This window comes from Xanthomonas sp. WHRI 1810A, assembly GCF_040202885.1.
In the GTDB taxonomy this organism is placed as follows: domain Bacteria; phylum Pseudomonadota; class Gammaproteobacteria; order Pseudomonadales; family Pseudomonadaceae; genus Aquipseudomonas.
The window spans coordinates 180,742-235,245 of the sequence record NZ_JBEGED010000002.1 but is presented as its reverse complement, the minus strand read 5'-3'; the positions used below and the strand labels follow the sequence as shown (position 1 = coordinate 235,245).

The following is a 54,504-nucleotide window of genomic DNA, read 5'->3' as shown; positions in this document are numbered from 1 at the left end:
GCGTCTGCTTGCCGTACATGCCCTGGCAATTGACGAACAGGTAGAACGCCCCTTCCGGCATCGCGCAGCTCAGCCCGTCGATGCGGCCGATGCTGTCCAGCACCCGGTCGCGACGCTCGGCCAGTGTGTCGATCCACTCATCGATGAACCCGGTGCCGCCGTCCAGCGCAGCAATCGCGGCGCCTTGGGATATGGAACTCGGGTTCGACGTGCTCTGGGACTGCAAGACCTGCAACGCATCCACCAGCCAGGTCGGGCCGCCGGCGTAACCGATGCGCCAGCCGGTCATGGAGAACGCTTTCGACAGGCCATTGACCGTCAAAGTACGCGGCAACAAACGCGGCTCGACCTGGGCCGGGGTGAAAAACGGCTGGCCGAAACGGGTGTGCTCGTAGATGTCGTCCGCCAGCACCAGCACGTGCTCGTGGCGCAACAGCACGTCGGTCAGCGCACGGATTTCGCTTTCGCTGTACACCGCGCCGGTCGGGTTGTTGGGGGAATTGAGCAGCACCCAGCGAGTGCGCTCGGTGATCGCCGCTTCAAGCGCCGCCGGTTGCAGTTTCCAGCCATCGGCCTCGTGGCACTGGACGATCCGCGTTTCGCCTTCGGCCAGGGACACCATGTCCGGGTACGAGACCCAGTAAGGCGCGGCGATGATCACTTCATCGCCCGGATTCACCGTGGCCATCAGTGCATTGAAGATCAGCTGCTTGGCGCCGGCGCCCGCAATCACCTCGGCGGCGGTGTAGTCCAGACCGTTCTCGCGCCTGAATTTGTCGATGATCGCCTGTTTGAGACGCGCGCTGCCGGGGACGGCGGTGTACTTGGTGTCACCGGCATTGATCGCGTCGATCCCGGCCTGGGCGATGTGCGCCGGGGTAGGGAAATCCAGCTCGCCCTCGCCCAGGTTGATCACCGAATGCCCGGCGGCGGTGAGTGCCCGGAGCTTGTCGGAGATTTCAGCGGTCGGCGACGGCCGGACACGACGCATGCGCTGCGCCAGAGGCGGTGTAGACATAACGGTTAGCTCCCGTAATTGCATAGATAGGTACAGATAGAGCAACTGAGGCCGAAGCAAAACCGTCCGCACCGCAGCGCGGACGACTCAGTGCCTACCAGGTATTCAGATGCTGCGAATCAGGCCGCCATCAACCCGCAGGCTGGTGCCGGTGATGTAACCGGCGCGGGCGCTGGCAAGAAAGGCCACGGCGTCGGCGAATTCAGCGGGATCGCCGTAGCGGCCGACGGGGATGGTGTTGCGCGACGCTTCGGCCACCGCAGCAGCCGTAGAACCGCTGCGCTTGGCCGCGGCTTCATCCAGCTCACCGACGCGGGCGGTGGCGATGCGACCGGGGATGACCGAGTTCACGGTGACGCCGTCTGCGGCCACTTCAGCGGCCAGGGTCTTGGCCCAGCCAATGATGCTGGCGCGCAAGGTGTTGGAGATGCCCAGGTTCGGAATCGGCTGGACCACGCCGGAGGACACGACATTGATCACCCGGCCCCAGCCCCGCGCGCGCATGCCGGGCAGGATTTTCGCGGTGACTTCAAACAGCGCGCTGACCATGCTGTCGAACGCGCCCTGCCACTGTGCGGTGGCCACCGACGCCACCGCGCCGGGCGCAGGTCCGCCGCCGTTGTTGACCAGAATGTCGTAGCCGCGGCCGTCGGCCAGCAGCGTGTCCAGTGCGCTGTTGCGTTGAGCAGGGTCGGCCAGGTCCAGCACCAGATAATCGGCCTCGGCGCCGGTGGCGTTCAGGGCAGCGGCAGCCTCGGCGAGTGCTTCCTGACGGCGTCCGCACAACGTGACCGCAACGCCTTCGGCGGCCAGTGAGCGGGCAATCGCCAGGCCCAGACCACGGCTGGAGCCCAATACCAGCGCACGTTTACCTTGCAAACCAAAATCCATGAAAACCTCTCTCTTTACAGGATGGGCCGCCCCTGGCGGAGCTAACCCGGAATCGGGACACCCGCGGCCTTGCGCGGCGCGCGGGGTTTTGCCGGCGTTTTGCGCGCCGGTTTCTTGCCCGGTTGCGCCGCGTCATCGGCGTGTGTCAGGTGGCTGCGCATCAACTCGCTGGCCTCGGCGTATCGCCCGTCAGCCACCGCGTCGATGATCGCCAGATGCTCGGTGCACCAGTCGCGCACGCGGCGGCGGTTGGCGTAACCGGCGAACTCCAGCAGCTTGCGCAGGCGGTTCTGTTGCTGGATGGCCTGGATCACGAAGGTATTGCCGCCAAACTCGGCGAACATCTCGTGAAACTGCGCATCGGTGTCGAACAGTTGTGCGTTGCTGACCGCCGCGGAATCCGCGTGACCGGCCAGATACAGATGCTGCAGGCGCGAGCGCTCAAGGGCCGCGGCGTTGGGCCGGAACTGCGGCTGCAGAAAATTGGCCGGCTCCACCATCAGGCGAAACCGGTACCCGCTGCGCAGCGCTTCGTCGTTGTCCAGCGTCGGCAGAAAGCTCCAGCCGTGACCTTTGTTGCGAATCAGCAGACCGTCCTCGGCCAGGCGCGTCAGGGTTTTCATCAGCGTGACGCGGTCGACGTCATAGCGCCGGGCGATCTCGGTCTGGGTCAGGGAATTGGCGATCTCGCCGCTGAGCCGGTCGTTGACCAGCCGCTCATACAGCGATTCCACCAGGCTCGATGAGACGCTCAGCTCCACCCGTTGCAGGGCATCGAACGGCTTGAGCAGAAAGAAGCCCTGGTTGCGCCGGGCTTCGACAATGTCTTGCTCGACCAGCAATTTCAGCGCATTGCGGATCGGTGTGCGCGAGACGCCGAGCAAGTCGGCGATCTGTTGTTCGCGCAGGTGATGCCCCGGCTCGAATTTCGCCTTGCGCACGAAATCAAGAATCTGGTTGGCCAGACGGCGGCTGTTCTGACCCGGTAACGAAGCCATGGACGGTGAACCTCGACAATTAAGTGCGCACATCCTACCAAGGACCCTCGCCGCGACCCCACACCCGTTTGCACACACAGCGTGCGACATCGCTCAAGAAAATCATTGTATATATGATTACAAATAATACAATATTGGATCACTCTTACATCCAGCCCCAGGGAACCCCCATGCAGACCCTTCAAGAATGTCGCGAACGTCTCCACGGTATCTTCAACATCACCGTCACCCCGTTCACCGCCGCCGGAGAGTTCGATTACCCGGCCATGGCCGAGAACATCGAGCGCGTGATCGCGCTGGGTTATGACGGGTTGCTGATCGGCGGGACCTACGGCGAATTCCCGGTCATGACCGTTGAAGAGCGCGCAGACATGTTCCGCAAGGTCATGGCGATCGTCGGCGACCGCGTCCCGGTGATGCTCTGCACCGCAGGCTCCGACAGCCGCGTGGTGCGGGAACTGACGCAACTGGCGGGCGATCTGGGCGGCCTGCCAATGGTTACCCCGCCGTTCGTGTCCGAGATCACCGACGCGCAGATCGTCAGCTTCTTCAAGCAGATGGCCCCGCTGTCGAAGACCGGCATCCTGATCTACAACGCTCCGGGCATCGGCATCACCCTGTCGGTGCCGGTGATCGAGCAACTGGCGCAGATTGAAGGCGTGGTGGGCCTGAAACAGGGCGACCTGACCCCGACCGTCATCGACCGCATCGCCAACAAGCTGGGCGGCAAGGTGCGCCTGTTCTGCGCTTCGGACCTGGTGTTCAGCGGCCCGATGATGGCCGGCTTCGACGGTATCAGCTCCACTAACAGCGGCGCCTTGCCCGAGCTGATCCTGGCGACGTTCCGCGCGATTCAGAACGGCGACGCCAAGCTGGCCATCGAATTGCATCGTCTGTGGTTCCCGTTGCGGGAACTGGCGCGCAAGCACGGCCAGCCGCAGACCACCAAGGCGATCATGAACCTGCGCGGCTTCAAGGGCGGCTCGGTGCGTCAGCCGCTGCTGGACCTGCAAGGCGCCGAGCTGGAAGAAGTGGCCGTGGCCTTGCGCGCGCTGGCCAGCGACCCGCGTGCAGCCATCGTGCTGCCTGCGTAATCCCCTGACCCGACGTCGGCCGGTGACGCCTGAATTCGCCACCGGCCGTAAAAAATTGCTGAGCCTTCGGAGCACGACATGAGCGTATTACCCACCGATTCCCTCTCCACGCCACGCTTCTGTGGCGTGCCGACTTTCATGCGCCTGCCCATGGCGACCACGCTGGAAGGCCTGGACGCCGCCGTTATCGGCCTGCCCTCCGATTCCGGCGCAGCGTTCCGGACCGGCGCGCGTTTCGCGCCCAACGCCGTGCGCGCCATGTCGGTGATGCTGCGGCCGGTGAGCCCGTACCGCGACAACATCAACATCTTCGAAACCCTGAACATCGCCGACGCCGGTGATGCCGCCGTGGTGCCGGGCTACGAGGAAGACTGCCTGGACCGCATCGAACAGGCCGTGGCCGGGCTGGTCAACGCTGGCATCGTGCCGTTCGCAATCGGCGGCGACCACTCGGTGACCCTCGGTGAACTGCGCGCGGTGGCCGCCAAACACGGGCCCGTGGCCCTGGTGCAATTCGATTCCCACAGTGACACTTGGGACAAGTATTTCGCCGACAAGCTGTACAGCGCCGGGACGCCGTTTCGTCGCGCGGTGGAAGAAAACCTGGTGGATCCGGCCCACTCGATCCAGATCGGTCTGCGTGGATCGCTGTTCCGCCCGACCGACATCACCCAGTCGATTGATCTGGGCTACGAGGTGGTGACCACCGACCAGATGTTCGAAATGGGCATCCCGGCCCTGGCCGAACGCATTCGCGAACGCACCGGCGGGCGCCCGACGTTCATCACCTTCGACATGGATTTCGTCGATCCGGCCTTCGCCCCTGCGGTGGAAACCCCGGAAGCCGGCGGACCCTCGGCCCGGGAAACCCTGCTCCTGCTGCGCGCACTCAACGGCATCAATCTGGTGGGCTGTGACGTCACCGAGATCAGCCCGATGTACGAAGGCGCCGGCCAGATCACCTCGTTGCTGGGGGCCACGGTGCTCAGCGAATTCATGTCGCTGCTGGCCAGCGAGCGGCTGCGTACGGCGAACAATGCTTGAATGACTTGATTGACTTGACGGAATAAAGCCCCGGCCTGCCCTTGCCGCGACCCCGCGTTCAACACTAACCAGCAAAGAGAGCGTGACCATGAAAGTCAGAAATATCGTTCACATGTTCGCGGCATTGTCGGTGCTGACGTTTGGCACCTGGGCGAGCGCGGACGAACCGCTGGAGCTGATCCGCCCGGGTAAATTGCTGGTGGCCACCGAAGGCACCTTCGCTCCGTTCAGCATGCGCAGCGCGGGCGGTCAGCTGGACGGCCTGGAAATCCGCGTCATGAAAGAAGTCGCCCGGCGTCTGAACCTGGAATACACCCCGGTGCTGATCAAGTGGGACGCCCTGCTGGTGGGCCTGGCGGCCAATCAGTTCGACGTGATCAGCGCAGCGATGGACATCACCCCGAAGCGTCAGGAGCAGATTCTGTTCTCCGACGGCTGGCTGGAATCGGGCGGTCGTGTGGTCACCCCGGTGGGTTCATCGATCAAATCGGCGGCTGACCTGAAGGGCAAGAACGTCGGCGTGCAGGTGTCCACCACCTTCAGCGCCATCGCCGAGGAAAAAGGCGGCGTGCTGAAGAACTACAAGGCCGAATCCGACGCGATCCAGGACCTGATCAACCACAACACCGACGCGGTGATCACCGATTCCATCAGCGCGGCGTACCTGATCAAAACCGTGCACCTGCCCATCACCATGACCGACGACTACGTCAGCCATATCCAGAAGGGCTTCGCGTTCAAACTGGGCAAGAACAACCTGGCCAAGGCGGTGAACAAGGCGCTGGCGGACATGAACGCCGACGGCACCTACGCCAAGTTGACCCTGGATCTGGTGGGCTACGACCCGGCGCCGAAAGAGCCGATTCGTTCGATCATCAAGTAAGCGCGACATCCGCTCGACGCGCTCCTGTTGGAGCGAGGCTTGCCCGCGAAAGGGGTGTGTCAGGCGAAAGATTCATACCTGACCCACCGCTTTCGCGGGCAAGCCTCGCTCCAACAAATGGAGATATTGCACGCATCAACTGCGCCGGCGATAGCGCATCAGCAGTTCGTCCAGGTACGCGTTAAGCAACACCTGACGCTCACACCACAGGTCCTCGGCGTCCTCCACCGAGACTTCGGCAAAGCTTAGCCAATCCCCAGGTTTGAGTTGCCCCAGCCGCGCCAGATCCGCGCGAATCACCGTGGCGATTTTCGGATAGCCGCCGGTGGTCTGCCGGTCGTGCATCGCGATGATCGGCTGCCCGCTGCCGGGGATCTGCACGCTGCCAGTGCTGATCGCGTCCGAGATGATATTGAAGCCTTTCAGATGACCGATCACCGGGCCGGTCATGCGATAGCCCATGCGGTCGCTCTGCCCTGACACCTGAAACGACTCGCTGAGAAAGCGCCGAATCTCCTCGTCGCTGAAATGCCCCTGCTGCGGCCCCAGCACCACGCGCAACGGCTCACGCTCGCGCTGCGGCAGCAGGCGCTGGCCCGGTTCGCGGGCGGCCAGCGGCAGGTATTGCGACGGCGACGCCAGGGGTAATTCGTCACCCTTGGCCAGCGCACGCCCGGCAAAACCGCCGAGTGCGCCGCGCATCAGGGTCGAGACGCTGCCTAGCACCGGCTCGGCGGCAAAACCACCGGCCACGGCCAGATAGCCTCGTGCGCCACTCAGCGCGCGGCCGATTTTCAGCACCGCACCGGTGTGTAATACATGGCACTGATAGGGCGCGACGGGCTGATCGTCGATGAACACCTGCATGTCACCGGTGACCGCGATCACGCAGCCGCCCTGCCCCACGCGAAACTGACCGCCCACCAGCGTAAACTCCAGCGCGCCGGTGCCGGCCGGGTTGCCCACCAGGGCGTTGGCCAGAGCGAAACTCAGCTCATCCAGCGCGCCGGACGGCGGCACGCCACGGTCCTCGAAACCGGTGCGGCCACGGTCCTGCAGCGTGGTCAGCAGGCCGGGATTCAAAACGTGGAAACTGCTCATGTGCGCCAAGTCCATTGCGGAAGGTAATCGGGCTGCGCCCAGAGGTCGTCGAACTCGTCGCCGCTGATGGGGACGAAACGGACTTCATCACCGGCGCGAAACAGGAACGGCTGCTCCCGGGACGGTACGAAACTGCGCGCCGGCGTGCGCCCGATCAGGTGCCAGCCGCTGGGGGCTTCAACCGAGGCCACGGCGGTCTGCATGCCGCCGATGCTGACCGAGCCGGCCGGGGTTTTCAGACGCGGTGATTCCCGGCGCGAGGTGTGCAGGCGTTCATCCAGCCCGCCCAGGTACGCGAACCCCGGCATGAAACCAATCATGTACACCCGATAATTCACCGCGCTGTGCCGGCGGATGACGTCCAGCGGATCAAGCTGGTGATGGTCGGCCAGCCACTGCAGATCAACCCCCTGGTCGCCGCCGTAGGCCACCGGCACTTCCCAGCAGCGCACCGGGTCGGCTTCAGCGTCGGGCTCGGCCAGCAGGCGCTCCAGGTGCTCGCGCAGGCGGGCCTGACGAATGCGCGTGCTGTCGTAGGCCACGTTCAACGCGCGGTAGGTGGGGATCAGGCCGGTGACGCCCGGGATCTGCGCCTGAACCACCCGCTTGGCCAGCGCGGTGACGCGTTGATTGATCGCGGCATCGATCACTTCACCGAAGTCGATGGACAGCGCATGATCGGCGATGGCTGCAATTCGGTAAGACGACGCCTGCTCCTCGGTTTTCACTGCTTGAAAGCTCCGGCTGAAAGTTGGAATGCTTTTGGAATACCCAAAGTATTCTGTCAACATGCGCGGGTGAAAGATACCCCTGACACCCTGCGATGGCCCGGTCATACTGCCGGGACTGGACTGACTCACGATGACGCTGATCGTCTCATAGGTGACTTTATGCTGATCGACTTGAACTGTGACATGGGCGAAGGCTTCGGCGCCTGGCAGATGGGCGACGACAGCACGATGCTCGACATCGTCAGCTCGGCCAATATCGCTTGCGGGTTTCATGCCGGGGACCCGGACATCATGTTCGACACCGCCGCCCTGGCCCGGGAAAAAGGCGTCGCCGTGGGCGCCCACCCCAGCTTTCTCGACCTGCACGGCTTCGGTCGTCGGCAGATACGCGGCGACAGCCCGGCGCAGATCGAACGCCAGATCATCTACCAGATCGGCGCGTTCCAGGCGCTGGCCCAGGCCGCCGGCCACACCTTGCAGCACGTCAAGACCCACGGCGCGCTGGGCAACATGGCCAATGACGAGCCTGAGCTGGCCATGGCCGTGGCACGGGCGATCAAGGCGGTGAATCCGGATCTGATTTTCGTGGTGATGCCCGGCCTTGAAACCGAACGCGCCGGGGAGCAACTGGGCCTGCGCATGGCCCGGGAGATTTACGCCGACCGCGCGTACGCGGCCAACGGCAACCTGGTCTCGCGCAAACTGCCGGGCGCGGTGATCCACGACAGCGACATCGCCGCCGCCCGGGTCCTGCGCATGATCGAAGACCAGGCCATCACCACTGTCGACGGCACCCGCATGCCGGTGCGGATCGACACTGTCTGCGTCCACGGCGACACCCCCGGCGCCACCACTATGGCCCGGCAGTTGCGCGCATTGCTGCAGAGCAACGGCGTGCAGATCGCGCCGATGGCGAAGGTGATTGGCTAAGAGGCGCGGCGCCCTGGCTTTTGATTCTGGCCGCAGGCCGTGGGAGTCCGGCTTGCCGACGATGGGCTGCGCAGCGGCCCCCAAACCGGACGCCCCCGTTGTGTCAGGCAGCACCGCATCGCGAGGTTTGCTGCCGGTTCCCGGCAGATCGCGGGCAAGCCTCGCTCCCACGCCTTCGGCAGAAGTGGCTCACCGCTCAATTGGCACCGTGAACCAGATTGGTGTCTGTTGACGGCTACGCCACCCGATCCGGCACCTCACCACCCGCCAACACCTGCACCACCCCTTCGCTCACCGCGTGGGCCATGCGGATCAGGGATTGTTCGGTGGAGGCGCCGGTGTGGGGGGTCAGCACGACGTTGGGCAGGTGCAGCAGCGGGTAGCCGGCGGCCATGTGGTCATAGGCGTACACGTCCAGCCCGGCGCCGGCAATCACCCCCGAGTGCAGCGCATCGATCAGCGCGGCTTCGTCCACCAGCGGCGCGCGGGCGGTGTTGATCAGCCACGCCGAAGGCTTCATCGCACGCAGTTGCTCGGCGCCGATCAGGTGATAGGTCTGCGGCACCGAAGGCAGGTGCAGGGACACGATATCGCTGCGGTTGAGCAACGCCTGAAGACTCTCCGCCCGCTGCATTCCCAACGCGTTCAGTTGCTCTTGCGTAGCACTGCGCGCCAGCACGTCTACCTCCATTCCCAGTGCCAACGCCAGCACACCCGTGGACTTGCCGATCGCGCCGAAACCCACCAGCCCCAGCCTTTGCCCGTGCAATTCTCGTAGCGGCGCCTGGTAACGGAACGCCGTGTTCCCCGCCCTCGCCGCCTGATCACTGGCCAACAGCTGCTTGCTCAACGCGAACATCAAGCCGATGGCGTGCTCAGCCACGGAGCGCGCGTTGCGGCCCGGTGTGTTGAACACCGGAATCCCCAAATCCCGCGCCGCCGTCAGGTCGATGTTATCGACGCCCGCACCGTGCACCCCAATGACGCGCAGGTTTTTGAAGCGCTCCATCTCGGGGCGACCGAACCGGCTGCTGCGAAAAATGGCGGCCACGACGCGGTCCGGGTCTGCGCCGAGACAGGCGTCTTCACCAATCAACGGCTCAAGGCCCGCCGTGCGCAGGATCTCGATCCCGGCAGCGTGGATGGGTTGTGGCATCAAGCATTGGTTCATGGTGCTCTCACGGTTTTCGGCGGGGATGACACAATGGCATTTACCTTGCATTCCATTGGTATACCGAAAATCTACCAGAACTGAGCGCCTTCTGCGATCTGTTCCAGCAAGCGAGGACGACATGCCACCTTCATCGCCCCCTGATGATTTTCATCAGATCCTCAAGGCCTCCCGTGGCACCGCCATCAAGCTCTGCAAGGGTGAGGCCATCCGCATCATCAACCTGCACGGCAGTCAGGTGGTCGATACGTGGGCCGTCAACCTGAACGACGCCAGCGAGTGCAGCGCGCTGGAACACACCCGCTCGATCAACAGCAACATCTTCTTCGACAAGGGCATGACCCTGGTCAGCAGCCTGCGCCGGCCGATGCTGACGCTGATCGAAGACTCCTCCCCCGGTCGCCACGACACCCAGCTCTGCCCGTGCAACGGCGCCATCTATCAAGAGCTAGGCTGCACCGAGTATCACCGCAGCTGCACCGACAACTTCCACGAAGCCCTGGCCGAACAAGGCCTGCACTGCAGCTACACCCCGGCGTCGCTGAACCTGTTCATGAACGTCCCGGTGGCCGAAGACGGCAGCGTGCAACGTGTACCGCCGCGCTCCGCCGCCGGTGACAGCGTGACCCTGCGCGCCGACATGGACGTGATGGTGGTGCTGTCGGCCTGCCCGCAGGACATCACGCCCATCAACGGCGCCGACCGTCAGCCCAGCGACATCGCCTGGGTCATCCACCCTCTTCCCGCTCAGGAATGACCCCATGACCGAAGCCGTCAAACCGATGCTGCGCATCAAAGAGCTGCACAAGAGCTACGGCGATCTGCACGTGCTCAAGAACGTGGCGCTGGATGTCTATCCCGGCGAAGTGGTGTCGATCATCGGCGCCAGCGGTTCGGGCAAAAGCACCTTTCTGCGCTGCCTGAACGTCATGGAAATGCCCCAGCAGGGCTTCATGGAGTTTCAGGATTTCTCCTTCGATTTCCGCGACGGCGCCCGCGCCCAGCCGACAACCGACCAGTTGCGTGCCTTGCGCGCGCAGATCGGCATGGTGTTCCAGAGCTACAACCTGTGGCCGCACAAGACCGTGCTGCAAAACGTGATCGAAGCGCCCATGCGCGTCCTGAAAATCCCCAAGGCCCAGGCCATCAAGGAAGGCGACGCACTGCTGACCAAGGTCGGGCTCTTCGAAAAACGCGATCAATACCCCGGCAAATTGTCCGGCGGCCAGCAGCAACGGGTAGCCATTGCCCGCGCGCTGGCGATGAAACCCAAGGTGATGCTGTTCGACGAAGCCACCTCGGCCCTGGACCCGGAACTGGTGGGCGAGGTACTGGCGCTGATTGCGTCCCTGGCCGCCGAAGGCATGACCATGCTGCTGGTGACCCACGAAATCGCCTTCGCCCGGGACGTCGCCACCCGGGTGCTGTATTTCGATCAGGGCTGCATCGCCGAAGACGGCCCGCCCGAAGAAGTGCTGCGCAACCCGAAGAACGAACGCCTGCGCCAGTTCCTCAAACGCATCCTGCATGAAGACATCGCGCCCAAAGCCGTGGAGACATCCGAATGAGTCAGTTGTACAGCGACATCGTTCTATATGGCGCAGGCTTCATGGAAGCCGCGTGGCTGGTCTTGCTCATCACCGTGGCGACCATCGTCCTGAGCTGGGTCTTCGGCCTGCTGGCGGTACTGGGCAAACGCTCGGACTTCAGCCTGCTGCGGGGCATCGCCAGTTTCTACGTGTGGTTCATCCGCGGCACGCCGGCACTGATCCAGGTGTTCATCATCTACTTCGGCCTGCCACAGCTGGGCATCAACCCTTCGCCGTTCATGGCCGGCGTCATCGCGCTGGGCCTCAACAGCGGCGCCTACGTGGCAGAGATCATTCGCTCCGGGCTGCTGGCCATTCCCCAGGGACAATTCGAGTCGTCGCAAGCGCTGGGCATGAGCCACCCGGAAACCATGGTGCGCATCGTTCTGCCCCAGGTGTTCCGCATCATCCTGCCGCCGCTGACCAACGAAGCCATCGCCGCGCTGAAAAACACCTCGTTGCTCTCCACCATCACCGTGGTCGACCTGACGCTGTACGCGCAGACGATCATTTCCACGACCTTCCGCCCGTTCCAGTTTTTCATCGCCACCGCCGTGATCTACCTGGTCCTGACCACAATCCTGACGCAGTTATCGTCGTGGATGGAACGCCGCCAGGTGCGTCTGAGCTGAATCGCCGACGCCACCCCCGAAATTGCCAAGGAATACGCACCCATGAATGTCAAACGCCTTTTCAAGCTGTTCACTGTCCTGTCGGTCCTGAGCTTCGGCGCCCACGCGGCGGCCGATGACCTGGAGCTGTTGAAGCCTGGCCAGTTGAAAGTCGCCACGCTGGGCACCTTCCCGCCGTTCACCATGCGCAGCCCTAATGGCCAACTGGACGGCCTGGAAATCCGCGTCATGAAAGAGATCGCCAAGCGCCTGAACCTGGAATACACCCCTATGCTGGTGCAGTGGGATTCCCTGTTGGTGGCCCTGGAAGCCAACCAGTTCGACGTCAGCACGGCCGCGATGGACATCACCCCGGCACGGCAGAAACAGATCATTTTCTCCGATGGCTGGATTGAATCCGGCGCGCGGATCCTGACGCCGCTGGACTCGCCGATCAAATCCGCCGCAGACCTCAAGGGCAAGCGTGTCGGCACCCAGGTGTCGTCCACCTACGCCGTGCTGGCCGAAGAACACGGCGCCGTGGTCAAGAGCTACAAGTCCGAATCGGACACCGTGCAGGACCTGGCCAACCACAACGTCGATGCGGTCATCACCGATTCCATCACCGGCGCCTACCTGATCAAGCACGTGGGTCTGCCCATCGCCATGACCGACGACTACGTCAGCCATATCCAGAAGGGCTTTGCGTTCAAGAAGGGCAAGCCCCACCTGGTGGCGGCGGTGAACAAGGCGCTGGCCGAGATGAAAGCCGACGGCACCTACGCGAAGCTGACCACCGACCTGATCGGCTACGACCCGATGCCCAAGGAGCCGGTGCGTTCGCTGGCGCAGTGATCGCCGGACAAGTGGCAACCCGTGCTATCGCGCGGTGAGCGACACAGCGTAAAATCCGGGCCGTCATTGGCAGCCGCTCCCGTTTACCGGCTGCCAATCCACCTTTGTCTGACACCCCTTGTGTGAAGTGACTTATGGAACCGATAAAATCCACGGCCGACTTCCTCGGTGAACGGGAACAAAACCTCAGCGCCAAAGCGTACGACGCGATGCTGCAGATGCTGATCAATCGTGAATTGCCCGCCAATACTGTCCTGCAGGAACGCCGGCTGGCCGAACTGCTGAACATCTCCCGCACCCCGGTGCGCGACGCCCTCACCCGCCTGGAAAACGAAGGCCTGATCAGCCGCACCGCCGGCCGCACGCTGGTGGTCCGGCAGTTTTCCATCCGTGAACTGATCGAAACCCTGCACGTGCGCCGCACCCTGGAAGCCGAAGCCGCACGCTTGGCGGCAGGTCGAGTGCCGCTGGCCGAACTCGATGCGCTGCAAGACAGCGTGCGCCGCCTGCTGGACGCCGAAGTGCCCAACGCCGAAGAAGACTGGGCGGTTGACAGCCAACTGCACCAGATGATCTCGCACTACAGCGGCAACCTGTTGCTGACCCAGTACATCGAAACCCTGCGCCTGAAGACCCGCATGTTCAACCTGAGCGTGGCGCCCGAGCGGTTTGAAAGCGCGCATCAGGAACACCTGTCAATCGTGCAGGCGTTGAAGGTCGGCTATCAGGAACACCTGGCGATCATCGAAGCGCTGCGCGCCAATGACCCCGACGCCGCACAGAAAGCCGCCGCCGCGCACATCGACAGTGTCCGCCAGGGCATCATCAACCGCTTTAGCCAGCTGTGATTTCGCCCACCTTGATCTTCGGCGCCCCCTGACATCGCGCCCTGACGTCATCGGGTGGGAGGGAGCTTGCTCGCGATGAGGCCCGTCCATCCGCCCCTCCCTGGCGTCAGGTCAATCCCTTCGCGGGCAAGCGCGCTCCTACAGCGCAGGTGAATGGCCGGACATTTGTCGGTAGCCTCAGAACCCGTGGGAGCGGACCTGTCCGCGAAGGGGCCGGTACAGCCGCCTCATTGTCCGGGCTACGAATATCGAATCACGAGCACGCTCATGTCTACAAGGGGTTGGGTTCACCCCGCGCGCTTGGCCAGCACTCGTCCCAACACCTGAGTCGCGTCCCGGAAGTCTTCGATGCTCATGGCTTCGTCCGGGTTGTGGCTGCCGTTGGCGTTGCGTATGAACAGCATGGCCGTGTCGATGCCCTGCCCGGCAAACACCGCCGCATCGTGGCCCGCGCCGCTGGGCAAGGACAGGGTTCGCAGCCCTGACGCGTGTGCCGCGCCGTGCAGGTCCGCTATCAGCTGCGAGGCCATCACGCCCGCCGCGCTCCGGGTCTGTTCGCCGAGGTCGAACGTCACGCCGTGTTCACCGGAGATGTCCGTCAGCGCACGCTGCAATCGCTCATCCATCAGGGCCAGGGTCGCGGGCTGCTCCGAGCGCAGGTCGATGCAGAAATCCACGTGCCCGGACACCTTGCTGAAGTCAGCCTGGACCGGATCGGTGGCGAACTGGCCCACCGTTACGGTCAACTGATGCCCTTCGCGCTCCATGGCACGCCACAGGGTTTGCAGCGTGACCACCAGCTGACTGACCGCCACCACCGCGTCCCGCCGATGGCTGCGCGGGGTGGCGCCGGAATGCGCGTAAAACCCGGTTGCCCTGGCCCGCCGATAGCGCAGGCTGCCGCAGATGCCACTGACCACGCCCAGCGGCACACCGGCCTCGATCAGCACCGGGCCCTGCTCGACGTGCACCTCGACAAAGCAGTCGATGGTGGCCGGGTTCAGGGCGGCGACTTGCGTGGCGACACTGTGGGGATCGCCGCCGAGACGCGACAGGTGTTCGCTCAGGCGCTGGCCGCTGTCCGCACGCGTGGCTTCCAGCGCCTGGGCCGGCAACAACCCGAACGCGGCTTTGCTGCCGACATACGAGACCGGAAACCAGGCGCTTTCCTCGGCGCGGATGGCCATGACGGTGACGTCGTGCGCTGGCTGATAACCGCCTTTTTTCCAGCCGCTCAAGACCGCAAGGCCGGCCACCACACCGGCGGCGCCATCGTAATTGCCGCCACGGGGCACCGAATCCAGGTGCGAACCGGTCATGACCACCGCGGTGTTCGGGGTCCGGCCAGGCAAGGTCATGTACAGGTTCAGCGCGGCATCCACCGACACCCGCAACCCGGCCAGTTCCGCCTGTTGGCGCAGCAGGTCATGGGCACGCTGCTCGCCGGGGCCGTAGCTGTCACGGGTAATGCCGACGCCGTCGAAACTCAGGGCGTGCAACGTCAAAAACAACGCATCGGCCTGGGCCCAGTCCGGCGCCGGCAAGCCCTCGGGCACTGAACCGGCCATCAGACCAGCGCCTTGCAGGCATCGACGATCCGCTGGCAGGCCAGCGCGAGGTCTTCGTCGCTGACGCTGTAGGACACCCGAAAATACGGCGCCAGACCGAACGCGGTGCCGGGTACGACCGCCACCCCGCCGTCTTCCAGCAGGTAACGGCAGAGGTCGACATCACTGGCGATCACCTCCCCGTTCGGGGTCCGTTTGCCGATCAACGCGCCGCATTCCACGTACAGGTAGAACGCGGCCGGCGGGCTGACGACATTCAGCAGCGGCCGGGCGCTGGCGAACGCTGCCACCGCATGATCGCGCCGCGCCCGCAGGCGATCACACCAGTGGGCAATGAAGTCCTGCGGGCCATTGAGTGCGGCAACGGCGCCGGCCTGGCTGATGGACGAAGGATTGGTGGTGCTTTGCGACTGCAACAGCTCGATGCCCTTGATCAGCCAGGCCGGTCCGCCCGCGTAGCCCAGGCGCCAGCCCGTCATGGCATGGCTTTTCGAGACGCCGTTGATGGTCAGGGTGCGGTCATGCAGATCAGGCACGGCCTGGGCGAACGAGGCAAAACGGCCCTCGAACACGATCGGCTCGTAAATGTCATCGGACAGGATCAATACCCGGGGATGGTCGCGCAGGACGTCGCCCAAGGCCTGCAACTCCTCGGGGCTGTACAGCGCGCCTGACGGATTGCCGGGGGAATTGAGCAGCAGCCAGCGGGTGTTCGGGGTCAACGCGGCCGCCAGGGACTGCGGGGTCAGCTTGAAGTCGTCAGCCGGCTGGGGCATCACGACAACGGGGCTGGCGCCGGTCAGCAGGACCATTTCCGGGTACGACACCCAGTACGGCGCGACGAAAACCACCTCATCGGACGGTTCCAGCGTCGCCAGCAGCGCGTTGAAAATGATCTGCTTGGCCCCGGTGGACGCAATGATCTGCTCCGGCGCATAGCTCAGGCCATTGTCACGCAGGAATTTAACGATGATCGCCTGCTTGAGCGCAGCAGTGCCGGACACGCTGGTGTAGCGGGTGTGACCCTGACGCATGGCGTCGATGGCCGCTTGCTGAATGTGTTCGGGGGTGTCGAAATCCAGCTCGCCGGTGCTCAGGCTGATGACCGCGCGGCCCTCGGCCGCCATACGCCGCGCCGCCTCCGCAATGGCGGCCGTGGCGGACGGCCGAATGCGCTTCACGAGGCTGGACAGCGAATTGTGGGGCGAATGATCAGGCATCAGGCGGACTCCAAGCGACGAATGCCTGGCATGGTATACCAAAGGGATACTTCGGTCATACGCGTAGTGAGTGAACTATTAAATCATGCACCCGCCTTGTAGGAGCGCGCTTGCCCGCGATTTGCGGTGTGTCAGCGTATGCATTATTCACAGGACGCCAGCCATCGCGGGCAAGCGCGCTCCTACACCACCGGCGTTGCGGTCAGTCCTTCCCTCTGCGGAACGCGTTTTGCAATGTTTTAGCAATGTAGGACAGATATTTCCTCCACCAAGGAACTGTCGGCCCCCGCTGGTGACAAATCGCCAGTATCTTCATTTCTCTCTGGAGGCCGCTGGCCATGCAACTGGATTCACGTGCCCTGCAGCTGCTCAAAAGCCTTCACGACGCCAAGACCTGCAAAGTGAATCCGCTGGATTTCACCACGCTGCTCGCGCTCAGGGACAAGGGCCTAGTGCTGACCTCCGTGGACAATGCGTGCGTCGTTGCCACGCGCACGCCCAAGGGCAACCGGCTGGCCCAAGGGGCGCAGGCCTGTCGCGGTTGATACCGCGTGGCAGCCCTGTCATCGGTTGAAAGGAATTCGGCAGGCCCTGCACAGGTCATACCTACCGCGGTGGCTTGATCGTTGCTTCAGGAAAAGGCCCCACCGCACAAATTCGGCGATAGCCAATCAATAAGGAAGTGCCTGATGAGCGGGATACAAGTCACGATCGAAGACTGGAATGGCGACGGCGCCATCAGAATTCCGGATGCGGTGCTTCAAGAGTTGGGTGTCGACGTGGGCTCGACGCTGTTTATTCTGGACATCGACGTGGAAAAACACACCCTCGTCCTGTCCAGCACCCCCAAAGTCCGCGACCGGGTGGACGAACTCGTCGACCGCCTGGAAGACCTGAATCAAAAATCCGCGCTGCATTACAGAACCTGACATCAGGCCGACGCCCACCACAGAGCGCTCACCTACTGGCGTCACGAGTTCAGGTAGCTCAACGGCAACTCGGTGGTGGATTTGATCTGCTCCATGGCGAAGCTTGAGCTGATGTCGGTGATGCCGGGCAGCCGGATCAGCCGCTTGTACACGGCGTCATAGCCTGCGATGTCGGGCACCACCATCCTCAGCATGTAATCGGTGTCACCGGCCATGCGATAGCAGTCCACCACCTCCGGCAGCGTCGCCATCAACGCGTGAAAACGCTCAAGCCAGTCGGCGTTGTGCTGATTGGTGCGGATCGCTGCAAATACCGTCACCGTGACCTTCAAGTGCCGGGGGTCGAGCAAGGCCACCCGCTGACGAATGATCCCTTGCTCTTCGAGTTTCTGCACCCGCCGCCAGCACGCGGTGCTGCCCAGGCCGATGGCGTCGGCGATCTCGGCGATCGGCCGGGTGCAATCGGTCTGCAGGATGCTCAAAATTGCCTGATCGAACTTGTCCACGTCGCTTGCCCCTTGATGCCGTGCAGTGGCCGGTTATGCCCATTGAGCACAACGATAAGCCAGAAAGGTTGGACGCTGGAATGAAATTCCTCAAATCAGCCAGTAAACCGAAAGAAATTCCGAATTATCTGCCCGTGGACGGCCATTGATCAATTTTTTTTCGGTTTGACGCTAGTAACCTTTTTACATCTTCAGACAGCGCAGGCCGACCATGTCCAACCTCCCTCTTTATTTCGACTACGCCGCCACCACGCCAGTCGACGACCGTGTCATCCAGCACATGGTTACGTGCCTCGGCCGAGAAGGCACATTCGGCAACCCCGCTTCCAATTCCCACACTTACGGTAACCAGGCCCGCCAGGCCGTCGAACTCGCCCGTCGCCAGGTGGCCGAGCTGGTGGGCGCCCCGTCACAGACGCTGGTCTGGACGTCCGGCGCGACAGAATCCAACAACCTGGCGATCAAGGGCATTGCCTCCAGCGGCGAGCCTGCCCGGCGCCACCTGATCACCAGCCGCATCGAACACAAGGCCGTCATCGACACCGTGCGCCAGCTGGAGCTGGCCGGGCATCCGGTGACCTGGCTTGAGCCCGACAGCCACGGCCTGATCCAGCCGGAGGCGGTTCGCCAGGCGTTGCGCGACGACACGCTGCTGGTGTCGCTGATGCTGGTCAACAACGAGCTGGGCACCCTCACCGACATCGCCGGCATCGGGCGCATCGTCCGCGAGCATGGGGCGATTTTTCATGTGGATGCCGCCCAGGGCACCGGCAAAGTCGCCATCGACCTGAACAGCCTGGACGTGGACCTGATGTCCTTCTCGGCGCACAAAACCTACGGCCCCAAAGGCATCGGCGCGCTCTACGTCGGCGAGCGCGCGTGGCCGCTGCTGGACGCGCAGATGCACGGCGGCGGGCATGAGCAGGGGTTCCGCTCTGGCACGCTGGCCACCCACCAGATCGTCGGCATGGGCGCAGCGTTTGCCTTGTCCAGCGCCGAGATGGACGAAGAAACCCGACGCATCAGCGCCCTGTCCGTTCAATTGCGTGAGGGCTTGATGGCCTTGCCGGGCGTGAGCTTGAACGGCTGTCCCGAGCAGCGCATCCCCCACACGCTGAACATCTGCGTCGACAGCCCCGGCTTCAATATCATGAGCCTGTCTCATGCGCTGGCAGTGTCGTCTACGTCCGCCTGCAATTCGGCAGCGGGCGGCGCTTCCCACGTGTTGCTGGCCATGGGGCTGAGCCCGGAGAAAGCCGCGACCGGGGTGCGCCTGAGTCTGGGTCGCTACACCCGGGCAGAGGATGTCGACGCCGCCATCGCAGCGTTGTCTGCGAGCCTGGCCAGCCAGCCTGCGTTCTGGTGATTTGACGGAAAAGTAGCCTCTACAGGCTACTTTGGCGAAAGTAGCCTGTAGAGGCTACTTTTTGCATTTTTCGACGCCTTAGACGGCAATCAGCGCCAACAGCTTCGTCACCGCCAGGCCAATGGCGATGCTGGTGGTGAAGCTGAGCAACGTCCCCAGCAGCACGTATTCGCTCAGCGCCCGCTGCTCGACCCCCTTGATGTCGTTGAAGCGCAAGATGCTCTTGGCCGTGAGCAGAAAACCGATGGCCTCCCATTGCCCCAGCAGGACAAACGTCACTATCAGCACCCGCTCGAGATTACCGATCAGGGTGCCGGCGCTTTTCAGCGTGCCTTGGGTATTGACCGACGCCAGCCACGGGCTGAGCACGGAGCCGATCAGCACCGACGCCGGTTTCAGCACCAGCACGTAACCCAGCAGCAGCAACAGGTTGTGGGAGGTGACCAGCCCTTTCAAGAAAACCCATGCCCCGCCCCACCCCGTCTCGGCGGTCAGCCACACGGCACCGATCACCGCCACGTTGAGGGCGTAGCGGAGCGCGAAGGCAAAGACCCAGCGCATCCTGATCGTCAGCCAACGGATCACCGCCCACCAGGCGCCGACGGTGACCCCTGCCAACAGCGCAAACGGCAGGGTTTGGCCCACACCGAAAAACACCAGGCCCACCACCAGTGCGTAAGCCAGCACGGTGATCGCCGTCAGCCAGGGTTCGCCGGGGGGACGCGCTTTTGCCCGCCAGGCCGAGGACAGGTAATCCAGGCCCATGTGCGCCAGAATCAGCAGCAGCAACACCTGCACGTCACGCATCCGGCAGCTCCCTGATCCATTGGCTGATGTGCTTGAGGTAACGGTCCAGCAGACGGGCCTGGGCGCGGTTCAGTGTCTTGTTGACCGTCACCCGGGATTTGCCCAGCGCCTGGGCGATGCTTTCCTGGTCGGCGTCTTCCAGCAGGTGCAGGCCGTAAGTCTGGGCTTCGACCACGGTCCATTTGTCCACGATGGCGGCGACGAAATCGGTGGCCAGGTCGGCCAGTTCGGTGAAGCGCTCGTTGTTGCAGAACACTGCCAGCGTGGCTTTCTTCATCCCGTCCAGGCCCTGGCCGGACAACACAAACGCTTCGCCATAATTGCCTCGGGACTCGGCGGCGCCAATGCCGACCGCCACCCGGGCGTCCCAGCGTTCCTGATCGGGGCTGGCGGCGATCAGGCCGGCGCGGATGGCCAACGCGCAATGCAATGCCTGGCTGGCGTCCTTGAGCACCACCTGGAAACCGTCGCCGCGATAGGTGTCGGCCTTGAAGCCGTAGCGCGATTTCAGTCCGGCAAGGACTTTCTTCAGGCCGGCGATGTAGGCCTGGGTGTCACCCACGGACCGTGAATGGATCAAATCGCCGGTCAGTACCGCTCTAATGGTCATGGAAATGTCCTGAATCACAGTCGCTGTGCCGCCACTATAGGCCAGTTTTCACAAAATGTAGCCTCTGGAGGCTACTTTGCGAAATGTAGCCTCTAGAGGCTACTTTTGACAGAAATCGTCCCCGTCCAGGCACCGGTTGCCGCCCGGAAATCACACACCGCCGATGCGCCGCTTCTCAACCGCGCCGCACTGCACCAGAATTGACGACCGCCTGACTACCGAGACCGACATGACGATTGACTTCAACAGTGCCATCGAGCGACGTGCGACGGGCAGCAAAAAGTGGAGCCAGTACGCCGACGACGTACTGCCGATGTGGGTGGCGGACATGGATTTTCCCGTGGCGCCCGCCATTCTGAAGGCGCTGCAAACACGGCTGGAGCACCCGATGCTGGGTTACGCCGTGGCCCAGGACAGCCTGCGCGAGACCTTGGTCAAGCATCTGTGGAACGCCTACGCCTGGCGCATCCAGCCGCAAGACCTGGTGTTTTTGCCCGGCGTCGAACCCGGCGTGAACATGGCTTTGCACGCCTTGGTGCCCAGCGGCGCCGGCGTTGCCCTGCAAACCCCGAACTACCCGCCGCTGCTCCACGCACCGGCGAACTGGCAACTGCCGCGCATCGAACTGCCGTTCAAGGTCGATGCCCACGGCGAGTACCCCACCGATATCGCGGCCCTGGAAGCCGGCCTCAAGGACGCCGGCGCGCTGTTGCTGAGCAATCCCCACAACCCGCTGGGCAAAGTCTTCAGCGGCGAAGAGCTGCAACTGATCGCCGACGCCTGTGTGCGCCACGATGTGTTGCTGATCTCCGATGAAATCCATGCCGACATTCTATTCGACGGGCGGCGGCATATCCCGATCGCGTCCCTCAGCCCACGGATTGCCGAGCGCAGCGTGACCCTGATGTCGGCCAGCAAGGCGTGGAACATCGCTGGGCTGAAAACCGCCTTCGCGGTGATTCAGAACCCTGACCTGCGCCAGCGCTTCAATGCCGGACGGCTGGGGCTGGTGGACAGCGTCAATGCGCTGGGGCTGGACGCCACCCAGGCGGCATACCGCGACGGCGGCGACTGGCTGCGGGACGTAAACGCCTACCTGCAGGCCAACCGTGATTACCTGACCGAGGCGCTGCGTACCCGCTTGCCGGGCATCCGCATGCACCTGCCGCAAAGCACCTACCTTGCGTGGCTGGACTGCTCGGCACTGGGGTTGACTGACCCGCAGCAGTTTTTCCTCGAACACGCCAAAGTCGCGTTAAGTGCCGGGCTTGAGTTCGGTGACGACTGCGGCCAGTTCGTGCGCCTGAACTTCGGCTGCCCCCGCGCCATGCTCGAAGAAAGCCTGGCGCGCATGGAGCGCAGCCTCGCGGCGCGGGGATGACACACCTGATGATCTGAACGCTGCATGTATGTGTAGGCGCGCGCTTGCCCGCGAAGAGGCCGATACACCCGACGCATCTCCAGCGCCGGAACCATCGCCTTCGCGGGCAAGCGCGCTCCTACAGGATTTGCATTTGCCGTGAACGCCTTGATCGTTCCCACGCTCTGCGTGGTAACGGGCTGTTGGACGCTCCGCGTCCCGGTGACACGGAGCGTCGTTCGAGACGTTCCCACGCAGGGCCTGGGAACGATCAACAACGATCAATCAACACACCCCTCCCTCAATACCCCAACGACAACCCGCTGTTGCGGCGTGGGTCATTGGCGCCGTAGAACCGGTTGTTGCCCACCGGCTTACCGCCCAGCGACGGCGCGCCCACCAGAATCGCGGCCAGGTGGTTGGCATCCTGCGGGCCGGCGAATTTATGGCCCCAGCTTTCGAGGATTTTTTGCGTATCGGGGCTGGTGGTGAAGGTTTCCAGGTTGGTTTCTTCCGGCAGCCATTGCTGGTGGAAACGCGGCGCGTCGACGGCTTCCTGAATGTTCATGCCGTAATCGATCACGTTGAGCATGGTCAGCAAGGTGGCGGTGATGATCCGGCTGCCGCCCGGCGTGCCCACCACCATCACCGTCTTGCCGTCCTTGGTGACAATGGTCGGGCTCATGGACGACAGCGGCGTCTTGTACGGCGCGATGGCGTTGGCTTCGCCCTGCACCAGCCCGTACATATTGGGCACGCCGATCTTGGCGGTGAAGTCGTCCATCTCGTCGTTGAGCATCACCCCGGTGCTGCCGGCCATGACCCCGGCGCCGAACCAGTCGTTCAGCGTGTAGGTCACCGACACCGCGTTGCCCCACTGATCGACGATGGAGTAATGCGTGGTGTTATTGCCTTCATGGGGCGAGACCCCGGGCTTGATGTCGCGGGAAACCCCGGCTTTCTGCGGCTGGATGGCGGCGCGCAGTTGCGTGGCATACGCCGGGTCCAGCAGGTGGGTCAGCGGATTCTTGACGAAATCCGGGTCCCCCAGGTAGCTGTTGCGGTCGACGTAAGCGTGACGCATGGCTTCGATCTGATAGTGCATGCCCTGGGCCGAGTGATACCCCAGCGCCTGCATCGGGTAGCCTTCGAGGATGTTCATGATCTCGCAGATCACCACCCCGCCCGAACTCGGTGGCGGCGCCGAAATCACGTGGTAACCGCGGTAGTCGCATTCGATGGGCGCCAGTTCACGGGTCTTGTATTCATTCAGGTCGGCTTGGGTGATGATCCCTTTGCCGGCCTGGCTGGCGTCGACAATGGCCTTGCCGACCCAGCCTTGATAGAACCCGGCGCTGCCCTTGGCGGCAATTTCCCCCAAGGTCCTGGCCAGGTCCTTCTGCACCAGCCGGTCACCGACTTTCATCGGATCGCCGTTCTTGAGGAAAATGGGGCCGGAGTCCTTGTCCTTTTTGAATTCCTCGGTGGCGGTCTCCAGCAGATCCACATCCCCCTGCTCCAGCACGAAACCGTCCTGCGCCAGTCGGATTGCCGGCGCGATGACATCGGCGCGCTTGAGGGTGCCGTATTTGCTCAGCGCCAACTCCATGCCGGACACCGTACCGGGCACGGCGACCGCCAGATGGCCCTTGGAACTGAGGTTGGGCACCACGTTGCCGGCCTTGTCCAGGTACATGTCGGGGGTGGCGGCCAGGGGCGCCTTTTCCCGGAAGTCGAGGAAGGTCTTGCGCCCGTCAGCCAGCTGGAGGGTCATGAAGCCGCCACCGCCCAGGTTACCCGCCGCCGGGTACACCACCGCCAGCGCATAACCGACGGCGACCGCTGCATCCACCGCATTGCCGCCGGACTTGAGCACGTCGACGCCGACGTGGGTGGCCAAGTGTTGCGCCGTGACCACCATGCCGTTTTCACCGGCAACGGGCGCTTGTGAGGCCGCCTGAGCACAGCTGACAGCGAGGGTAAGCACCGTCGCCACCAGCGGCCGGGCAAAGGGTTCGTACTTCATCGTTCAGCTCTCTTTTTATTGGGGAGGGACAGCGTCGCAGGGCCGGTCAACGCGCGGGCGGACGCCCGGAAAGGCCGGACGTCGACACCACAAAGACAGGGCGCTGCGTTGCCGCCCTTTCAAAAGTAGCCGCTCCTGCGCAACATACCCACTGCCAAAGCGACTGAATCTTGCCGCGCGACGACTCGCCGATGCCCGGCACACCTCCACACAGGATCCCTGATGGCCCGCACTTTCCGCTCTCTCGAGGGCTACAACTACCGTGTATGGGCCATCGGTGCCCTGATCTCGAATATCGGCACCTGGATGCAGCGCACCGCGCAGGACTGGCTGGTGCTGACCCAACTCACCGAACAGAACGCCACCTCGCTGGGGGTGGTACTGGCGCTGCAATTCGGCCCGATGCTGTTGCTGCTGCCGTTCAGTGGCGCGGCGGCCGACCACTTCGACCGGCGCAAACTGTTGATCGTCACTCAGGTGATCATGGGGCTGCTGGCGTTGGGTCTGGGCCTGTTGACGGTGACCGGGCACGTGACGCTGTGGCAGGTCTACGTGTTCGCCTTTCTCTCCGGCTGCGTCGCGGCGTTTGATGCCCCCGCGCGGCAGACCTTTGTCTCGGACCTGGTGGACGATAGCCAGTTGTCCAACGCCGTCGCGCTCAATTCCCTGTCGTTCAACGCGGCGCGCATGATCGGTCCAGCGGTGGCCGGCGGCTTGATTCCGTTTCTGGGGACGGGCTGGGTGCTGCTGAGCAACGCGATCACCTTCATCGCGATGATCTACGCCATGACCCGGTTGCGCGTCGGCGACATGCACGTGCACGTCAGGCCGGTGCGGGCCCGGGGCAATCTGGTGGGGGGTTTTCGCTACGTGTGGCAGCGGCCTGACCTGAAGGCGATCCTGCTGATGCTGTTTCTGGTGGGCACGTTCGGCCTGAATTTTCCGATCTTCATCTCGACCATGGCGGTCAGCGTGTACGGCGCAGGCTCGGGGCATTACGGCCTGCTGACGTCGATCATGGCCATCGGTTCGGTGACCGGCGCCCTCCTCGCCGCCCGGCGTGGCAGGCCCGGCGCGCGACTGCTGCTGGTGGCCATTTCGATCTTCGGTGCGGGCTTTGCGCTGGCGGCGTTCATGCCCAACTTCTGGCTGTTCGGCGCGGCGCTGTTTGTGCTGGGGATTTCGGCGCAGACCTTCACCACCTCGTCCAACAGCATGGTGCAGCTGTCCACCGACCCCCTGATGCGCGGGCGCGTCATGGCCATTCTGCTGGCCACAACCCTGGGCGGCACCCCGGTGGGCGCGCCGATTGTGGGCTGGGTCGCCGACACCTTCGGCCCGCGCTGGGCCATGGGCATCGGTGGCGCCTCGGGCATTGCCGCCGCGTTGGTGTGGGCGCGGTACCTGGTGAAATACCGGCAGTTGACGGTGCGTTTCAACAGAGGGCGGGTGATGGTTTCAATGTCGAAAGACGACTACCCCGCGAACACTCTGTAGGCGTCCAACACCGCGGTCGCCGCACATCGTGGGAGGGAGCTTGCTCGCGAAGAGCGCCGGGCCATCCGCCGCATCGTTTGGGCGCCGAATGTCCAATCGCGAGCAAGCTCCCTCCCACGAACCCTGTCTGCATCAAGAAGCGAAGGGGCAGGCTTGACGCACCGCGATGGCCGCTTTGCCAACACGTTGGCTCCTACAGAATCGAAGAAGACCACACGGCGAATGCCCTGTAGGAGCGCGCTTGCCCGCGAAGACATCCTTTGCGTCAATGATGCAGCGGCTGTCACGCCGCAATCGCGGGCAAGCGCGCTCCTACAGAACCTGCCGGGTCAGAACCAACGATCATTGCGCTTGCGGCCGCGGGTCAGGGCCGGGAGGATCAGTCCCAGCAACAAGCCTGCGCCGCCGATGCTGCCGCCGTAGACCATGTAGCGCATCAGCACCTGATTGTTCTCGTCACCGAGTTTCGCCTGGGTCGAGCGCAATTCGGACTGGGCGTCGGTCAACTGGGCGTTGAGGTCCTTGGCCCGGGCTTCCAGTTCATCCACCAGTTTCTTGCGCGAATCCAGGGTTTCCTGCATGCCCTGGACCTTGGCTTTCCAGTCATCATCGATGGTCTTCAACTGGCCGCTGAGGTCGGTGACCTGCTGCGTCAACTGCGGCAGACGCTCGGTCTGGCCCGGCACTTCCTGCAGATCACTGGACGGGATCCACACCGTGTCGCCCGAGTTGCCCCGCACCTGGCTGTAATCGCCCTGGGTGTTGACCAGTTCGACCTTCTGACCGGATTTAAGGGTGCCGACGATGCGATAGCCATCGGTGGGGCCGCTGCGCACATAAGTGCTCAGGGTGTCGCTGACCCACCGGTCCTTGGCATTGGTTTCGCCGTGGGCGCTGACACAGACGGTAAGCAGCGAACCCAGCAGACCGGCGCTGAGCAGACGGCGGCGGGCGCCGGGAAACAGGGACAGGGAGGACGAACGCAAGGAAGACTGAAATAGCGACATGGAGGGATCTTCAAAAGATAAAAAAGAAAGGCCTGGATGGTCGGGCCGGTGACGATGAACAAAGCCTGCGCCTGCAGCGACGGGCACTACGCTACAACTGCGGAGAAGACAAAGGCGCGGAAAATCGTGACTGCGGCCGGAGGCTCGTGAACCCGGCACCACATGCCGCGCAGTGGTCAACAGACCTTTCAAACCGTGTCAGGTTCACTACGGAGGGGTGACGTTCGTCAGACAGTTCGCTGACGTTTGTAGGATGAAGCAATGCTGCCGCAGAAATTTCTGAACTGTTTGCGCGCCAATGCCTCTATTTTTTTGCGTAGCACGCGGTTGAGGCCGACAGCGCTGCGGCCGCATTTGAACTGCGCAACTGAACTGACTGACAAGGCGACGCTATGAATACGTTTATCCCGCTGGAAACGCTGGCAGAGACTGACCTTTCCGAGTTCCACGAAGTCTGGCTGACCTCTCAGGAAACGCATCCCCAGGATCCCAAGCTGCAACACAGCGAGTGCCTGTGGCGGGTCGACCGCAAACTGACCACCGATGTCGAGATCGATGACAAGTATTTCCAGGACCTGCCTTGCCTCTGGCTAAAAGTGGATTCCCTGACCGACAAGCCAGCCATCGGCAACGTACAACAGATGCTCAAGGCCAAGCTGGACGAGCAAGGTCTCAAAGGCGAGTTCTTCCCTGAAGAAATGCCCAATGCGGAAGAAACCAGCGACGCCCGCGACCTGCGCAGCTGATCGATTCATTGCGGCCCCGGCCTTACGCGTGGCAACCCGGTTGCCCGCGTTCGGCCGTTGAGCGCACACCGAATACCTCCATACGAATGTACATCCCGCTACATCCCCCCGCTTTCGAGTGACATAAACCCGCCACTGATACCCTTGTCGCATTAACCCGCATCTTGCGCGCTGATCTCCTGTTAAGGTGCATCCCTCGCGCCGTGGTATCTGCCGTCCTGTGCCCGCGCTACCCCTAATAATGCTCGCCTCAGGTTTTCACGCCGCAGCTTCGCGGCAACCTCGCACACCCTTGCGCGTCATCTGGGCCGCTGATCGCCCGATGCCTGGCTGTGGCTGGCAAACGCTTCCTCTTTTTCGCACTGCGACACCGTGAGCAGCGTTTGACGGTTCCCGAATGGATCACCCCGGAGCAGCGCCATGATCCCGCACACGCACGATGCAATCCCCAACACAGCGCTGGAAGCAGCACTGGTGGACTGCGCGCGTGAACCCATCCGCGTGCCGGGCGCCATTCAGCCCCATGGCGTGCTGCTGACCCTCAGCGGCGAACCGTTGTGCGTGGAACAGATCAGCGCCAACTGCGCCCGTGACCTGGGTCTGGACAGCAGTGAATTGCTGGGCAAACCGTTGTCGATGCTGATGTCCGCCGAGCAATCGCTGCTGATCACCCGGGCGCACGGCAGCCCGCGCGGCGTCGAAAGCGACCCGATGCGCATGACCCTGGGCACCACCGACTACACGGCCTCGCTGCATTCATTCGACGACGTGCTGGTGATCGAACTGGAGCCGTACGTCGAGCCGGCCCTCGATCAGTCCAGGATCATCACCCGGGTGCTGCGCAACCTGCAGGCCGCCACCACCCTGGAAACCCTGTTCGACATCAGCGTCCACGAAATTCAGGCGCTGACCGGCTATGACCGGGTGATGATTTATCGCTTCGAACCCGAGGGCCACGGCAATGTGGTGGCTGAAGCGCTGACGGGCCCCCTGCCCAGCTACAGCGGTCTGAATTTCCCCGGGTCCGACATTCCACCCCAGGCGCGCGAGCTGTACCGGCTGAACTGGATCCGGGTGATCCCCGACGCGACGTACGTGCCGGTGCCGTTGGTGCCGCTGCTCAGGCCCAAGACCGGGTTGCCGCTGGACCTGGGCTTTTCCAGCCTGCGCAGCGTGTCCCCAGTGCACTGTGAATACCTGAAGAACATGGGCGTGCGCTCGTCCATGAGCATTTCGTTGCTGGACAACGGCGACCTGTGGGGCCTGATCGCCTGCGGGCATCCGTCGCCGCTGTTGGTGCCCCGGGAAATACGGGATGCCTGCGCGCTGATCGGGCAACTGCTGTCGGCCAAGATCGTGGCCATCGTCGCCAGCACCCTGCAGCGTGAACGCGAAGAAAAAGTGGTGCTGCTGGGCGAGCTGGCGCTGGCCATGAGCCGCGCGGACCGGGAAATCCTCGACGGTCTGGTGAGCCGTCCGGATCTGCTGCAATCTCTGACCATGGCTGAAGGCGCCGCCGTGCTGATCGAAGACCGGCTGCACCTGTTTGGCCAGTGCCCGACCAAAGAACAGGTCCGGGCCCTGCACCTGTGGATCCGCGACGTGGGCCTGACCCGCAAGAAGCTCAGGGAGCAACCGATAGGCCTTCAGGGCCTGGGCGTGTTCCATACCGATTCCATGCAGCAAATGAACCCTGCCGCCGCCGTCTACCGCGACGTGGCCAGCGGCGTCATCGCGTTCATTCTGCCCAAGCCCATCGCCAACGCGGTGATGTGGTTCCGCCCGCAACTGACCTCCACCATGAACTGGAGCGGCAATCCGGACCAGCATGTCAGCGTCAGTTCGGCAGGGTCCGCCAGCCACCGATTGCACCCGCGTCAGTCGTTCGAGGTGTGGGAAGAACAAGTCACCGGCATCGCGCAACCCTGGTCCCGGGGCGATCTGTACGCGGCCGAAGACATTCGCCGTTCAGCGCTGGAAAACGACCTGGAACGCCAGGTGCACCGCGAGCAGGAAGCGGTTCGCCTGCGCGATGAACTGGTGGCCGTGGTCTCCCATGACCTGCGCAACCCGATGTCGATCATCATCATGCAGTGCGGGATGATGCAGCGTTGGGCGGGCAGCGACGGGACGGTCGAAAATCGGCAGATCCGCCGCGCCCTGGGGACCATCGAGAACGCGACGACGCGCATGAACAGCCTGCTGGAAGACCTGCTGGACACCGCCAAAGTGGACACCGGTCGCTACCAGTTGTCGTGCATGGGCCTCAATGTCACCAGTCTGCTGGAAGAGGTCTGCAACCTGCTGGTGAGCCTGACCAGCGAAAAGAACATCGAGCTCAACTGCACCGCCGCGCCGGGGCTGGTGGTGCACGCCGACCCGGAACGGATCTTTCAGGTGCTGTCGAACCTGGTGGGCAACGCGATCAAGTTCACCCCCGAGGGGGGCCAGATCAATATCGATGCCACCAGCAACGGCAGCGATGTGCTGATCAACGTTCGCGACAATGGCGTCGGCATTCCCCCCGAGCACCTGCCGTATATCTTCCAGCGCTACTGGTCGATCAAGGAAGGCAACCCCCAGGGCAATGGCCTTGGCCTGTACATCTCGCAGGGCATCATCGCCGCCCACGGTGGCCACCTCTGGGCCAAGAGCGACGCCGGCATCGGCAGCGTGTTCACCTTCAGCCTGCCAGCGTATGACGGCCCGTCCCGCGCGGGTGAAACCACGTTCCTCAAGCAGAACGGCACCACACAACGCCTGGCCCAGTCGATCACCGCCAAGCTTGAGCGACAGCAACTGGAAGACCGCGTGGCCCGCACCGCCCTGCTCAACGAACTCAATCACCGGGTCAAAAACACCTTGTCCACGGTGCAGGCCATTGCGTCGCTCACGGCGAGCAATTCCGATTCACTGGAGTCGTTCCGCAAAGGCTTCGACGCGCGGATCTTCGCGCTGAGCCAGGCCCATGATGCCCTGGCCCGAGGCGAGTGGATTTCCGTGGACCTGCTGGCGCTGGTGGATCAGGTACGCGCGCCCGACGGTGGTGCCGAACGGGTGACCTTCAGCGGCGATGCGGTGGCACTGGAGCCGAGGATCGCGCTCACGCTGTCCATGGTGTTCCATGAGTTGATGGCCAACGCCCTGCAACATGGCGCGCTGCTGCTGCCCGATGGCCACGTGACGCTGCATTCGGCGCTGGACCTGAAAGCGTCGCCCCCTATGTTGAGGATTGAATGGGTGGAATCGGGCAGCGTCCCGGTCGATGCCAGCACGGTCAAGGGCTTCGGCTTCCGCTTGATCCGCCGCAGCATCGAACGCGAGCTCAATGGCAAGGCCGACGTGCAGTTCGAACCATCAGGCCTGAGCTGCACCCTGCTCATCCCCTGGGTCGAACCGGCGGACGGCGGTCTGTGATTGTGACAAGCGAATCCGTTATCGCCGTTCCCCAGGTGTTCATCGTTGAAGACGAAACGATGCTGGCGATGCTCATCGAAATGATGCTCGAAGACCTGGGCTACTCGACGGCCTTCCACGCCAGCCGGGTAGACGACGGCGTGCAGTACGCCCTTAACGGCACCTATGACGTGGCGATCCTGGACATCAACATCATTGGTGGCAACTCGTTCCCAATCGCGACAGCCATTGCCGGTCGCGGCATCCCGTTCATGTTCTGCTCGGGCTACGGGCAACTGGGCATTCCCGTTGCGTGGTCCCATCAGCACTGCATGGCCAAACCGTTCAGCGCCGAACAACTGGAAGAAGCCCTGAACAACCTGCTACGCCCTGCGGCCTGAGGGTGAATGATCTAGACGACGGAGCGGCGTCGGATGCCTCTTCGCGGGCAAGCCTCGCTCCCACGCCTTCGGCAGAAGCAGACGGCGTTCGGCGTGGCGTTTGATTCTGGCCGCAGGCCGTGGGAGCGCAGCTTGTCTCTGGGCCGCAGTCGGACGATGGGGTGCGCAGCGGCACTGAAACCCTTCACCCGAGGTGTGTCAGGCACACCGCATTCGCAGGTTTTACTGCCGCTTCGCTGCAGATCGCGGGCAAGCCTCGCTCCCACGCCTTCGGCAGAAGCGGATCGAGATTGATCGTTCTGCGTGGGCACGATCAATGCCGTGGCGTTTGATTCTGGCCGCAGGCTGCGTGGGAACGATCATTCAACACCTGTCGCGACCTATGTCTGAAACCGCGCCTGCAGCGCTTTCATTTCGACATGCAGCGGGTGGTAGGCGGCGCGGGTGCCTTCGCCGTCGGGGTAGCCGAACACGCCGGCCGGGCAATAGCGATCATCGTCCCAACCGGGATAGTCCAGAAACGGGTACCAACACAGGCCCTGCACCTGCACCCCGCGGGCCAGGGCCAGTTCGACCTGTTCGATGACATAGTGCAGCCACGGCACCCGGGCCTGGTCTTCGGTGCCGGTTTCGGCGATCAGGATCGGTCGCTGGTAGCGCCGGTGCACCTCCGTCAACATCCCCGACAGCGGACGAAACTGCGGCTCGCCCCAACGGATCTTCCCGCCGTTATGAAACCACTGATTGTCGGGGTAGAAATTGACTCCGACGATGTCCAGGTAATCCTCCTGCCCGCCCAGCCCCGGCCAATGGCGCCCGGTCAGCAGATCCCAGGCCTGGAACTGCGCCAGCCGGTGATGCTCGGCGTGTTCCGCCTCATCGGCCCGGGCGTTCACCGGCACGACATGGATCAACGGATCGCACTGCACGAAGCGCGCGAGGGGCATGTGCTCTCGGATGGCCTCGATGGCGGCGATGCTGGCGCGCACCAATTGATGCTTGAGCTCAAACCCGCGGCCTCGAGCGCCGGGATTGAAATAACTGACGTCACCTCCCGCCCAGCTCCAGAACGACATCTCGTTGATCGGCGAAAAGAAGGCGACGTCAACGCCCTCCTCCCGCATCAGCCTGGCGGCCGCCCCGGCAAAGCGGGCGAAGCGTTCCACGAACTCAGGCCGCCAGATATCCAGCCCGTCGGGGTAACCGTAATGACACAGGTCCCAGACCACCTGAACCTTGCGGTCCCTCGCCGCGCGCAACATCGGCAGGAAACTGCTCCAGTCGTAGTGACCGGGCTGGTGTTCGATCAAGTGCCAACGCAGGCCGTCCCGGGCGCAACGAATGCCCACTTCCGCCAACTGCCGGTAATCGCTGTCGACCCAGCGGCCGTGCCCGGTGCCGGCGAGCAGGTCCAGGCGCAGGCCGTCACCGCGGCGCTGGGTCGAACACTCGTAACCGGCCATGAGAAAAGAATCGAAGACGCTCGCCACCCTCACCGCGCATGCCTCGCTACCGGGACGAACCTAGAAGCGATCATTCGCTGGTCACTTCAGCGCGCGGTGTGTCGACGGCGGTCTCCTGTTCAATGCGTTGATACAGCGCCAGCGCCTGCCCCACCACCTGGTCCATGTTGTAGTACTTGTAAGTGCCCAGACGGCCGAGAAAAGTGACCCCTGGCGTGTTGTCGGCCAGCGCGCTGTAGCGCTTGTACAGCTCGGCGTTTTCCGGCCGCGGGATCGGGTAGTACGGGTCACCCTCTGCGCACGGAAATTCATAGCTGATGCTGGTCAGCGGGTGCGTCTGCCCGGTGAGGTGCTTGTACTCGGTGATGCGCGTGTACGGCACGCTCTGGTCCGGGTAGTTGACCACCGACACCGGCTGGAACTGCACCTGCGGCAAGGTCTCGTGCTGAAACTGCAAGCAGCGGTACGGCAGGCGGCCAAAGCAGAAATCGAAATATTCATCGATGGGGCCGCAGTAGATCAATTGCTTGAAGTTGACCTGATCGCGCACCGCATCGAAATCGGTGCCCAGCAACACGTCGATCCGGGGATGGTCGAGGATCTGTTCGAACATGCGCGTGTAGCCGTGCAGCGGCATCGCCTGGAAAGAGTCGGTGAAGTAGCGGTCGTCTTCATTGGTGCGGGTCGGAATGCGCGAGGTCACCGACTTGTCCAGCTCCGAGGGGTCCAGGCCCCACTGTTTGCGGGTGTAGCCACGAAAGAACTTCTCGTACAGTTCCCGGCCGATCTGGTTGATCACCACGTCTTCGGAGGTGCGGATATTCGCCACCGGCTCGGCACGCTGCTGGAGAAAGACCTCGGCCTGCTGCTGGTCCATCGACAACCCGAACAGGCCGTTGAGGGTGGTCAGGTTGATCGGGATCGGCAACAGGTGTTCGTCCACCTGGGCCAGCACCCGGTGCTCGTACGGCCGCCATTCGGTGAAGCGCGACAGGTAATCGACGATGCGCTGGGCATTGGTGTGGAAGATGTGCGGGCCGTAGCGATGGACCATCACCCCCGCCGCATCCAGGTGGTCGTAGGCGTTGCCGGCGATGTGCTCGCGGCGATCGATCACTAGCACGTGCTTGCCCAGCCCTTCGGCCAGGCGCTCGGCGATGACTGCGCCGGCAAACCCGGCGCCGACGATCAGGTAATCGTAGGGACGCGGGTCGTTCAAGAGCGAAGGTCCCTGTTTTGCAGTATCAAGGGTTACCGTAGGCATTCGATCTGCTCCTTCATGGTGGCGCAGGTCTTGTCCCACGACATGCCGTCCAGCGCCTGATCGGCGAGCTGGGTCACGCTGCCCTGGGCTTTCAGGGTCAACGCCGCCTCGATGGCGGCAATGAAGCCGTCCGCCGAATCGGCAATCGCGACCACGCCGCTCTCGCCGTAGCCACTGACCACGTCGCGAATCGGGGTGGACACCACCGGGCAACCGCCGGCCAGGTATTCCGGGGTTTTGGTCGGGCTGATGAACCGCGTCGATTCGTTGATCGCAAACGGCATCAGCGCCACGTCCCAGCCAGACAGATACGCCGGCAGCTCGGGATACCCCTTGCCCCCCAGGTAGTGGATGTTGTGCTGACGCGGCAAGGTCTCGGGATCGATTTTCACCACCGGGCCGATCAGGATGATCTGCCAGTCCGGACGCTGGATGGCCAGTTCACGGACCAGCTCGATGTCGAAGCGCTCGTCGATTACACCAAAGAACCCCAGGCGCGGATGACCGATGGACGCCTGATCCGCAGGGTCCGGCAGGCCGGTGCGCGCGGCGGCAAAGTGGGCGATGTCGACGCTGCTGGGCATGGCGTGGGCGTTGGCGTGTTGCTGACGCTTGGCTTCCCACAGGCTGTAGCCGCCGGTGAACACCACGTCCGCCTTGGCCATCAGACGCTGCTCCTGCACCACCAGATCCGGCGGCGCACCCTTGAACGCCGACAGCTCGTCCATGCAATCGAAGATGGTCACGTGGGCCTTGAGGTGCTCGGTGAACGACAGGCTCATGGGCGTCAAATACCACAGCAACAATTCGGCGCCGCCGTGTTGCGCCAGGTAATCATCCAGCAACTGCCGTTGTTCGGCGGCCACCTGTTGCGGTTCGGTGCCATGGGCCAGTTGCGGCACCAGCACGGTAATGCCCGGTACCGGCTGCGACACGTCAAGCCGCGATGCCCGCGTGTCGACAAACACCGGCTCTTCGAAAAACAGCACGTCGTAGTCGTGGGCCAGGCGCGACATCACGTGCTGCGGCCGCTGATAGACGAAGCCCCAGCGCAGATGAGAAAGGCACAACAGCGTAGGCCTGGCCACGCCGGTCATGGCGGGCTGAGCGTCAACGGGCACGGGGAGCAATTGATCGGGTTGTTCTACTAGATTCATTTCGGATTCCTTTTGAAGACTGGAATCGAGACTGAGGCCCCTGTGCACCAAGGCATCGAAAACACTCGTTTGCTGAGCTGGCGCGGCTCGGTGACACCGGTTCACGTTCTGCGCGCTGGCAAAGCTTTGAGGCACGACGCGCCATCACCGTTCAACCCGTCGAGAGACAAAGCCGATGAAGGGCGTCTACCGATCGGCACTCTGCTTGAACTCTTGTCTGCTGCAACGCCCATAACTTCATGACGGTTCAGTGTCGCCCGCTTTACTGAACCGCGTCATGGAAGGTCCGGCAGTCCGAAGTCGCCGAACGAGATTGCCTGAAGAGGATGACACATGATCTTGGTAACTGGCGGTGCAGGCTATATCGGCGCTCACGTGGTGCTCGAATTGATGGATCAGGGCGAGGACGTGATGATCCTCGATAACCTGTGCAACAGCTCTCGCCTGGCGGTGGAGCGAATAACCGCCATCAGTGGCCGGCGGCCCTTGTTTGTCCTGGGCGACGTCAGAAACCGAGGCTTGCTGGACAGTCTGTTCAGTGAACACCCCATCGATGCGGTGATCCATTGCGCCGGGCTCAAGGCGGTGGGTGAAAGCGTTCGCGAACCGTTGCGCTATTACGACACCAACGTCGGCGGCACCGTGACCCTGTGCCAGGCCATGGAGGCTGCGGGGGTGTTTACCCTGGTGTTCAGCTCCTCGGCCACGGTCTACGGCGACTGCCCGGTGATGCCCATCGATGAGACCTGCGGCACCGGGCAGCCTTCCAATCCCTATGGCCAGTCGAAGCTGATGGCAGAGCACGTGATGAACAGCATGGCCGCCTCCGACCCGCGCTGGTCGATCGGCCTGCTGCGCTACTTCAATCCCATCGGCGCCCATGACTCCGGCGAATTGGGTGAAGCGCCAACCCTGACCCCCAACAACCTGCTCCCTTATCTGCTACAGGTGGCCAGCGGCATTCGCCCGGCCTTGCGCGTCTACGGCAACGATTACGCCACGCCTGACGGCACCGGGGTGCGCGACTACGTGCACGTGATGGACCTGGCGGAAGGTCACTTGAAGGCCTTGCGGGCGTTGCGCCTGAAACAGGGGGTGCACATCTGGAATTTCGGCACCGGCCAGGGGTATTCGGTGCTGGACGTGGTCAACGCGTTCGAGCGCGTGTGCGGCATTCCCGTACCGCTGCTGCTCGAACCCCGCCGCCCCGGCGACATCGCCCAATGCTGGGCCGACCCCGGCAAGGCGCACCTTGAACTCGGCTGGGCCGCACAGCGCTCGCTGGACTGCATGCTCACCGACGCCTGGCGCTGGCAGCTCAACAGCCAAGGCGACGAGATTGAAACCCAAGTAGGGTAACGGCCCGGCAAACGCATCACCTTCAGTAGCGACCACCTCCCCTGTAGGAGCGCGCTTGCCCGCGAAACCATGTGTTCTGTCACTGTTGTAATCGCTGACCCACCGCCATCGCGAGCAAGCGCGCTCCTACAGAACGGCGCTATGGCCATCCGGAAATCTGCGAGAAAAGCACCTCCCCTGTAGGAGCGCGCTTGCCCGCGAAAGCACGTGTTCAGTCACTGTTGCAATCACTGACCCACCGCGATCGCGAGCAAGCGCGCTCCTACAGATTTTGCCGGCAGCGAGGGATATGGCCAGCCCTTGGCAGCGTTCCCGAAGAACGGCGCTTTACCCAACCTTTACCAACCCTAGACCTGCCTTTACACGGATTGGGTGTTTCATACGTACAGGGCGAACCCACACTTGTCGCCGAAGGAGACACCCATGATTTCGAAGATGATCCAAGCTGTCATTCTCTCCGGTACCCTGGCCGTTGCAGGCACGGCGTCGGCCAATGACCGCAACGTGATAGTCCCCGTCATCGCCGGCGCAGCCGTGGGCGCGGTCCTGGCCACGCTGATCAGCAGCTCGGGCCGAAACGATTACCAGCAGCCGCGCTACCGGAACTACCAGCCCCAGCCCCGCTACGCGCCGCAGTACCAACCGGTGGCCTATGTGCCGGTGCGCCAGCAGGTGGTCTATCGCCGGTTCGAGCCGGTCCACGGCAACCACTATGATCGCGGCTATGATCGCGGGCGGGACTGGCACGGTGATCGCGGGTACGACCAGGGCCGGGGCAATGGCCGCTGGTAATGCAAGCGCTGACTCGCGCCCATGAAAAAGCCGCTGACAGTGATGTCAGCGGCTTTTTTACGGAGTTGCGACGTCGCGAATGGCTTACGCCTGACGCTGAAAGCCGCGAAGCCCTTTGCGTTGATCGCCATGCAACAGTCCGGACTTGAACTGCTGGATAAACAGCGCGGTTTTGAACCCGCGACTCAGCAAAGAGGCTTGCGCTTCAAAGCTTTTGACGCAGTGACCAAAGCCGCCGAAGCGCAACGCGCTTTCGGCAGACTCTGTTGAAGCGTCGGACTGACTGACATGCGTGGGATTAGCCATTGTCGTTCCTCATGCTAGACGCCGATTAAACGCCGTGGATAACGCAAAAAAACCGGTTGCACCCCGTGAGGAATGCAACCGAGTGGTACCGCCATTACAGCGCGGGGTCAAGCTCCGCTTTGCCCTGGGCCAAACCTGAACCCAGATCAGCACCGGTCATCGGGTCTGCCGTCAGGTCAGACTTGGTGCGCTCTTTCATCATGGTGAGGGTGACCTCATCTTCTTCGCTCAAGACGACAGAAGCGGTGCCATCACCACCATCAACGGCTGGATGCGGGTTCTCGACATATTCGAATTCTGCATCGTCGTTCCATGGCCCACGTACATTCGGCTCGCCGTTGGACATGCTGAAGTAGGTGCGGGTGAACTCTGGCATACCCGGCAGCTTGCCTTGCGGGAAATTGGGCTGGATCGAGTGCAGCGCTTTCTCAAAGGACAACTGGTGGGCGATCTCGCGCGTCATCAGGAAGCCCAGGGCTTCTTTGACGCCGGGGTCAGTGGTCACGTTGATCAAGCGCTCGTAGACGATTTTCGCCCGGGCTTCAGCGGCAATGTTGGAGCGGAAGTCAGCCGTCGGCTCGCCGATGGTGTCGATGTAGGCCGCTGTCCACGGAACGCCCGCGGAGTTGACCAGCGGAGCACCGCCGCCGTAAAGCAGGCTGGTAATGTGCGAGTCGTTGCCGGCGCCGTTGATTTCACGGTACAGCTCACCTTCGGCTTGCACTCCTTCGGCCATCTTGCCTTTGCCGCCCTTGTTCAACATCACGATGATCGAGCCGATGATTTCCAGGTGGCTCAATTCTTCGGTGGCGATGTCGAGCAACAGATCTTTGCGACCTGCGTCTTCTTCAGCCAGCGCCTGGGTGAAATAACGAGTGGCCGCTGCCAGCTCACCTTGTGCGCCGCCGAACTGCTCAAGCAGCAAGTTAGCGAGGCCCGGATTTGGTTCGGCAACTCGGACGGTATATTGAAGTCGTTTGTTATGAAGAAACATGGATGTATCTCCCAATTCAGGCTTTTGCTAGTTATAAGGCGAAAGCGAACTAACGATCTAACATCGCTGACTGCAAGTTTCCGCGGGAGTGGCGCTACAGCGCTCGTTAAATGAGAGCAATGCGAGCCGAACAAAATTCGAACGAATAAAAACAGACGCGACGGGTGGTATAAACTTGTTAGTTCTACTTGCTTAGAGGTCGAGTGACCAACGGCCAAGTGCCGTTTTAAATATATCCATACGGATAGAGTGCGCGCTCGTTTTATGAGAAATGCGTGGTTCCAGACGCAAAAACGCCGCTCAATGAGCGGCGTTCTGTCAGCTGCGTTTTGTTCAAACGGAGCCGGAAACAACCTTTGCAGGTGGCTGGGTACGACGACCCAGGACACCGGCGCCTGCCGCTACCACACCCGAGATCACCAGCGTCATCAACAGAATCCAGCTCGCCTGGGACACACGCTTGGCGGCAACATCGGCCGCTTCACGGGCCTTCTGCTCGGCATCGGCCTTCAGTTGCTGATACTTGGCGTAGGCCTCGCGGTAGCTCTGCTGAACCTGATCGACCATTTGATTGGCTTCAGCGTCAGTCTTGCCGGTGCGCGCCTTGATCAGGTTGACCATGGCCTCGCGGTCGGCAGCGTCCCAGGCCTTGTCACCCTTGGCCTTGATGCGGTCCATCAAGCCACCAAGCTGGTTGTCAGCCTGTTGAGGTGCCGAGGCACTGTTTTGTGCCGTGTTCTTGGCATCCTGCTGGACGTTCTGCGCTTCCTGTTTCAACGCATCCGGGTTCAGTTCAGGTTTGCCGGTCTGACGCATGGCCGTTTCAAGTTCGCCCTGAATGTCATCCAGGTTGAAATCGATACCCTGCTGTTTCAGTTGGTCCTGAATCTTGCCGCCCATCGACGGGGCCACTTGTGCGATGCCGCTGCCAATCGCGGAAAGACCGCTGCCCGCCAGGTTCAAACCGCCGCGCACGACGCCAGTGACGGCGCTCGACACCAGGTACACCGTCAGCAGCGAAACCGTGGCCCAGACCAGCAAGCCATGCAGGCCGCCTTCCCGGTGCGCCAGTCGGCCCGCCGCCCAGCCGCCGATAAACAGCGAGATCACCGCGCTGACAATGACCCAGATGCCGGCGCTGGTGCCCATGCCTTCTACGGGGTTGCCTTCTCGCAAAGGTTCGATTGCCGATGTACCGATGGCTGTGCCGAGCAGGCTCAAAATCAGAGAAACGATCATCGCCAGAACAACGCCGGCGATCACCGCACTCCAGGAAATTCGCTTGAGCAGCGGCGCATACGTTTCGACGCGGTCGTAGGCAGGTTGAGAGCGGTATACAGGTTCGTCTTGAATCATTTTCTTAGTCCTTGGGTAAGCCGTTGCAGCAATAGGCCCGAGACTTTTGGCCACGACGCATGCCGCATGTTCGGACGCATCGATGGTTCGCTCGGTTGGGTTCATACGCGGCGGGAAGGCGATCCGCACCCGCTGCTAATCTCTGGACCCGACCCCATCCAAAAGCGTTCATTCAAATACGCTACAGACCCGACGAAACGCAGGCTTGCGCCCCGAACAAGACCCGAAAAAGGTTTCGCAAGTTAGGCCATGCAAAAACGCTGAACCATTTTCAAACGGCCCAAGTCCCATCATCGAGGACAGCAAACTGTCCACCCTCGACAATAAAGGAACAATCAAAATGGCAAACTTAGTCCGCACTTCAGCTCTGGCACTGTTGTTCACCCTTGGCAGCCAAGCGGCGTTCGCAGCACAGGATGACGACTTCGTGGAAGACGCTTCGGCAAAAGGCGTTGCAGAAGTCGAGGCTGGCAAACTGGCTCAAGAGAAAGGCACTGCGGCAGATGTCAAAAAATTCGCCGACATGATGGTCAAAGACCACACCGCTGCCAATACCAAACTCAAGTCCATCGCCGACAGCAAGAAGCTTGAAGTGTCCACCGATGCTGAGCTGCTGGATAAAGCCAAGTCTATGATCCTCGAGTTGCGCACCGCCAAGTCCTTCGACCAGGCGTACGCAAACAACCAGGTCAAGGCTCACGAAGCGACCATCGAGCTGTTCGAAGAAGAAATCAAAGACGGCAAGGACGCAGACCTCAAGGCCTTCGCCACGGCGACCCTGCCAAAACTCAAAGAGCACCTGACCCACGCCAAAGAATTGGCCAAGGCTCACGGCGGCACTGCTGCCAACTGATCCACCGGATAGCGCCGTCAGGCTTCACGGCCTGACGGCTTTTCCGCCCCCCGCTTCCCTCCTCCCTTCCCGTGTCCTCCAGCCCCTGCGCACCGTCCGATGAATGACCTTCCTTCCCGCCTGCCCAAATCAACTGTACATCTATACAGTTAAACCTGTATCGGCGCGTCACAGTGGCGCGTGTTTTTTTGGTGTTCAGGTGATTGCTATGTGTGGCGGCGTCGAAGCGAAGGACAAGAACCGGGCGTATGAAGCGTTCAAAATCTACTTCCCCAATCCCAAGGCCGCCTTCCCGGTGATGCTCGAAGACGGCACCGACCTTGGTTGGGTGCCATGGGGGCGGCGCAAGGAACAGGCCGGCAACGGCCCGCAAGGCGGGTGGGCCAAACAGGAGACGGTGGCGCGCGGCGGCTGGGCGCACTATCACCCGCAGCGGGCGCTGGGCCTGATCAGCCGCTACATGGAGAAAGACGCCGAGCGTGTCTCGCACTGGTTCGACATGAACGACGGCTACGCCCTGGATTGCCTGGTGATTGGCGAAGGCGACGAGCGCCGTGTCTACGTCGTCACCGCCGCGCCGCCTGCGGAATATGCCGGGATCCACCATCGCTGGCCGGTCATCAGGAAATGCACCGACCGTTCTCAGCCCTGATCGCCGGGTGGCGCGTTGTGCGCACTGACGGGCGCGGTCACGGCGCTGGAGCCGCGCTTGCCGTACACCAGCAGGCCACTGAAAAAGATCAGCACCATCCCGAACACCGAAGACACCACCGGGTAGCTGTCAAACAGCAGCACGCCGTAGGCCGTGGCGAACACGATCTGCAGATACCCCAGCGGCGCCAACACCGTGGACGAGGCGTAGACGTAGGACTTGGCCAGCAGAAAATGCGCGGACAATCCCAGGCCGCCCAGTACCAGCAGCATTAACCACTGCGTCTGGTTCGGCTCGGCCCAGTAGAACGGCACGACGACGCTGAGGATGGCGGTGCAGAACACCCCCACGTAGAAACTGCAGACCGAAGGGCTGTCAGACTCCCCCGCCAGTTGCGTCAACAGTTGGTACAGGGCAAAGAAGAAGGCGCAGGCCAGGGGGAACAGCATCCACAGGGAGAACGAATCGCTGGCCGGGTTGATGATCACCAGCACGCCGACAAACCCCAGCCCCACGGACAACCACTGCAGGCGGTCGGCCTTGATGCCGAACAGCAGCGGTGACAACAGCGTCACGAAGGCCGGCGCCAGAAACACCAGCGCCGTGGATTCGGCCAGCGACACATGGGTCAGCCCGAACAGGAAGGTCAGGCTGTCCCCCAGCAGGCAGACCGCCCGCAACAGGTGCAGCCAGGGTCGTCGGGTGTGAAAGACATTTTTCTGTCGGCTGCGCAGAATCACGCCAGTCACCAGCAGGGTATGAACCAGGTAGCGCACCCAGGCGACGAACACCACCGGCAGGGTCAGGATGAGCGTTTTGGAAATGGCGTCATGGCTGGCAAACACCAGGGCCACGCCGGCCATCAACCACATGCCGATAACGTGACGGTGAGAACGACTGGAGGCGGTCATTGCGGGTCCCGAAGGGTAGGAAGCGGCAGTCAAGGGGGCAAAACTTAGCACAGCGCACGCCGTCATTCAGCGCTTGTCGGCGGGCCGGCGGTTTTTCTTCGAACTTGGCTGCAGCGCCGACATCAAAACCCTACACCACCCGAGGATAAGCCCATGAGTACCAACGATCGTAATCTGCGCCCCGACCTGGAGGCTGCTGCGGCAGGCCTGACCACCGACACGTCGGGCAAACCTGTGGATGTCGTCGAACGCGATGTCGAGGACACCGACGAAGACACCCGCAGCGTCGACGAAGTCCTCACCCCGACTTCCACCCGCGCCAAAGAGCAGGACGCCGAAACCCTCAAGCAAAAAACCGCCGAAATCGAGCGCAAGGTCGCCGACGGCAACTAAGCACCCGGCGTGCCGCGAACGATTGACCGAAGGCTGCTCGCTCGCGGCGCTATCACCGAAGACATCCCCCGAGGCGTTCCCGCGCCTTAACCCACGGTTTTCCCCTCGTCATCCAGTCATCTATATCAATTTGTGTCGTGGGTACGGAACTCACCGTCCCAACGTCGCCCTAAGTGTCGCGTTGACGTAATGGCTCCGTGCTGGTTTCGCGCGTCTGTCGCGCACCTGTACACCGGTCATTGCGGGCACCGCCGCTTTCTTCCTGTCTATCAATGACCCCCGATCACCTCAGGATTTTGCATTCCATGTCTTCAAGTACAACCTCGGCCGATCCGGCTCGTCAGGGTGTCAAGCGTTCCTCAGCGGGACGCCTGGTATTCATCTCTGTGCTGGTCGCGACCATGGGCGCGCTGGCGTTCGGTTACGACACCGGCATCATCGCCGGTGCCCTGCCCTTCATGACGCTGCCGCTGGATCAGGGCGGCCTGGGGCTGAACGCGTTCAGCGAAGGCATGGTCACGGCCTCGTTGATCATCGGCGCGGCCGTTGGATCGCTGGCCAGCGGTTACCTGTCCGACCGCTTCGGTCGACGCCTGACCCTGCGCCTGCTGTCGCTGGTGTTTATCATCGGCGCATTGGGCACCGCCACTGCGCCCGATATCCCGTTCATGATCGCCGCGCGCTTTGTGCTGGGTCTGGCGGTGGGCGGCGGTTCGGCCACGGTGCCGGTGTTCATCGCTGAAATCGCCGGCCCATCGCGCCGGGCACGGTTGGTCAGCCGCAACGAACTGATGATCGTCAGCGGCCAGTTGCTCGCTTACGTGCTCAGCGCCTTGATGGCCGCCTTGCTGCATTTCCCTGGGATCTGGCGCTACATGCTGGCCTTCGCCATGGTCCCGGGTATCTTGCTGCTGATCGGGACGTTCTTCGTACCGGCGTCGCCGCGCTGGCTGGCGTCCAAGGGCCGCTTCGACGAAGCCGAAGAAGTGCTCGAACAACTGCGTGACACCAAGGCTGACGCACAGCGCGAAATCGAGGAGATGAAAGAGCAGGACAAAAAGACCCGCAAGCGTCCGGCCGTCAAAGAGCTGCTGCGCCAGGGCTGGATCCTGAAATTGCTGTTGATCGGCATCGGCCTGGGCTTCACCGCGCAGTTCACCGGGGTCAATGCATTCATGTATTACACCCCGATCATCCTCAAGACCACCGGCATGGGCACCAATGCCGCGCTGACGGCCACCATCGGCAACGGCATCGTCTCGGTGATCGCCACCCTGCTGGGCATCTGGGCCATCGGCCGTTACGGTCGCCGCCATTTGCTGATGACCGGCCTGATGGCCGTGGTCGCGGCGCAAGTGGCACTGGGCTGCGTGCTGGAGTTCATGCCGCAGAACCTGCTTCAGAGCTACGCGGCGCTGGGCTGCATCCTGATGTTCCTGCTGTTCATGCAGATGTGCATCTCGCCGGTGTACTGGCTGCTGATGTCCGAACTGTTCCCGATGCAGGTCCGCGGCTTGCTGACCGGTACGGCGGTGTCGGCGCAGTGGCTGTTCAACGCGACCGTGGCGTTCACCTTTCCGGTGGCGCTGCAAGCGTTGGGTAACACCACCTTCTTCGTCTTCGCCGTGATCAACGTCGGCTCGCTGCTGTTCGTCTGCTTCTGCCTGCCGGAAACCAAAGGCAAGTCGCTGGAAGAAATCGAAAAGCACATGAAGAAAGAACTGTAACGTTTGAGCCCGATCGTTCCCGCGCAGGGCGTGGGACCGATCACAGGGCAAAGCGCCCCGTACACCGACGAGAAACGAGGTTTTCCATGCAACCACTCGCCATCAGTCAAATCACCACCTCCCCCCTTTCCCTGGAAGACGACCTCGCCCTGTGCCAACGCCTGGGGTGTGCGCTGGAGATCGCCGAGAAGAAGCTGTCTTGCGACCCGATCAAGGCGCATGACCAGCTTGCCCTGATCAAGGACAGCGGCGTGCGCGTCACCTCCATTCAACCGCGCACGCTGACCATCTTCCCGTCGGCCTCAGCGCCTGATCCTCAAGCGCCTGAAGCCCGACTGGCGGACCTGATCGCGTCGGTGGAGCGGTTCAGCCCCTTCTGGCCGGGCCTGCCTTTGGTGACCAACACCGGCGCCGACACCGACGGCAATGAAGCGCGGGTGTGGACCGGCTGCGTCGAGCACTACCGGACCCTGGCGGACCACGCCAGCCAGCACGGCATGCGCATCGCCCTGGAAGCCCTCGGCCCGTCGCTGATGAACAGTAATTCGATTCTGTTTGCGTTCAGTCAGGCCCAGGAAATGGCCGATGCAGTGGACCGGGCGGCGTTCGGCCTGTGCCTGGACCTCTACAACAGCTGGCAGGACCCCGGATTGCCTGCTGCCATCGCAGCCTGCACACGGCTGTTCATTGTGCAACTGGCCGACTGGAGCCGACCCCGCTCCCTGCACGACCGCCGCGTGCTGGGCGACGGCGACATTCCCCTGAAGCGCCTGCTGCAAAGCATCGTGGATACGGGCTACACCGGGGATTACGTGCTGGAGATATTCTCCGAATCGGTGCCCGACTCCTTGTGGAAAGACAAGGAGACCGTCAGTGCGGCCGTGGCGCAAAGCATCCAGGCGTTTGAGGCGATTCGTTCAACCACCACCTGACCAGCCACATACCGATAGAGGCAGGAGCACGCTTGTTCGCGAACACATGGGTGCATCAGCCGAATACCCTGATTGCAGCCACTTACCGCGTGGGTACGCCGTGATCAACGCTCCGCGTCGCCGGGACCCAGAGCGTCCGCATCGGGTTACCACGCAGAGCGTGGGATCCATGAGCAGCAGTGAATCGCGAGCAAGCTCCCTCCCACAGGGATTTTGCATTCGGCGATGAAGCGCCGGCGAACGCCAGAATGTGTAGGAGCTGCCGAGCCGCCGAAGGCTGCGAAGCGGTCTGTCAGACCAGCCGCAATAAGATAACCGCCGTCCTTAATGCGCCGAATGAAACGCCGTGCGGATGCCGTCGAGCACTTGGCCGATGGTGAAGGGTTTGCGCAGGAACAGGACGTCGTTCTGCACGCCGCTGCTTTTGGGGGATTCCAGGCCGGACATGACGATCACCGGGATGGCCGGCCAGGACTCGCCGGACAGGTTGGCCAGCACGGCGCCGTTGATGCTGCCGGGCATGTTGATGTCGGTCAGCAGCAGGCCGACGCCGCCCGAATGGTGCTTGAGGAATTCCAGGGCGAGGTCTGCGTTTTCCTCTCCCTGGGTGACGAACCCTTCCAGCTCCAGGACTTCGCACAGCAGCTCGCGGATGATCTGCTCGTCGTCGACAACCAGAATGATTTTGTCGCTCTGAACGATGGAGTCAGCGGCGATTGATGTCATGGGGGGCTACTCGTCAGGGGTAAGCTCGATAACCGACAATCAAGCGCAGTACAACTACGAGTCCCGGCGGCCGCGCAAATTCAGATTGTTTATGCCGGTCGGCCAAACGGTTCACGGCGTCGGGGTCATTGCAGACGATAACGCCGTCACAACGCGCGCATAAGCTAATAACCATAAGGTATTTAAATAATATTTTTTAGAACCTTATGATCGTGACCTGGCACCCGCCACCCTGACCCGATCATGAGCCTGCCATGCCCTTCTCATTTCGCAACGCCCGACCGCTGCTCCGTCGCCCCTTGCTCACCGGCATGATCGCTGCCCTGGCCTGCGCCACCGTGCTCCCCGCCCAGGCCCGTGAAACCGTGCGCATCGGGTATCAAAAATCATCGACCCTGATCACGCTGCTCAAAACCCAAGGCACCCTGGAAAAAGCCCTGGGCGAAGACGGCATCGATGTGTCCTGGCATGAGTTCCCCAGCGGCCTGCCGTTGCTGGAAGCGTTGAACATCGGCAACGTCGACATCAGCGCCGACGTGGCAGACACGGTGCCGATCTTTGCCCAGGCCGCCAACGCCAAACTGACCTACTTCGCCGAAGAGACCGCCTCGCCCACCGCCCAGGCCATCGTCGTGGCCAAGGATTCGACAATCCAGCAGCTGTCGGACCTGAAGGGCAAGAAAGTCGCCGTGACCAAGGCCGCCGGCACCCACTACCTGCTGATCGCCGCGCTGAACAAGGCCGGGCTGGCGTTTTCCGACATTCAGCCCGCCTACCTGTCGCCGGCCGACGGTCGTGCCGCGTTCGAGAACAACAAGGTCGACGCCTGGGTCACCTGGGAACCCTTCCTCACCAGCGTGCAGCGGCAACTGCCCACCCGCACCCTGGCGGACGGCACAGGCCTTGCAAGTTACAAACGCTATTACCTGACCCGCACCGCGTACGCCAAGGCCCACCCGGAGGTGCTCAAGCGGGTCTTCGCCCAGTTGCAAACGGCCGGGACCTGGATAAAGGGCCATCCCGCTGACGCCGCTAAAGTGCTGGGCCCGCTGTGGGGCAATCTGGACATGGCCACTGTCGAGGCAGCCAACGCCCATCGCACCTATCGGGTGCAAGCCGTGAGCGCTGACAAGTTGGGTGAACAACAGAAAATCGCTGATGCGTTCCTTGCCGCCGGCTTGTTGCCCAAGGCCGTTGACGCCAGGGACGTCGATATCTGGAAGCCGTAAATTCGTTGGCCGCACGCCACACGCCCGTTGCGCGCGGCCCAGTTTTTCCTACTCTCGAGCATGCCCAATGAAAGGTTTTAAACCGTTGTCGCTGTCTGTTGCACTCGGATCCGCCGTGCTGTTGAACGCGCTGTTCAGCTTTTCCGCCACGGCGGGCCTCCTGGAAAAAGGCCGCAGCCAAGGCCTGACCGCGGGTATCGCCAACGAACAGCCCTATGCCTACATCGGCACCGACGGCAAAACGGTCGGCGCCAACTTCGAGATCCTGCAGGCGATTCTCGGCAACCTGGGGATCAGCAAGGTCGAACTGCCGATCACTGACTTCGGCTCACTGGTGCCAGGGCTGGCAGCCGGCCGCTTCGATCTGATCGGCGCCGGGCTGTTCATCAACCCGGCGCGCTGCAAAGTCATCGGTTACTCCAACCCGGTGACCCGCTCCGGCGGCGCGTTCATCGTCAAGGCCGGTAACCCGCTGAACCTTCACAGCCTCAAGGACGTGGCCAAGAGCGGCAAGGCGCGCCTGGCGACTCAGCCCGGCAGCAACCAGGTGCAGGAAGCCAAGGACGCCGGCATCACCACCGCCAACGTGGTGCTGTTCGACAAGGACACCGAAGCCCTGGCCGCCCTGCAGGCCGATCGCGTGGACGTGGTGTACTTCCCGGACGCGGAGATCATCAGCCTGGTCAAGAAAACCAACAGCCCGGCCATCGAACGTGCCCTGCCGTTCGAGCAGATCCCGGACGCCGACGGCAAGCCGACCTGGAATTACCACGCCTATGGCCTGCCGAAAAACGACCCGGCCTTCACCCAGGCCTTCAACGAACAACTGGCCAAACTCCGCGCCTCCGGCGAGCTGTTGAAGATCCTGCAGAAATACGGCTACACCGAAAACGAGCTGCCGCCTGCCGACGTGACCGCCGAGCAACGCTGCAACCGCTGAGCCGCAACCACTGAAACCAGGCGTGCGCGCGACGTCATGGACTGACGACGCGCACGTTTGAACACCTGAACCACAGGCCCCACCCCCTACGAGTACGGCCATGCTTTTCAATCCCCATGCCGTGGAAACGGCAGCCTTCATTGCGCGTCAGTTGGCCAATGGCGCGCTGGTGACACTGCAAATCACCTTTTTTGCGCAAATCGTGGTGGTGGTGATGTCCTTCGTCATCGCCCTGATGCGCCTCTCGCCCTGGCGGGCGCTGCGCTGGATCGCGACAGTCTACGTTGAAATCCTGCGCGGCATCTCGGCCCTGGTGCTGCTGTTCTACCTGTTCTTCATCCTGCCGCTGTTCAGCATCAGCCTGTCACCCATGACCACCGGCATCCTCGGCCTGGGCCTGACATTCTCGGCCTACGGCTCGGAAATCGTCCGCTCGGCCCTGGCCAACGTCAGCCGCGGCCAGCGGGATGCGCTGCGGGCGCTGGATTTCGATTCGATCACGGCATTTCGCCGGATCATCCTGCCCCAAGCCCTGCCCTTCATGCTGCCGCCCATGGGCAACCAACTGGTCGAGCTGCTGAAGACCACGTCGCTGGTGTCGCTGATCACGCTGAGCGACCTGACGTTTTCCGGCGGGCAACTGATTACCACCCTCGGCCAGCAAACCCTGATCTGGAGCATCGTGCTGGTGTGCTATTTCGTCATGGCCTGGCCGTTGAGCTGGCTGGTCAAGCGCTACGAACGCCGCGTGACGGCGTGGCGTCAGGGGAGCACGTCATGAATTTCGATTACGCGTTCGCCTGGTCGATCATTCCGGACTTGTTCCAGGGCCTGCTGGTCACGCTGCAAGTGGTGGTGCTGGGCTTCGTGCTGGCGGTGGTGCTCGGGCTGGTGCTGGCCATCGCCCAACGCTCGAAAATCACGCTGATTCGCCGGGCGAGCACCGCGTACCTGAGCTTCTTCCGGCACACGCCGCTGATGGTCCAGCTGTACGTGCTGTTCTTCGCCTTCCCGCTGGCCGGCATCACCCTGCCGGCAATTACCACTGGCGTGATTGGCCTGGGGCTGTATTACGGCGCCTACATCGCCGAAGCCTATCGCGGCGCCATCGAAGGCATACCGGCCGGTCAGTGGGAAGCGGCCCGGGCGCTGGATTTCGACACCGCGACCACGTGGCGCCGGATCGTGCTGCCGCAAGCGTTGAAACCGATGCTGCCGATCCTCGGCAATTACCTGATCGGCATGTTCAAGGAAACGCCGCTGCTGGCCGTGATCACCATCCCCGAACTGTTTCAGGCCGCCAAACAGATCGCCGGCATGACCTATCGCTATAACGAGCCGTACACGGTCATGGCGTTGATGTTCCTGGCGATCAGCGTGCCCACTTCCTTGTTGTTCAAATATTTTGAAAGGCGCAGTAATGTCTGATCTCGCACACACCTCGGCCCTCGCACCGCCGCAGATCATCCTCAAGCAAGTGGTGAAAAACTTCGGCAGCAACCGGGTCATTGACCACTTGGACCTGAGCATTCCACAGGGTCAGAAAGTCGCCTTGATCGGCCCCAGCGGCTCGGGCAAATCCACGGTCCTGCGTTTGATCAAAGGCCTGGAAACCTACCAGAGCGGCAGCATTGAAGTGGCCGGCGCGCCAGTGCCGGACAAAGCCTCAGGCTGGCACTGGCCTGGCGCGAAGAAGGCGCCGGTGGTGCATCGGGTGGGGATGGTGTTTCAGCAGTTCAATCTGTTCCCGCACCTGACCGTGCTGGAAAACATCACCGAAGCGCCCTTGCGCGTGCTCAAGCTCAACCGCGAAGAAGCCCTGGCACGGGCCGAGGAATACCTGAAGCTGGTGGGCCTGAGCCACAAGGCCGACGCCTACCCCGGCCAGCTCTCCGGCGGGCAACAGCAGCGGGTCGCCATCGCCCGGGCCCTGGCCATGCGCCCGCAAGTGATGCTGTTCGATGAAGTGACCTCGGCCCTGGACCCGGAACTGGTGGGCGAAGTGCTGGCGGTAATTCGCTCCATCGCCCATGCGCAACACATGACCATGCTGCTGGTGACCCATGAGATGAAGTTCGCCCAGGACATTGCCGACCGGGTGCTGTTCATGGAAGCCGGGCGAATCGTCGCCGACGGCACGCCGGAGCACATCCTGGTCAACCCGGACAACGACCGCACGCGGCGCTTTCTGAATCTGGTGGAGCAACGCTAGACCACATCAGCGGCAAGCGCGAGCCAAAACGAAAACGCCCACCCGGGCATCAGCGCGGGTGGGCGAAGGGGCAACAACTTCCGGTTACTTCGACAGATCAGCCTTCAGGCGAGTACCTGCGTACTCCTGCGCCTGCTGCGCCTTGGCAACCACGGCGGCAGTGCCGAAGAACTCATGGGTCACGCCGGTGTACAGCTGACGCTCTACGCTGACACCCGCCGCACGCAACGCCGTTTCCAGCTGAGCGCCGTCGTCACGCAGCGGGTCGATCTCGGCATTGATCACCGTTACAGGGGGCAAGCCTTTCAGGTCGGCATGCACCAGGTCGATGCGTGGATCTTTCGCATCTGCCGGGCTGTTGGTGACGTGGCTGATGAACCACAACATCATCGGGCGATTGAGCGGCACCGCGTCGGCGTACTTGGTGTACGACTCGGTGGTGGTGTCTGACTGCGCCACCGGGTATACCGCCAGCACGTGTTTAGGTTGGGTCAGACCGGCTTTATGCGCGGCAATGGCCGTGGCAACGGCCAGGTTGCCGCCAGCGCTCTCACCGGCCAGCGCCAGACGCTTCGGATCGCCGTTGACCGACTTGGTATTGTTGGCCAGCCAACGGTAGGCCGCCAGCGCGTCATCGTGGGCGGCGGGGAATTTATGCTCCGGCGCCAGTCGGTAATCCACCGAGACCACCACCGCGTTGGCCTGCTTGGCCAGGCCACGGGCACCGCCGTCGTAGACCTTGCGGTCAGCAAACACCCAGCCACCGCCATGGAAATACAGCACCACCGGGAAAGGGCCGCTGCCGGCCGGCGTGTACACGGTCGCCGGCATGTTGCCTGCGGCACCGGGCACGGTGGTTTCACGGGACGTCACGCCCGGCACCAGGGCGGTCGGGCTGCTGTCACGCTTTTCGTCGGCGAGCACGCCTTTCACCGCGTCGGCGATGGTGGGCTGCAGGCGCGCTTCGGCCGGCGTGATTTTCTCGACGGCCTTGCCGTCCAGGCGGGTGAATGTGTTCAGCACGGTCTGCATGTCGGCATCGGTGCGGACCATGCTCTTAGTCCCGCTGACGGCCAGTTCCGACAGCGACTTCTTCTCGGGGTCTCTGGCGCAACCGGTCAGCATCACGGCCAGGCCGACAGCAGACGCCAGGAGTAAGGTGGTTTTACGGGAGTGAAGACTCGTTATCATTATTTGGCGCCTCGTATATGTACGTATTCAAGAGGATGGCCCAAGTGATGTAACTTGGCCATCCGTCTTATCAGTTCCGTTTACGCGGTAAAGCGTTCCAACCACATTTCCGGACACAGATGAACGGTCATGAAACTGCCACTTTCATATTCAAACGCTCCGCTCGTCCGAGAGCCGAATAAATAATTAAACCCGGCGCCGAAACTTGAATCACATCTTGTGCGAGCGATATCTCGCTCTATCAATAACAAGAGGTACGTAATCATGGCTAACACCGGAAATTCGAACCCAGGCAATTTCGCCAATGACCGCGATAAAGCGTCAGAAGCCGGCAAAAAAGGCGGGCAAAGCGGACAAGGCGGACAGGGTTCAGGCGGCGGAAACTTCGCCAACGACAAGCAGAAAGCGTCGGAAGCCGGCAAGAAAGGCGGATCCTCGTCATCCTCAACAGGTGGCGGCGGTACCCGCAAACCTTGATCCATGAGTGAAGCGAACGAGGGCCCCTGCCCTCGTTCAGCTATTTGAGGGGCGTGTTCACGGTTTGGGCAGCGCCTCGGGATCGAGCAGGGGCACGGTGGCATCCCGATCCAGTTGTGAACCCGGATCTTCATTGCCGGGGTCTATATCAAACGGTTCTTCCTCCTGTTCTTTTTCATCTTTGGAATGCTGTGCAGCAGGCATGGTAACTCTCCTCGTTCAAATATCAGGTTTCGGTTGGATCTTACTCATCCGCCATTGACCGTCCAGTGTATGGCCTCTTCCGGAAAGACAACTTGCGACACGCTGTGGGCAATGCCGCACGCAATCGAATCCTGCGCTGGAATCACTCTTTCTTCCGCCGACAGGCACTTGGCGATATCCAGCATTTGTTCTGCCCCCTGGGTTTCCTTGCGAAAGATACTGACATAGCGCTGCAAGTCGTTGTCCAGGCTGCTCAAGTATTCCCGCAGCCGGGAGTGATCCACCGAACTCTGGTTGAAGTACCAATTCATCGGGTGAATCAGGAACCGGGAATGGGGCGTCGCAATGCGCTCCTGGGCGGCCAGGTACATGACGATGCCCATGGATTCGATATTGCCCGCATTGACCGCGCGAATCGGCAGGGTCAGGGATTTGAGAAAGGTGTACACCGTGAAGCCGAAGTTGGTGCTGCCGCCAGAGGTAGAAAGGTTCAGCAGCAGGGACGTCGCCCCCTGGGCCACGGCGTCCAGGCAACGGTTGCGGAAATGTTCACTGGTGGCCTGATCGATCTGGCAGTGGAAATGAATGATGTGTTCAGCCATCTGGTGCCTCCTTCCTGCAGCCGTTTGCCTGGATGGGGTCTTCGATGTGTTCGACCAGAGCAGTGTAGCCAAATGCCGACCCTATCGAACTCCTCAGGCGTACCGTGATCACTTGCACACGCTTTGCCTTACGTTTCGTCCCCTTTCTACAGGAAAAGTCCCATGAGTCTGAAAGACAAAATCATCGGCCAGCTTGGCTTCGGCGCGGCGCCGCTGGGCAATATGTTCCGCGAGATCAGCGAAGAGGAAGCCCAGGCCACCGTCCAGGCGGCGTGGGATCAGGGCATCCGCTATTTCGATACGGCACCGATCTACGGCGCCGGGTTGTCCGAGCAACGGCTGGGCACGGCGCTGGCACAGCACAAGCGCGACGAATACACCTTGAGCACCAAGGTCGGACGGCTGATCTCTGATGAACTGAGCAGTGAGCCTCGCAGTGGCCCGTTCAGCCATGGCCGGAGCAACAAGATCGACACCGATTACTCGGCCGACGCGACGATGCGTTCCATTGAAAGCAGCCTCCAGCGCCTGGGCACCGACCGTCTGGACATCGTCTTCGTCCACGACGTGGCCCAGGATGCCCACGGTGACGAGTGGATCGAGCATTTCAACATCGCGCGCAAGGGCGCTTTCCGTACCCTCGCCAGTCTCAAGGAACAAGGCGTGATCAAGGCCTGGGGCCTGGGCGTCAATCGGGTCGAGCCCTGTGAACTGACCCTGGACCTGACTGAAGCCCAGCCGGACGGTTTTCTGCTGGCGGGTCGCTACGCCCTCCTCGACCACGAACAACCCCTGCAGCGGCTGTTCGCCAAGGCCAAAGAGGCCAACGCCGAGTTCGTCGTCGGCGGTCCTTACAGCTCGGGCGTGCTGGTAGGCGGCAAGCACTTCGAATACCAGGAAGCGTCTCAGGCGATGCTCGACAAGGTGGCGCACATCCAGGAAATCGCCCGTCAGTATCAGGTCGACATCAAGTCCGCAGCGTTGCAATTCGCCCTGGCCAACCCGCTGGTGGCGGCGGTGATTCCGGGCGCCAGTCGCCCTTCGCGCATCATCGAAGACGTTCAGGCCCTCAACGCCTCGGTGCCGGACGGTTTCTGGCAGGCCATGCGCGACCAGGGCTTCATCGCCACCCAGGCGCCGTTGCCGTTCAAGGATTGAAGCGCCTGCTGTATCGATGGTTCACACGAGTAGGAGCGTCGCTTGCCCGCGATCTGGCGCGAAGCGGCAGCAAAACCCGCACATGCGGTATGTCTGACACTCCTCAGGTGAATGGTTTCAGAACCGCTGCGCGCTCCATCGCAGACAAGTCAGCTCCCACGGCCTGCCGGCCAGAATCAACAGCCAAATCGCACCACGGCCCGCTTCTGCCCGGAGGGCGTAGGAGCGTGGCTTGCCCGCGATCTGGCGCGAAGCGGCAGCAAAACCCGCACATGCGGTATGCCTGACACTCCTCAGGTGAATGGTTTCAGAACCGCTGCGCGCTCCATCGCAGACAAGTCAGCTCCCACGGCCTGCCGGCCAGAATCAACAGCCAAATCGCACCACGGCCCGCTTCTGCCCG

55 protein-coding genes (1 of these 55 only partly in view) are annotated in these 54,504 nt (G+C 62.5%); 32 read left to right on the top strand and 23 right to left on the bottom strand.

The genetic code is table 11. The annotated features are described in order from the left end of the window. The 3 genes from ABQX22_RS04380 to ABQX22_RS04370 form a co-directional block, all read right to left on the bottom strand. A protein-coding gene (locus ABQX22_RS04380) for a pyridoxal phosphate-dependent aminotransferase (protein WP_349796863.1) crosses the window boundary here: on the bottom strand, positions 1-1,018 show its 5' portion. 188 nt of this gene lie to the left of the window's left edge; the window shows 1,018 of its 1,206 coding nt (coding positions 1-1,018); its start codon is at positions 1,016-1,018; its stop codon lies off the left edge, out of view. 105 nt (positions 1,019-1,123) lie between these two features. Beyond that, the gene (locus tag ABQX22_RS04375) at positions 1,124-1,909 is read right to left on the bottom strand and encodes an SDR family oxidoreductase (RefSeq protein ID WP_349796861.1); all 786 of its coding nucleotides are present in this window, start codon (positions 1,907-1,909) and stop codon (positions 1,124-1,126) included. Positions 1,910-1,950: 41 nt separating this feature from the next. Then, the gene (locus tag ABQX22_RS04370) at positions 1,951-2,907 is read right to left on the bottom strand and encodes a GntR family transcriptional regulator (protein WP_349796859.1); all 957 of its coding nucleotides are present in this window, start codon (positions 2,905-2,907) and stop codon (positions 1,951-1,953) included. Between the two features lie 170 nt (positions 2,908-3,077). On the opposite strand from ABQX22_RS04370, the gene ABQX22_RS04365 reads away from it, so the two are divergent. From ABQX22_RS04365 to ABQX22_RS04355, 3 genes are all read left to right on the top strand, one after another. Then, complete coding sequence (locus ABQX22_RS04365) at positions 3,078-4,001, top strand: dihydrodipicolinate synthase family protein (protein WP_349796857.1); 924 nt, start codon at positions 3,078-3,080, stop codon at positions 3,999-4,001. 78 nt (positions 4,002-4,079) lie between these two features. Then, positions 4,080-5,045: an agmatinase gene (speB, locus tag ABQX22_RS04360; RefSeq protein WP_349796855.1), complete on the top strand. Its 966-nt coding sequence runs from the start codon at positions 4,080-4,082 to the stop codon at positions 5,043-5,045. Positions 5,046-5,133: 88 nt separating this feature from the next. Further along, positions 5,134-5,928: a transporter substrate-binding domain-containing protein gene (locus ABQX22_RS04355; RefSeq protein ID WP_349796853.1), complete on the top strand. Its 795-nt coding sequence runs from the start codon at positions 5,134-5,136 to the stop codon at positions 5,926-5,928. Between the two features lie 135 nt (positions 5,929-6,063). Here the strand turns inward: ABQX22_RS04355 and ABQX22_RS04350 are convergent, their stop codons facing one another. Together ABQX22_RS04350 and pxpB are read right to left on the bottom strand one after the other, a co-directional pair. Further along, positions 6,064-7,029, bottom strand: a complete 966-nt coding sequence (locus tag ABQX22_RS04350) for a biotin-dependent carboxyltransferase family protein (RefSeq protein WP_349796851.1) — start codon at positions 7,027-7,029, stop codon at positions 6,064-6,066. Next, entirely contained in the window at positions 7,026-7,757 is a 732-nt protein-coding gene (pxpB, locus tag ABQX22_RS04345) for a 5-oxoprolinase subunit PxpB (RefSeq protein ID WP_349796849.1), read from the bottom strand. The genes ABQX22_RS04350 and pxpB overlap by 4 nt, the downstream gene beginning before the upstream one ends. A 162-nt stretch (positions 7,758-7,919) precedes the next feature. Here pxpB and ABQX22_RS04340 point away from each other — a divergent pair, with 162 nt between their 5' ends. Then, positions 7,920-8,690: a LamB/YcsF family protein gene (locus ABQX22_RS04340; RefSeq protein WP_349796847.1), complete on the top strand. Its 771-nt coding sequence runs from the start codon at positions 7,920-7,922 to the stop codon at positions 8,688-8,690. A gap of 235 nt (positions 8,691-8,925) precedes the next feature. Here ABQX22_RS04340 and ABQX22_RS04335 read toward each other — a convergent pair whose 3' ends face one another. After that, positions 8,926-9,861, bottom strand: coding sequence for a hydroxyacid dehydrogenase (locus tag ABQX22_RS04335; RefSeq protein WP_349796845.1), 936 nt, complete (start codon positions 9,859-9,861; stop codon positions 8,926-8,928). A gap of 121 nt (positions 9,862-9,982) precedes the next feature. Between ABQX22_RS04335 and ABQX22_RS04330 the strand changes: the two genes are divergently transcribed. From ABQX22_RS04330 to ABQX22_RS04310, 5 genes are all read left to right on the top strand, one after another. Next, positions 9,983-10,618: an urea carboxylase-associated family protein gene (locus tag ABQX22_RS04330; RefSeq protein ID WP_349796843.1), complete on the top strand. Its 636-nt coding sequence runs from the start codon at positions 9,983-9,985 to the stop codon at positions 10,616-10,618. Between the two features lie 4 nt (positions 10,619-10,622). After that, entirely contained in the window at positions 10,623-11,429 is an 807-nt protein-coding gene (locus ABQX22_RS04325) for an amino acid ABC transporter ATP-binding protein (protein WP_349796841.1), read from the top strand. Then, positions 11,426-12,082 (top strand): amino acid ABC transporter permease, encoded by a 657-nt coding sequence (locus ABQX22_RS04320; RefSeq protein ID WP_349796839.1) that lies wholly within the window; start codon positions 11,426-11,428, stop codon positions 12,080-12,082. Before ABQX22_RS04325 ends, ABQX22_RS04320 begins: the two co-directional genes overlap by 4 nt. Before the next feature lie 42 nt (positions 12,083-12,124). Then, positions 12,125-12,916: a transporter substrate-binding domain-containing protein gene (locus tag ABQX22_RS04315; protein WP_349796837.1), complete on the top strand. Its 792-nt coding sequence runs from the start codon at positions 12,125-12,127 to the stop codon at positions 12,914-12,916. Positions 12,917-13,050: 134 nt separating this feature from the next. Further along, positions 13,051-13,764: a GntR family transcriptional regulator gene (locus tag ABQX22_RS04310; RefSeq protein ID WP_349796836.1), complete on the top strand. Its 714-nt coding sequence runs from the start codon at positions 13,051-13,053 to the stop codon at positions 13,762-13,764. A gap of 287 nt (positions 13,765-14,051) precedes the next feature. Here the strand turns inward: ABQX22_RS04310 and ABQX22_RS04305 are convergent, their stop codons facing one another. Together ABQX22_RS04305 and ABQX22_RS04300 are read right to left on the bottom strand one after the other, a co-directional pair. Next, positions 14,052-15,332 carry a Zn-dependent hydrolase gene (locus ABQX22_RS04305; protein ID WP_349796834.1) on the bottom strand — a complete coding sequence of 427 codons (1,281 nt, stop codon included), beginning with the start codon at positions 15,330-15,332 and terminating at the stop codon, positions 14,052-14,054. Next, positions 15,332-16,552: a pyridoxal phosphate-dependent aminotransferase gene (locus tag ABQX22_RS04300; protein WP_349796832.1), complete on the bottom strand. Its 1,221-nt coding sequence runs from the start codon at positions 16,550-16,552 to the stop codon at positions 15,332-15,334. The genes ABQX22_RS04305 and ABQX22_RS04300 overlap by 1 nt, the downstream gene beginning before the upstream one ends. A gap of 338 nt (positions 16,553-16,890) precedes the next feature. On the opposite strand from ABQX22_RS04300, the gene ABQX22_RS04295 reads away from it, so the two are divergent. Further along, the gene (locus ABQX22_RS04295) at positions 16,891-17,097 is read left to right on the top strand and encodes a hypothetical protein (RefSeq protein WP_349796830.1); all 207 of its coding nucleotides are present in this window, start codon (positions 16,891-16,893) and stop codon (positions 17,095-17,097) included. A 144-nt stretch (positions 17,098-17,241) separates the two neighbouring features. Next, entirely contained in the window at positions 17,242-17,481 is a 240-nt protein-coding gene (locus ABQX22_RS04290; RefSeq protein ID WP_349796828.1) for an AbrB/MazE/SpoVT family DNA-binding domain-containing protein, read from the top strand. A 41-nt stretch (positions 17,482-17,522) separates the two neighbouring features. Here the strand turns inward: ABQX22_RS04290 and ABQX22_RS04285 are convergent, their stop codons facing one another. Continuing rightward, positions 17,523-17,987, bottom strand: a complete 465-nt coding sequence (locus tag ABQX22_RS04285; RefSeq protein WP_349796826.1) for an Lrp/AsnC family transcriptional regulator — start codon at positions 17,985-17,987, stop codon at positions 17,523-17,525. 211 nt (positions 17,988-18,198) lie between these two features. Here ABQX22_RS04285 and ABQX22_RS04280 point away from each other — a divergent pair, with 211 nt between their 5' ends. Further along, positions 18,199-19,353 (top strand): cysteine desulfurase family protein, encoded by a 1,155-nt coding sequence (locus ABQX22_RS04280; RefSeq protein WP_349796824.1) that lies wholly within the window; start codon positions 18,199-18,201, stop codon positions 19,351-19,353. A gap of 78 nt (positions 19,354-19,431) precedes the next feature. On the opposite strand, the gene ABQX22_RS04275 is transcribed toward ABQX22_RS04280, so the two are convergent. Further along, complete coding sequence (locus tag ABQX22_RS04275; protein ID WP_349796822.1) at positions 19,432-20,160, bottom strand: hypothetical protein; 729 nt, start codon at positions 20,158-20,160, stop codon at positions 19,432-19,434. Then, positions 20,153-20,770, bottom strand: a complete 618-nt coding sequence (locus tag ABQX22_RS04270) for a hypothetical protein (protein ID WP_349796820.1) — start codon at positions 20,768-20,770, stop codon at positions 20,153-20,155. Before ABQX22_RS04270 ends, ABQX22_RS04275 begins: the two co-directional genes overlap by 8 nt. Positions 20,771-20,999: 229 nt before the next feature. Between ABQX22_RS04270 and ABQX22_RS04265 the strand changes: the two genes are divergently transcribed. After that, the gene (locus ABQX22_RS04265; RefSeq protein WP_349796818.1) at positions 21,000-22,151 is read left to right on the top strand and encodes a MalY/PatB family protein; all 1,152 of its coding nucleotides are present in this window, start codon (positions 21,000-21,002) and stop codon (positions 22,149-22,151) included. 280 nt (positions 22,152-22,431) lie between these two features. Here the strand turns inward: ABQX22_RS04265 and ggt are convergent, their stop codons facing one another. Continuing rightward, positions 22,432-24,156, bottom strand: a complete 1,725-nt coding sequence (gene ggt / locus ABQX22_RS04260) for a gamma-glutamyltransferase (protein ID WP_349796816.1) — start codon at positions 24,154-24,156, stop codon at positions 22,432-22,434. A 222-nt stretch (positions 24,157-24,378) separates the two neighbouring features. On the opposite strand from ggt, the gene ABQX22_RS04255 reads away from it, so the two are divergent. Beyond that, positions 24,379-25,653, top strand: coding sequence for an MFS transporter (locus ABQX22_RS04255; RefSeq protein WP_349796814.1), 1,275 nt, complete (start codon positions 24,379-24,381; stop codon positions 25,651-25,653). Positions 25,654-25,982: 329 nt separating this feature from the next. Here the strand turns inward: ABQX22_RS04255 and ABQX22_RS04250 are convergent, their stop codons facing one another. Continuing rightward, complete coding sequence (locus ABQX22_RS04250; RefSeq protein ID WP_349796812.1) at positions 25,983-26,660, bottom strand: TIGR04211 family SH3 domain-containing protein; 678 nt, start codon at positions 26,658-26,660, stop codon at positions 25,983-25,985. Positions 26,661-27,052: 392 nt separating this feature from the next. Between ABQX22_RS04250 and ABQX22_RS04245 the strand changes: the two genes are divergently transcribed. The 3 genes from ABQX22_RS04245 (at position 27,053) to ABQX22_RS04235 (ending at position 31,203) form a co-directional block, all read left to right on the top strand. Beyond that, positions 27,053-27,406 carry a hypothetical protein gene (locus ABQX22_RS04245; protein ID WP_349796810.1) on the top strand — a complete coding sequence of 118 codons (354 nt, stop codon included), beginning with the start codon at positions 27,053-27,055 and terminating at the stop codon, positions 27,404-27,406. A 420-nt stretch (positions 27,407-27,826) separates the two neighbouring features. Further along, entirely contained in the window at positions 27,827-30,823 is a 2,997-nt protein-coding gene (locus ABQX22_RS04240) for an ATP-binding protein (RefSeq protein ID WP_349796808.1), read from the top strand. Next, positions 30,820-31,203 carry a response regulator gene (locus ABQX22_RS04235; RefSeq protein ID WP_349796806.1) on the top strand — a complete coding sequence of 128 codons (384 nt, stop codon included), beginning with the start codon at positions 30,820-30,822 and terminating at the stop codon, positions 31,201-31,203. Before ABQX22_RS04240 ends, ABQX22_RS04235 begins: the two co-directional genes overlap by 4 nt. A gap of 380 nt (positions 31,204-31,583) precedes the next feature. Here the strand turns inward: ABQX22_RS04235 and ABQX22_RS04230 are convergent, their stop codons facing one another. The 3 genes from ABQX22_RS04230 to ABQX22_RS04220 all read right to left on the bottom strand — a co-directional run bounded on the left by ABQX22_RS04230 (position 31,584) and on the right by ABQX22_RS04220 (position 35,087). Beyond that, positions 31,584-32,666, bottom strand: a complete 1,083-nt coding sequence (locus ABQX22_RS04230; RefSeq protein WP_349796804.1) for a beta-glucosidase — start codon at positions 32,664-32,666, stop codon at positions 31,584-31,586. A 70-nt stretch (positions 32,667-32,736) separates the two neighbouring features. Next, positions 32,737-33,930 (bottom strand): UDP-galactopyranose mutase, encoded by a 1,194-nt coding sequence (glf, locus tag ABQX22_RS04225; protein WP_349796802.1) that lies wholly within the window; start codon positions 33,928-33,930, stop codon positions 32,737-32,739. Continuing rightward, positions 33,918-35,087, bottom strand: coding sequence for a glycosyltransferase family 1 protein (locus tag ABQX22_RS04220; protein WP_441005240.1), 1,170 nt, complete (start codon positions 35,085-35,087; stop codon positions 33,918-33,920). The genes glf and ABQX22_RS04220 overlap by 13 nt, the downstream gene beginning before the upstream one ends. Before the next feature lie 333 nt (positions 35,088-35,420). Here ABQX22_RS04220 and galE point away from each other — a divergent pair, with 333 nt between their 5' ends. The 3 genes from galE to ABQX22_RS04205 all read left to right on the top strand — a co-directional run bounded on the left by galE (position 35,421) and on the right by ABQX22_RS04205 (position 37,508). Continuing rightward, on the top strand, positions 35,421-36,446 hold the full coding sequence (gene galE, locus ABQX22_RS04215) for a UDP-glucose 4-epimerase GalE (protein ID WP_349796800.1): 1,026 nt from the start codon (positions 35,421-35,423) through the stop codon (positions 36,444-36,446). Positions 36,447-36,869: 423 nt separating this feature from the next. Beyond that, entirely contained in the window at positions 36,870-37,238 is a 369-nt protein-coding gene (locus ABQX22_RS04210) for a hypothetical protein (RefSeq protein ID WP_349796798.1), read from the top strand. A 21-nt stretch (positions 37,239-37,259) separates the two neighbouring features. After that, positions 37,260-37,508, top strand: a complete 249-nt coding sequence (locus ABQX22_RS04205; protein ID WP_349796796.1) for a hypothetical protein — start codon at positions 37,260-37,262, stop codon at positions 37,506-37,508. A 130-nt stretch (positions 37,509-37,638) separates the two neighbouring features. Here the strand turns inward: ABQX22_RS04205 and ABQX22_RS04200 are convergent, their stop codons facing one another. Then, positions 37,639-38,538, bottom strand: coding sequence for a manganese catalase family protein (locus tag ABQX22_RS04200; RefSeq protein ID WP_349796794.1), 900 nt, complete (start codon positions 38,536-38,538; stop codon positions 37,639-37,641). Positions 38,539-38,871: 333 nt separating this feature from the next. After that, positions 38,872-39,894, bottom strand: a complete 1,023-nt coding sequence (locus ABQX22_RS04195) for a hypothetical protein (RefSeq protein ID WP_349796792.1) — start codon at positions 39,892-39,894, stop codon at positions 38,872-38,874. Positions 39,895-40,234: 340 nt separating this feature from the next. On the opposite strand from ABQX22_RS04195, the gene ABQX22_RS04190 reads away from it, so the two are divergent. Then, positions 40,235-40,747, top strand: a complete 513-nt coding sequence (locus ABQX22_RS04190; RefSeq protein WP_349796790.1) for a DUF4142 domain-containing protein — start codon at positions 40,235-40,237, stop codon at positions 40,745-40,747. 208 nt (positions 40,748-40,955) lie between these two features. Then, the gene (locus ABQX22_RS04185) at positions 40,956-41,399 is read left to right on the top strand and encodes a hypothetical protein (protein ID WP_349796788.1); all 444 of its coding nucleotides are present in this window, start codon (positions 40,956-40,958) and stop codon (positions 41,397-41,399) included. Here ABQX22_RS04185 and ABQX22_RS04180 read toward each other — a convergent pair. Beyond that, the gene (locus tag ABQX22_RS04180) at positions 41,390-42,310 is read right to left on the bottom strand and encodes a DMT family transporter (protein ID WP_349796786.1); all 921 of its coding nucleotides are present in this window, start codon (positions 42,308-42,310) and stop codon (positions 41,390-41,392) included. The two genes, ABQX22_RS04185 and ABQX22_RS04180, sit on opposite strands and share 10 nt — an antisense overlap. Positions 42,311-42,463: 153 nt before the next feature. On the opposite strand from ABQX22_RS04180, the gene ABQX22_RS04175 reads away from it, so the two are divergent. From ABQX22_RS04175 to ABQX22_RS04165, 3 genes are all read left to right on the top strand, one after another. Then, positions 42,464-42,703: a hypothetical protein gene (locus tag ABQX22_RS04175; protein WP_349796784.1), complete on the top strand. Its 240-nt coding sequence runs from the start codon at positions 42,464-42,466 to the stop codon at positions 42,701-42,703. A 305-nt stretch (positions 42,704-43,008) separates the two neighbouring features. After that, positions 43,009-44,430 (top strand): sugar porter family MFS transporter, encoded by a 1,422-nt coding sequence (locus tag ABQX22_RS04170; protein ID WP_349796782.1) that lies wholly within the window; start codon positions 43,009-43,011, stop codon positions 44,428-44,430. Between the two features lie 86 nt (positions 44,431-44,516). Continuing rightward, positions 44,517-45,362: a sugar phosphate isomerase/epimerase family protein gene (locus ABQX22_RS04165; RefSeq protein WP_349796780.1), complete on the top strand. Its 846-nt coding sequence runs from the start codon at positions 44,517-44,519 to the stop codon at positions 45,360-45,362. A 324-nt stretch (positions 45,363-45,686) separates the two neighbouring features. Here the strand turns inward: ABQX22_RS04165 and ABQX22_RS04160 are convergent, their stop codons facing one another. Continuing rightward, positions 45,687-46,088, bottom strand: coding sequence for a response regulator (locus ABQX22_RS04160; RefSeq protein ID WP_349796778.1), 402 nt, complete (start codon positions 46,086-46,088; stop codon positions 45,687-45,689). Between the two features lie 254 nt (positions 46,089-46,342). Here ABQX22_RS04160 and ABQX22_RS04155 point away from each other — a divergent pair, with 254 nt between their 5' ends. From ABQX22_RS04155 to ABQX22_RS04135, 5 genes are all read left to right on the top strand, one after another. Further along, positions 46,343-47,317, top strand: a complete 975-nt coding sequence (locus ABQX22_RS04155) for an aliphatic sulfonate ABC transporter substrate-binding protein (protein ID WP_349796776.1) — start codon at positions 46,343-46,345, stop codon at positions 47,315-47,317. A gap of 67 nt (positions 47,318-47,384) precedes the next feature. Then, positions 47,385-48,257 carry an ectoine/hydroxyectoine ABC transporter substrate-binding protein EhuB gene (ehuB, locus tag ABQX22_RS04150; protein ID WP_349796774.1) on the top strand — a complete coding sequence of 291 codons (873 nt, stop codon included), beginning with the start codon at positions 47,385-47,387 and terminating at the stop codon, positions 48,255-48,257. 100 nt (positions 48,258-48,357) lie between these two features. Further along, positions 48,358-49,038, top strand: coding sequence for an ectoine/hydroxyectoine ABC transporter permease subunit EhuC (gene ehuC, locus ABQX22_RS04145; protein ID WP_349796772.1), 681 nt, complete (start codon positions 48,358-48,360; stop codon positions 49,036-49,038). Beyond that, complete coding sequence (gene ehuD / locus ABQX22_RS04140) at positions 49,035-49,685, top strand: ectoine/hydroxyectoine ABC transporter permease subunit EhuD (RefSeq protein ID WP_349796770.1); 651 nt, start codon at positions 49,035-49,037, stop codon at positions 49,683-49,685. The genes ehuC and ehuD overlap by 4 nt, the downstream gene beginning before the upstream one ends. Beyond that, a complete protein-coding gene (locus ABQX22_RS04135) occupies positions 49,678-50,469 on the top strand; it encodes an amino acid ABC transporter ATP-binding protein (RefSeq protein WP_349796768.1) in 792 nt (263 codons plus the stop codon). The genes ehuD and ABQX22_RS04135 overlap by 8 nt, the downstream gene beginning before the upstream one ends. An 84-nt stretch (positions 50,470-50,553) precedes the next feature. Here the strand turns inward: ABQX22_RS04135 and ABQX22_RS04130 are convergent, their stop codons facing one another. Next, positions 50,554-51,660: an alpha/beta hydrolase gene (locus ABQX22_RS04130; RefSeq protein WP_349796766.1), complete on the bottom strand. Its 1,107-nt coding sequence runs from the start codon at positions 51,658-51,660 to the stop codon at positions 50,554-50,556. A gap of 264 nt (positions 51,661-51,924) precedes the next feature. Here ABQX22_RS04130 and ABQX22_RS04125 point away from each other — a divergent pair, with 264 nt between their 5' ends. After that, a complete protein-coding gene (locus ABQX22_RS04125; RefSeq protein WP_349796764.1) occupies positions 51,925-52,137 on the top strand; it encodes a KGG domain-containing protein in 213 nt (70 codons plus the stop codon). Positions 52,138-52,194: 57 nt separating this feature from the next. Here ABQX22_RS04125 and ABQX22_RS04120 read toward each other — a convergent pair whose 3' ends face one another. Continuing rightward, a complete protein-coding gene (locus tag ABQX22_RS04120; protein WP_349796762.1) occupies positions 52,195-52,341 on the bottom strand; it encodes a hypothetical protein in 147 nt (48 codons plus the stop codon). Positions 52,342-52,385: 44 nt separating this feature from the next. Next, positions 52,386-52,943 (bottom strand): ATP-dependent Clp protease proteolytic subunit, encoded by a 558-nt coding sequence (locus ABQX22_RS04115; protein WP_349796760.1) that lies wholly within the window; start codon positions 52,941-52,943, stop codon positions 52,386-52,388. A 162-nt stretch (positions 52,944-53,105) separates the two neighbouring features. On the opposite strand from ABQX22_RS04115, the gene ABQX22_RS04110 reads away from it, so the two are divergent. Beyond that, positions 53,106-54,101 (top strand): aldo/keto reductase, encoded by a 996-nt coding sequence (locus tag ABQX22_RS04110; protein ID WP_349796758.1) that lies wholly within the window; start codon positions 53,106-53,108, stop codon positions 54,099-54,101. Positions 54,102-54,504 lie beyond the last annotated feature (403 nt).

What these genes read in the sequence shown, in the direction of transcription:
- ABQX22_RS04350 (WP_349796851.1), bottom strand. Translation starts at nt 7,029, where the DNA reads ATGAGCAGTTTCCACGTTTTGAATCCCGGCCTGCTGACCACGCTGCAG.
- ABQX22_RS04305 (WP_349796834.1), bottom strand. Translation starts at nt 15,332, where the DNA reads ATGGCCGGTTCAGTGCCCGAGGGCTTGCCGGCGCCGGACTGGGCCCAG.
- ABQX22_RS04230 (WP_349796804.1), bottom strand. Translation starts at nt 32,666, where the DNA reads ATGGCCGGTTACGAGTGTTCGACCCAGCGCCGCGGTGACGGCCTGCGC.
- ABQX22_RS04255 (WP_349796814.1), top strand. Translation starts at nt 24,379, where the DNA reads ATGGCCCGCACTTTCCGCTCTCTCGAGGGCTACAACTACCGTGTATGG.
- ggt (WP_349796816.1), bottom strand. Translation starts at nt 24,156, where the DNA reads ATGAAGTACGAACCCTTTGCCCGGCCGCTGGTGGCGACGGTGCTTACC.
- ABQX22_RS04200 (WP_349796794.1), bottom strand. Translation starts at nt 38,538, where the DNA reads ATGTTTCTTCATAACAAACGACTTCAATATACCGTCCGAGTTGCCGAA.
- galE (WP_349796800.1), top strand. Translation starts at nt 35,421, where the DNA reads ATGATCTTGGTAACTGGCGGTGCAGGCTATATCGGCGCTCACGTGGTG.
- ABQX22_RS04310 (WP_349796836.1), top strand. Translation starts at nt 13,051, where the DNA reads ATGGAACCGATAAAATCCACGGCCGACTTCCTCGGTGAACGGGAACAA.
- ABQX22_RS04275 (WP_349796822.1), bottom strand. Translation starts at nt 20,160, where the DNA reads ATGCGTGACGTGCAGGTGTTGCTGCTGCTGATTCTGGCGCACATGGGC.
- ABQX22_RS04210 (WP_349796798.1), top strand. Translation starts at nt 36,870, where the DNA reads ATGATTTCGAAGATGATCCAAGCTGTCATTCTCTCCGGTACCCTGGCC.
- ABQX22_RS04220 (WP_441005240.1), bottom strand. Translation starts at nt 35,087, where the DNA reads ATGAATCTAGTAGAACAACCCGATCAATTGCTCCCCGTGCCCGTTGAC.
- ABQX22_RS04180 (WP_349796786.1), bottom strand. Translation starts at nt 42,310, where the DNA reads ATGACCGCCTCCAGTCGTTCTCACCGTCACGTTATCGGCATGTGGTTG.
- ABQX22_RS04245 (WP_349796810.1), top strand. Translation starts at nt 27,053, where the DNA reads ATGAATACGTTTATCCCGCTGGAAACGCTGGCAGAGACTGACCTTTCC.
- ABQX22_RS04325 (WP_349796841.1), top strand. Translation starts at nt 10,623, where the DNA reads ATGACCGAAGCCGTCAAACCGATGCTGCGCATCAAAGAGCTGCACAAG.
- ABQX22_RS04160 (WP_349796778.1), bottom strand. Translation starts at nt 46,088, where the DNA reads ATGACATCAATCGCCGCTGACTCCATCGTTCAGAGCGACAAAATCATT.
- ABQX22_RS04170 (WP_349796782.1), top strand. Translation starts at nt 43,009, where the DNA reads ATGTCTTCAAGTACAACCTCGGCCGATCCGGCTCGTCAGGGTGTCAAG.
- ABQX22_RS04295 (WP_349796830.1), top strand. Translation starts at nt 16,891, where the DNA reads ATGCAACTGGATTCACGTGCCCTGCAGCTGCTCAAAAGCCTTCACGAC.
- ABQX22_RS04165 (WP_349796780.1), top strand. Translation starts at nt 44,517, where the DNA reads ATGCAACCACTCGCCATCAGTCAAATCACCACCTCCCCCCTTTCCCTG.
- ABQX22_RS04335 (WP_349796845.1), bottom strand. Translation starts at nt 9,861, where the DNA reads ATGAACCAATGCTTGATGCCACAACCCATCCACGCTGCCGGGATCGAG.
- ABQX22_RS04375 (WP_349796861.1), bottom strand. Translation starts at nt 1,909, where the DNA reads ATGGATTTTGGTTTGCAAGGTAAACGTGCGCTGGTATTGGGCTCCAGC.
- ABQX22_RS04330 (WP_349796843.1), top strand. Translation starts at nt 9,983, where the DNA reads ATGCCACCTTCATCGCCCCCTGATGATTTTCATCAGATCCTCAAGGCC.
- ehuC (WP_349796772.1), top strand. Translation starts at nt 48,358, where the DNA reads ATGCTTTTCAATCCCCATGCCGTGGAAACGGCAGCCTTCATTGCGCGT.
- ABQX22_RS04155 (WP_349796776.1), top strand. Translation starts at nt 46,343, where the DNA reads ATGCCCTTCTCATTTCGCAACGCCCGACCGCTGCTCCGTCGCCCCTTG.
- ABQX22_RS04270 (WP_349796820.1), bottom strand. Translation starts at nt 20,770, where the DNA reads ATGACCATTAGAGCGGTACTGACCGGCGATTTGATCCATTCACGGTCC.
- ABQX22_RS04315 (WP_349796837.1), top strand. Translation starts at nt 12,125, where the DNA reads ATGAATGTCAAACGCCTTTTCAAGCTGTTCACTGTCCTGTCGGTCCTG.
- ABQX22_RS04300 (WP_349796832.1), bottom strand. Translation starts at nt 16,552, where the DNA reads ATGCCTGATCATTCGCCCCACAATTCGCTGTCCAGCCTCGTGAAGCGC.
- ABQX22_RS04205 (WP_349796796.1), top strand. Translation starts at nt 37,260, where the DNA reads ATGAAAAAGCCGCTGACAGTGATGTCAGCGGCTTTTTTACGGAGTTGC.
- ABQX22_RS04320 (WP_349796839.1), top strand. Translation starts at nt 11,426, where the DNA reads ATGAGTCAGTTGTACAGCGACATCGTTCTATATGGCGCAGGCTTCATG.
- ABQX22_RS04240 (WP_349796808.1), top strand. Translation starts at nt 27,827, where the DNA reads ATGATCCCGCACACGCACGATGCAATCCCCAACACAGCGCTGGAAGCA.
- ABQX22_RS04250 (WP_349796812.1), bottom strand. Translation starts at nt 26,660, where the DNA reads ATGTCGCTATTTCAGTCTTCCTTGCGTTCGTCCTCCCTGTCCCTGTTT.
- ABQX22_RS04195 (WP_349796792.1), bottom strand. Translation starts at nt 39,894, where the DNA reads ATGATTCAAGACGAACCTGTATACCGCTCTCAACCTGCCTACGACCGC.
- ABQX22_RS04110 (WP_349796758.1), top strand. Translation starts at nt 53,106, where the DNA reads ATGAGTCTGAAAGACAAAATCATCGGCCAGCTTGGCTTCGGCGCGGCG.
- ABQX22_RS04185 (WP_349796788.1), top strand. Translation starts at nt 40,956, where the DNA reads ATGTGTGGCGGCGTCGAAGCGAAGGACAAGAACCGGGCGTATGAAGCG.
- ABQX22_RS04190 (WP_349796790.1), top strand. Translation starts at nt 40,235, where the DNA reads ATGGCAAACTTAGTCCGCACTTCAGCTCTGGCACTGTTGTTCACCCTT.
- ABQX22_RS04115 (WP_349796760.1), bottom strand. Translation starts at nt 52,943, where the DNA reads ATGGCTGAACACATCATTCATTTCCACTGCCAGATCGATCAGGCCACC.
- ABQX22_RS04130 (WP_349796766.1), bottom strand. Translation starts at nt 51,660, where the DNA reads ATGATAACGAGTCTTCACTCCCGTAAAACCACCTTACTCCTGGCGTCT.
- ABQX22_RS04125 (WP_349796764.1), top strand. Translation starts at nt 51,925, where the DNA reads ATGGCTAACACCGGAAATTCGAACCCAGGCAATTTCGCCAATGACCGC.
- ehuB (WP_349796774.1), top strand. Translation starts at nt 47,385, where the DNA reads ATGAAAGGTTTTAAACCGTTGTCGCTGTCTGTTGCACTCGGATCCGCC.
- ehuD (WP_349796770.1), top strand. Translation starts at nt 49,035, where the DNA reads ATGAATTTCGATTACGCGTTCGCCTGGTCGATCATTCCGGACTTGTTC.
- ABQX22_RS04370 (WP_349796859.1), bottom strand. Translation starts at nt 2,907, where the DNA reads ATGGCTTCGTTACCGGGTCAGAACAGCCGCCGTCTGGCCAACCAGATT.
- ABQX22_RS04290 (WP_349796828.1), top strand. Translation starts at nt 17,242, where the DNA reads ATGAGCGGGATACAAGTCACGATCGAAGACTGGAATGGCGACGGCGCC.
- ABQX22_RS04175 (WP_349796784.1), top strand. Translation starts at nt 42,464, where the DNA reads ATGAGTACCAACGATCGTAATCTGCGCCCCGACCTGGAGGCTGCTGCG.
- ABQX22_RS04265 (WP_349796818.1), top strand. Translation starts at nt 21,000, where the DNA reads ATGACGATTGACTTCAACAGTGCCATCGAGCGACGTGCGACGGGCAGC.
- ABQX22_RS04135 (WP_349796768.1), top strand. Translation starts at nt 49,678, where the DNA reads ATGTCTGATCTCGCACACACCTCGGCCCTCGCACCGCCGCAGATCATC.
- ABQX22_RS04365 (WP_349796857.1), top strand. Translation starts at nt 3,078, where the DNA reads ATGCAGACCCTTCAAGAATGTCGCGAACGTCTCCACGGTATCTTCAAC.
- ABQX22_RS04120 (WP_349796762.1), bottom strand. Translation starts at nt 52,341, where the DNA reads ATGCCTGCTGCACAGCATTCCAAAGATGAAAAAGAACAGGAGGAAGAA.
- glf (WP_349796802.1), bottom strand. Translation starts at nt 33,930, where the DNA reads ATGCCTACGGTAACCCTTGATACTGCAAAACAGGGACCTTCGCTCTTG.
- ABQX22_RS04340 (WP_349796847.1), top strand. Translation starts at nt 7,920, where the DNA reads ATGCTGATCGACTTGAACTGTGACATGGGCGAAGGCTTCGGCGCCTGG.
- ABQX22_RS04355 (WP_349796853.1), top strand. Translation starts at nt 5,134, where the DNA reads ATGAAAGTCAGAAATATCGTTCACATGTTCGCGGCATTGTCGGTGCTG.
- ABQX22_RS04280 (WP_349796824.1), top strand. Translation starts at nt 18,199, where the DNA reads ATGTCCAACCTCCCTCTTTATTTCGACTACGCCGCCACCACGCCAGTC.
- speB (WP_349796855.1), top strand. Translation starts at nt 4,080, where the DNA reads ATGAGCGTATTACCCACCGATTCCCTCTCCACGCCACGCTTCTGTGGC.